At 28.7% G+C, this 41665-nt stretch carries 25 protein-coding genes and 1 pseudogene; 24 read left to right on the top strand and 2 right to left on the bottom strand.

The genetic code is table 11. The features are described from left to right. The 9 genes from HGPB_RS07015 to HGPB_RS06990 all read left to right on the top strand — a co-directional run. On the top strand, positions 1 to 498 hold a 498-nt coding region (locus HGPB_RS07015; RefSeq protein WP_019132979.1), incomplete at its 5' end, for a stalk domain-containing protein. Positions 499 to 513: 15 nt separating this feature from the next. Then, positions 514 to 1392, top strand: coding sequence for a CD1107 family mobile element protein (locus HGPB_RS07010; protein WP_019132978.1), 879 nt, complete (start codon positions 514 to 516; stop codon positions 1390 to 1392). 222 nt (positions 1393 to 1614) lie between these two features. Beyond that, positions 1615 to 1749: a hypothetical protein gene (locus HGPB_RS09055; RefSeq protein ID WP_262361912.1), complete on the top strand. Its 135-nt coding sequence runs from the start codon at positions 1615 to 1617 to the stop codon at positions 1747 to 1749. A gap of 69 nt (positions 1750 to 1818) precedes the next feature. Continuing rightward, positions 1819 to 3525: a DNA topoisomerase 3 gene (locus HGPB_RS07005; protein WP_019117159.1), complete on the top strand. Its 1707-nt coding sequence runs from the start codon at positions 1819 to 1821 to the stop codon at positions 3523 to 3525. Positions 3526 to 3803: 278 nt separating this feature from the next. Beyond that, positions 3804 to 4136: a type III toxin-antitoxin system ToxN/AbiQ family toxin gene (locus tag HGPB_RS09145; RefSeq protein ID WP_008901382.1), complete on the top strand. Its 333-nt coding sequence runs from the start codon at positions 3804 to 3806 to the stop codon at positions 4134 to 4136. Then, positions 4133 to 4354: a type III toxin-antitoxin system ToxN/AbiQ family toxin gene (locus HGPB_RS09140; RefSeq protein WP_081578485.1), complete on the top strand. Its 222-nt coding sequence runs from the start codon at positions 4133 to 4135 to the stop codon at positions 4352 to 4354. The genes HGPB_RS09145 and HGPB_RS09140 overlap by 4 nt, the downstream gene beginning before the upstream one ends. 1038 nt (positions 4355 to 5392) lie before the next feature. Then, entirely contained in the window at positions 5393 to 5851 is a 459-nt protein-coding gene (locus tag HGPB_RS09135) for a TnpV protein (protein ID WP_079392108.1), read from the top strand. Then, positions 5737 to 15480 (top strand): helicase-related protein, encoded by a 9744-nt coding sequence (locus tag HGPB_RS06995; RefSeq protein WP_392392333.1) that lies wholly within the window; start codon positions 5737 to 5739, stop codon positions 15478 to 15480. The genes HGPB_RS09135 and HGPB_RS06995 overlap by 115 nt, the downstream gene beginning before the upstream one ends. 33 nt (positions 15481 to 15513) lie before the next feature. Next, positions 15514 to 16656 carry a transposase gene (locus tag HGPB_RS06990; RefSeq protein WP_019132976.1) on the top strand — a complete coding sequence of 381 codons (1143 nt, stop codon included), beginning with the start codon at positions 15514 to 15516 and terminating at the stop codon, positions 16654 to 16656. Between the two features lie 130 nt (positions 16657 to 16786). On the opposite strand, the gene HGPB_RS06985 is transcribed toward HGPB_RS06990, so the two are convergent. Together HGPB_RS06985 and mobC are read right to left on the bottom strand one after the other, a co-directional pair. Beyond that, positions 16787 to 18157 (bottom strand): relaxase/mobilization nuclease domain-containing protein, encoded by a 1371-nt coding sequence (locus HGPB_RS06985; RefSeq protein WP_019132975.1) that lies wholly within the window; start codon positions 18155 to 18157, stop codon positions 16787 to 16789. Beyond that, positions 18157 to 18525: a plasmid mobilization relaxosome protein MobC gene (mobC, locus tag HGPB_RS06980; RefSeq protein ID WP_019132974.1), complete on the bottom strand. Its 369-nt coding sequence runs from the start codon at positions 18523 to 18525 to the stop codon at positions 18157 to 18159. The genes HGPB_RS06985 and mobC overlap by 1 nt, the downstream gene beginning before the upstream one ends. A 647-nt stretch (positions 18526 to 19172) precedes the next feature. On the opposite strand from mobC, the gene HGPB_RS06975 reads away from it, so the two are divergent. The 15 genes and pseudogenes from HGPB_RS06975 to HGPB_RS06900 form a co-directional block, all read left to right on the top strand. Continuing rightward, positions 19173 to 19544 carry a metal-dependent transcriptional regulator gene (locus tag HGPB_RS06975; protein ID WP_081578479.1) on the top strand — a complete coding sequence of 124 codons (372 nt, stop codon included), beginning with the start codon at positions 19173 to 19175 and terminating at the stop codon, positions 19542 to 19544. A 161-nt stretch (positions 19545 to 19705) separates the two neighbouring features. After that, complete coding sequence (locus HGPB_RS06970) at positions 19706 to 20458, top strand: thioesterase II family protein (RefSeq protein ID WP_036738600.1); 753 nt, start codon at positions 19706 to 19708, stop codon at positions 20456 to 20458. Next, positions 20448 to 21140: a 4'-phosphopantetheinyl transferase family protein gene (locus tag HGPB_RS06965; RefSeq protein ID WP_019132971.1), complete on the top strand. Its 693-nt coding sequence runs from the start codon at positions 20448 to 20450 to the stop codon at positions 21138 to 21140. Before HGPB_RS06970 ends, HGPB_RS06965 begins: the two co-directional genes overlap by 11 nt. After that, on the top strand, positions 21140 to 22732 hold the full coding sequence (locus HGPB_RS06960) for an AMP-binding protein (protein ID WP_019132970.1): 1593 nt from the start codon (positions 21140 to 21142) through the stop codon (positions 22730 to 22732). Before HGPB_RS06965 ends, HGPB_RS06960 begins: the two co-directional genes overlap by 1 nt. 23 nt (positions 22733 to 22755) lie before the next feature. Beyond that, positions 22756 to 26203, top strand: a pseudogene (locus HGPB_RS09130) (amino acid adenylation domain-containing protein). Positions 26204 to 26222: 19 nt separating this feature from the next. Then, entirely contained in the window at positions 26223 to 31733 is a 5511-nt protein-coding gene (locus HGPB_RS06945; protein ID WP_019132969.1) for a non-ribosomal peptide synthetase, read from the top strand. A 48-nt stretch (positions 31734 to 31781) separates the two neighbouring features. Continuing rightward, on the top strand, positions 31782 to 32861 hold the full coding sequence (locus HGPB_RS06940; RefSeq protein WP_019132968.1) for an NAD-dependent epimerase/dehydratase family protein: 1080 nt from the start codon (positions 31782 to 31784) through the stop codon (positions 32859 to 32861). Beyond that, complete coding sequence (locus HGPB_RS06935; protein ID WP_019117148.1) at positions 32845 to 33606, top strand: alpha/beta fold hydrolase; 762 nt, start codon at positions 32845 to 32847, stop codon at positions 33604 to 33606. Before HGPB_RS06940 ends, HGPB_RS06935 begins: the two co-directional genes overlap by 17 nt. A 29-nt stretch (positions 33607 to 33635) precedes the next feature. Further along, entirely contained in the window at positions 33636 to 34607 is a 972-nt protein-coding gene (locus HGPB_RS06930) for a helix-turn-helix domain-containing protein (protein WP_036738595.1), read from the top strand. A 141-nt stretch (positions 34608 to 34748) separates the two neighbouring features. Next, entirely contained in the window at positions 34749 to 35351 is a 603-nt protein-coding gene (locus HGPB_RS06925; RefSeq protein WP_019132966.1) for an MptD family putative ECF transporter S component, read from the top strand. A 17-nt stretch (positions 35352 to 35368) separates the two neighbouring features. After that, positions 35369 to 36043: an energy-coupling factor transporter transmembrane component T family protein gene (locus HGPB_RS06920; RefSeq protein ID WP_000687642.1), complete on the top strand. Its 675-nt coding sequence runs from the start codon at positions 35369 to 35371 to the stop codon at positions 36041 to 36043. Continuing rightward, positions 36031 to 37539, top strand: a complete 1509-nt coding sequence (locus HGPB_RS06915) for an ABC transporter ATP-binding protein (protein ID WP_034546260.1) — start codon at positions 36031 to 36033, stop codon at positions 37537 to 37539. Before HGPB_RS06920 ends, HGPB_RS06915 begins: the two co-directional genes overlap by 13 nt. 15 nt (positions 37540 to 37554) lie before the next feature. After that, a complete protein-coding gene (locus HGPB_RS06910) occupies positions 37555 to 39267 on the top strand; it encodes an ABC transporter ATP-binding protein (protein WP_007891092.1) in 1713 nt (570 codons plus the stop codon). Then, entirely contained in the window at positions 39268 to 41013 is a 1746-nt protein-coding gene (locus tag HGPB_RS06905; RefSeq protein ID WP_019132964.1) for an ABC transporter ATP-binding protein, read from the top strand. Positions 41014 to 41034: 21 nt separating this feature from the next. Next, positions 41035 to 41665, top strand: a 631-nt coding sequence (locus HGPB_RS06900) for an MATE family efflux transporter (protein ID WP_036738535.1), incomplete at its 3' end; no start/stop codon positions are given.

Below are 41665 nucleotides of genomic sequence, written 5' to 3'. Positions count from 1 at the left end.
AAAATGAAAGAGCAAGAAAACCAACAAGGCAAAAAACAAGTTAAAGATGAAAAAGAATTTGCAGTTTTCCAAGTAGACAAAAACTTTTATAACATTATAAAAGATGGAAAGAAAACTACTGTGTATATGGATGTAAAAGCATATATTAAGGATAATCGCATTATGCTACCTGTTAGATATGCAGCTTATACTCTTGGGTTTAATGTAGAATATGATGATAGTAAGAGAGAGGCTATCTTTTCAAATAAAGAAAATACAGCCTTACCTAAAAAAACTCTAAGATTAAATATAGATACTGGTGTTATGAAAGATAGTCAAGGAAACATTTATCATTCTGACACTAAACCTGTAATTATAAATGGAAGAATTCACGCATCTATTTCCAATATAGCTAAAGCTTTTAATGCAAGCTGTGGGGATATAAGAGATGAAAAAGATCAAAGTATAGAATGGGATAATAGCAGAAAGGCAGTTTATGTCTTCAAGAATATAAAGTAAGAAAAGGAGAGAATTATGAAGAAAAAAAGATTAGGGGTAGCCTTAGTGCTACTCCTTTTACTATTCAGTATGCCAAGCATATCCATAGCTAAGAGCAATGAAAATGAAATAAAAAATCAGTCAAATGATATTTATTTGCCAGAAAAAAGTAAAGAATTAGAAAGCTTATTTGATGAAGATGTATATGAACCATCTAATGAGAGTCAAAAAATTCCTTATCAGGAAGTGCCGAAAATACAAGAAAATAACATAAAAAATGAGCAAGTAGATAAAAAAGAAAAGCCATCTAAACTTGTTAAAGGTGGCAATACTAAAGCAATTAATCCATTAGCTACAAAAGAAAATAAGGCAAGAGGAACAGTTATAGAAAATGTAGATAAAAATGGACAGGATATTACACCGAAAGTAGAAGATCAAACATCAAGAGATGAAAAAAAGGAAAATCCAATAGATGTTAGACAATTTTTAACCTTTCAAACAAAGAGTGGAAAAACTATGCACCTCATTGTAGATCATTCGGAAAATCAAGAAAATGTACAATTACTAACAGAAGTTGGAGAACAAGATCTACTAAATATGATTGAAGGAGAAAGTGAAGTAAAGCCAAAAGAAGAAGTAGTGAAAAAAGAAGAACCGGTGGAGGAAAAACCGAAGAAAGAGGAGAAAGAAGAAAAGAAATCAGGGATAGGACTTTATTTATTTATGGGTTTAATTATTGTTGGTGTAATGGGTGCAGGATATTACTTCAAAATCTATAAAAAAAATGAAGAAGCAAGTTTTGAAGATGAGCAAGATTATAATGAATTAGAAGATGATTATGAATCTGAAGGGGAGGATTATGATCTTGAAGATAAGGAAGATACAGAAATTATTCCAGATGAAGATGAATTTTAATCTTCTCAATGATTTAAGCAGTAGATTAAGGACAACAATAAAATTAATTATCGTGTAAATTTATAAACATACGATAGAAAAGTACAATTAGAATTCTGGAACTTTAATAAAAAACGATGAACAAAACGACAGCACAAACTTAATATATAAGTAAAGCTAAGTTGAAATGATTGATTGTATTATTAAGAATTTGATATAGATAAAATCATAAGTTTAATGAGAATGCTAAAAACGGATCAAGCTTTTTTATACGGATGGAATTCTTATTCGAAGAAAAATCTTTATGCTAGAGACATAAAGTTTGAAGATGTAATAGATAATGGAATAAATATTATAGAAAAAATAAAAAATCGGTAGAGCTATAAAAAGATGAGGGATTGAAAATTTAATCTCTCATTTTTTTATTAAAAAATTAAAGGAGGAAAAATGAAATTAGTAATCGCAGAAAAACCAAGTGTTGCAGCATCAATAGCAAAAGTTATAGGAGCAAAAAATAGAAATAATGGATATTATGAGGGGAATGGATACATTGTTTCATGGTGTGTTGGGCATTTAGTACAAATGGCAAATCCTGATGTGTATGATGAAAGATATAAGAAGTGGAGAATTGAAGATTTACCTATTATCCCAAAAGAATACAAGTATGAGGTAACGAAGACAACTAAAAAACAGTTTAATATTCTTAAAAGACTAATGAATAGTAATGAAGTTGACACCATTATTAATGCTTGTGATGCTGGTAGAGAAGGAGAAGCTATCTTTAGACTTGTATATATGATGGCAAATTGTAAGAAGAAAATGAAACGTCTTTGGATTTCCTCAATGGAAGACTCTTCCATAAAAGAAGGATTTAGCAACTTAAAAGATGGAAGTAATTATGATAATCTTTTTGATTCAGCTAAGGCTCGTGCCATAGCTGATTGGCTTGTTGGAATGAACATAAGTAGACTTTACTCCTGTCTATATAATGAAAATTATAGTGTAGGCAGAGTACAAACACCAACTTTATCAATGATTGTGAATAGAGATGATGAGATAAATAGTTTTAAAAAAGAAAAATATTATACAGTGGAGATTTCCATGAATGGATTTACACTTTCGACAGATAGAATTGATGACAAGATAGTGGCAGAGCAGCTTAAAAATTTAATCGGAGAAAAAATTGAAATAACCGATGTAATTAAAAAAGAAAAGATTACAAAGCCTAATCTGCCCTTTGACCTAACAACACTTCAAAGAGAATGTAATAAGTATTTTGGATACAGTGCAAAACAAACCCTAGATTATGCCCAAAGCCTGTATGAAAAGAAGTATATTACCTATCCACGAACAGATTCAAGATATTTGACAGTAGACATGATAGAAAGCACTGTAAATAATATTATAGGAAAAAATGATTTTGACACAGAAAGAATTAAGGTAGTTTTTAATTCTGAAAAAGTTACAGATCATCATGCAATAATTCCAACGATAAGTTCATTAAATAAGGATATTTCAAATCTCCCGGAAAGCGAAGCCAAAGTATATAGACTTATAACAAATAAACTCTATGCAAGTTTTGGATATCCACTTGTAGAAAATACAACAAAGATAGTGGCTGAATTTGACGGGTTTGAATTTATAAACACTTATAAAATAATTGCAGAAGAAGGGTTTACAAAATATTTAGAAGAATATACATCAAAGAAGAAAGAAGATATACAACTTCCTGATGTAAAAATAGGAGATTTTTTATATATTGAAAATAAAGATATAAAAGAGAAGTATACAAATCCACCTAAACACTTCACTGAAGACACACTCTTAAAAGCAATGGAAATAGCTGGAAATGATGAATTAGTTAAGGATGTTGAAATTGAAAGAAAAGGACTTGGTACTCCTGCTACAAGAGCGGGAATAATAGAAAATTTGATATACAAAGGTTATATAAAAAGAGAAAAGAAAAACCTAATATCAACTAGGAAGGGATTAAACCTAGTTACTATAGTTATAGATGAGTTTAAATCTCCAAAGACAACAGCAAAATGGGAAATGAGATTAAGTGATATAGCAAAGGGTAAGGAAAATAAAGAGAATTTTTTAAAAGAAATTGAAGAAGAAATAAAAAATACTATAGGTAAATATTATAAGTAAATTGATTATAAAAAATTGAATACGGTTATAGGAATGAAGAAAGGAGTGATTTATGAAAGAAATAGGGTATAATATAAGTGATAAAAGAGTAGGCATTAGGAAATTTACTTATTTGATATTACTATGAATATATGTTATACTCTTATCAGATAAAGATGGTGTCCCACTACCGTTAAAGGTGGAGCATTAAAGAAGGTGTCTCACTACCTATATCCCAAAGGTGAAGCATTAAAGCAAGCAGAGAGGATTAAACCTCTCTGTTTTTTTAGGAGAAAATAATGGTAGAAGTTATAAAATATGGATTTTATACTGTAAACTCTGATTACCTTGAATATCTAAATAAAGTAGATTCAGAAGTTTATTACAACCCATCGTATAGAAACAGTATAAAACCATTTGTTGGAATTATTGTTGGTATAGAAAATTATAATTATTTTATTCCAATTTCTTCTGCAAAGGAAAAACATAAAAAATGGAAGAATGTTTCTGATGAGCATTTTTTGATTTATGAAGTGATCGATAATAGTATTACTATAGATGGAGATATCTACAAATATTATTCTGATAGAAAAAAATGCACATATTATCTATATTGGATATTAAGAAAATGATTCCTGTACCGACTGATTGTTATGAAAGAATTGATTTTAACGAACTTGAGGATATTAGATATAAAGACTTATTTCAAAAAGAATACGCTTTTTGTTTAAAAATAAAAACAAAGGTCTTGATAAAGGTAGAAAAAATATACAAAAATCAAAAGAAAACAGGAATTATAAGAAGAGCAAATTGCAATTTTTCAAAGTTAGAAAAAGCAATGTTGGATTGAAAGCAATAGAATAAAGGCAGTTAAAGCGATTAGAAAAGTAAAAAATTCCAATCGTTTTTTTATTGCAATAAAAAGATAGCGTAAATGACATTTTAAAGTTATCTTTTGCTTACAGAAATTTAAAAAATAGAAAGAAATAAAGTTTAATAAATAAATATATAAAAATTTAGTTCATTTTTATCACTATAATGAGGAGGGATAAAATGCCAAGATATGATATAGTAGATTTAAGTAGAACAATCTATCTTGCAAAAGAAGAATTTAAGAAAGATATAAAAAAATATGAGGAATATTTAAAGGTATCAGGCAATAACTATAAATATCCATATATACATCAAATATCTATATACAATATGGATCCAAAAGCAACAGCCTGTGCAGAATTTGATTATTGGAAAAGTATAGGTAGAAGCGTTAAAAGAGGCGAAAAAGGAATACCACTTTTAGATATAGATAGTGGAAGGATAAAATATATATTCGACATAAGGCAAACAGTAAGTATTAATCATAATATTTCTGAGGTAAAGCTATGGAAATATGATAGCAAAAAGCATTTAAACTTACTAGATGAACTGATAGATAAGTTTAAAGAAAAAGATAGTAAGCTTCTATTAAGCCAAGAAGATAAAATTGATGCCTTAGTAGAAAGTAATGTTAGAGGAAAATTCAATAAAATTTTAGAAAGTCTATCTGATGAAAGTTTAAAAAGCATTCAAAAGGTAGACCTTTTTAATTTGTTAAAAGAATCCGTAAAAATTTCCATAAGCGAGAGAATGGAGGTCTCATATCAGCTAAAAGAAGAAAACTTATCTTTACTGTCTAAAATATCAAGTTCGGACATAGACAAAGTATTAAGTATAAGTGCTAATATAAGTAAAAATATCTTACTTGATTTGGGAAGTGAAATAAAAAGATTAGAAATTTTAGAGAAAATTCAAGAAAGAAAAGATTTGGAGCAGACAAAAGAGCTTAAGGAGCGTTATAATAAATTAAGTTCTGATATAAACGGTGAAATAAATTTTAAAGGAGGCTTGGAAGATGAAAGAGAAATTAACATTGGCAGGCAAGGAATACCTCATGGAGGAGGGGATTTACACACCAATCGTCAAGGAGAATTCCTTCGAGAGACAGGGAGGGACATACAAGATGGAAGAATTGGAGGAAGGCATGGAAGTCCTAATACCCAATATGGCAATTCCCAAGGAAATAGATTTAAAGAAACTCAACAGATGGGGAAGGATGAGATTGAACTTTCTCAAGGAGAACAAAGAAGAGGATTATCAGATAATGTATTTGCAAGGGACATTGATGGATCATCTTCTATCAAAGGAAAAAGAGATAGAGGACTTTATCACGAGGGAAGAAGTCAAAATGATGGAAACTTGGGGTCTGACAGAAGAACTGAAAGAAGAGGACTATCTGAAATATCTGAGATTGAAGAAGAACATGGATATGACCCTACAAGAAATAGGGGAAAGGGAGATAATCCTAATCTAAAAAATGAGGAAGTAGAGTCTACTTCCTTTTTTTCTGCTAAAAATCATGGAGAGCAAATATCCTTCTCAAATCCAATAAGTCAAAGAGAAATAGATACATTTTTAATACATGGAGGAAATCATGAAGATGGAAGATTAGCAGTAATAGCAGAATTTTCTAAGGGTAAATCTTTAGAAGAACAGGCAAACTTTTTGAAAGAAATATATAGGGGAGCCAATGGTCTTGAAATTGAAGGAAGAAAGATATCTGCATGGTTTGGAAAGGAAGGAGCAATTTTTAAAGATGGAGATGAGGCAAGATATAGAGAAGGGCAAATAGTTTCTTGGAAAGATTTAGCTAATAATATTAATAATTTATTAGATAGAGGAGAATTTGCTAGCAATGTTGAGATTGTAGAAAGTGCGACATATGAAAGAGAAAAAATAGCAGAAAAATTATTGTATTTAAAGAGAGATCTTACTGATGAAACTAAGGATAGATATTTAGCGATTCTTAATGATATAAAAGGAAGAGGCTTCCCAGATGAAAAAGAAAATCTCGGGAAAAAACTTGAAGATAAAAATTTTATAAATAAACTCAGAAAAGAATACGAGGTATTTTTAGAAGAATATAAGATTAATCCTGATATTTTAAGATTTCATCATTATAAATTATCTAAAATCTATAATGATATCAATGATTTAGAAATAGAAAGAAAATTATATAGGTCAAATTTAAAGGATATTGCACCTATTCAGAGTTTTATAACACAAGATGAAATAGATGAAAGCCTAAAAAGAGGAAGCGGGTTTTCTGATGGAAAGAAAAGAATATATGAATTTTTTACTGAAAAGCATGATTTAAAAGAACAAGCAGATTTCTTGAAAAATGAATATGGCGTAGGTGGAAGTTCTCATGCACTATCTGCTGCAAGAGAAAGTGGTGAGTGGCACGATGCGAAGGGAATAAAATATAATAAAGGTAATGCAAAAGAAATACTACTATCTTGGTCTAATGTTGCAAGAAGAATTAATGACCTTATTAAAAAGAATAGATATATAGATGAAGAAAGTTTTGAAGAAAATAGGAAGAAAAAAACAGATCAGGAAATAAATAAAACAGAAAAAGAAAGCCAGGAGTATATAAATTATCAAGATGATTTGCCTCCAACTGATAATGATGTATATATAGAAAGAACAAATAATAGTTCTATATATTATTATCAAGGACAGTCTGTAGCAAGTATAGGTGATGATGGAAAACTTATCATTTATGATGAATTTATACCAAACTTTTTAAAAGAAGATATATATTCCATAGCCTTTGAAAAACAATTAGATATACCATTAGACCAGTTAGACGATGGAATTATTCTTGAGGGAATACATGACACTTTTTATATTAAAGAAAAGGAAGAAATAGAAGGAAGAGAATATTACCTTTTAGAAAGTCAAAGTCGATATGATGATATTCCAAATATTGTAGTTAATTCTAACAAAGAAGTTATAGATGATGATATAGTAAATGGTTTTGAAGAATTTAAGGAATTTTATACTAATAAAAATAAAGAGAATATAGGTTTTGATTTAGATAGCCATAGAAAAGATGATTATTGGATAATTGAGTTTAATGAGGGTTCAAGTCTAATAGAAAAAGATTATACAGGACAAAGGCTGACTAAAGAACTATTAGATGAAATAAGGGAAATAGATGAAAAGATAAGACTTCATAATAAGACCTTAGGAGAAGATGAATATGGGCAGATGACTGATAAGTGGGAGGGGTATTCCAAATTCTATTTTAACCATATAGTAGATGGGAAAATAGTTGATCACCATAAGATAGACATAGGTGATGGAAACGAGATCAACCAAAGAGACTTTGAATTTCTTTATGAACAAATAGGAAAAAGTCAGATAGAACTTAATCAAACTATAGAAGAAAATAAGATAGATGAAAAAATAATTTCCATAGACCAAATTGAAGATATACTTTTCGATGTATTAGTTAAGGATAAAGTTTTAGAAAATGAAATTATAAAGGCAAGAGAAAACTTAGGAAATAATACCTTAGCAAGTTTTAACTCTGTATTCCAAAGAGAATATGCAAAAATCATGAGAGAAGTTGCCGATAAGCAGGGAAATCTTCCAGATGATATGAAGTCAATAGATAAGGTTAAAGAATTAGGCATTAGAATAGAAAATAGATATAGAGAATATTTAAATAATTCACTTGAAAACAATATAGAAGATGATAAGGAGATACTCTCTATAAAAGTGGGAGATATAGTTAAAACAGAGGATAATAAATATTTAAAAATAAAAAATATTTCCAGTGGATATGATAATAACCATAATCAAATAACATATTATTCATATGATGCCTATTTTGATAAGGACTTAAAACTATTCTCACATTCCTTTAAAGGAAGCAATTTAAAAGCTTTAGAAGTATTAAGAAATGAAGTAGAAGAAAAATTAACAAAAGAGATTGTAGAAGATAAAATAGCGGTAAAAGTAGGATATTATTATGCCTTAGTAGATAAAGAGAAAATAAAGGATATAGAACTAGAAGAGACAGGAATTAGAGTTTATCCAAGAAAGGAAAACTCACAAGGAAAGATCTATACTTTATATAAAGGGAAATCTTTTGAAGATAGCAAAAAAATAGACAGTTTGTTTGATGAAATTACTGCCAAAATGAAAGAAGCAAACCTTACAAATTTAAATGATGTATTAGAATTGGAAAGGGAAGGTTTATTTGAAATTACTGATGATAAAGTTACAAAATTTGAGGAAGGCTATGATATAGATGTTCAAAGCTTTAATCAGCAATTTCCAGATTATTATAATGATATATATGTTTTTAATAAAAATCTTGAAATCAATGGAGCATATCAAAATTTAGCACATATAAATGAAGAAAATAAAATTACTTTTAATATAAATTTATCGCAAGAAGAAAAATCCAAAATTGAAGAAATAAGAGATAAGAAACAAGTTCTTTCCATGTTAATAGATAAGGATATCAAAGAAAAAAGAGAATACTATTTTGATCCTCAAAATGAAGAATACTTACTACTGTCAAAGAAAATAGAAGATGGATTATTAAAAAAACCAGAAAATATTATAGATGGAAAAGAAGGGTATAAGGTAGAGCTAATCTTAGATGTTAAGGGGAAATCTCTTAAACAAAATTTACGATACAATGGGTATATTTTAAATTCTAATCAAGCTATAAAATATAAAAGTTATAAGGACATATTAAGTAACTTACCTTATTTACTTGATGACAAACATAGAGAAGTGCTTTTAAATGGATATTTAAATCAGCAAATAGAAAATGATAGAACAAGGCAAGAAGAAAATCCATTTAAAGAAGGTATGAGTGTTAGATACAAAGGAAAAGAATACACTATAACTGCTATTAACGATACTACAAGTCCTAAAACTATAGAACTAGAAGATAGCACAGGACTAATGAATGGTTTTATTACCGGAAGCGAAACAATTATTTTTAATAACTACAAAGATCTTGATTTAGAAGTTATAAAAAAAGAGGAATTAATTCCGTTAGAAATAGAAGATTATAGTCTTTTAGGATTACCAGTTCAATTTAGAAATAAGGAATATTTAATTAAAGAAAATGAATTTAATGAAGCTGGAATGGGTAGATTAGCTTTAAGTACAATAGATAAGAGTGGTATTACTGAAGTAATATATAGTGGAGAAAGACCTGTTTCTAATATTTTTGCAAGAAAGGAAGATTTAGAAGAATATAAATCTAGTGAAAAAGATAAATTAAGTAAAAAACAATCTATCGATAAAGAGGAATTAGTAGAACAAATTAGCTTTGAATATATTGACAATAATAACGAAGAAAAAGTTAAAAAAGACAATTCAGGGCTTTTACATAAAAGCCTTGATGTAATAAATAATAAATCTTCTCTTGTTGCTGATCAGTTTATAGTAAGAGTAGATAATGAAAAGGAAGAATTTTTAGTATATAGTTCGTCTAATCCAAAAAATTATAGGGAATTTACTCTACCTTTTTCTTACCTCAAAGGAATTGACAAAATTGACGGAGATGGTAATTCATTAAAATTAACCACTCATAGAAAAGAAACTATTGATAAGAAGTTAGAAGAATATAAGGAATGGAAAGAAAATAATAATTTAATAAGGACTGATAGAGAAAATATAGAAGGGGTTTCTGAAGTTTCTTTAGAAAACTATAAAATTATTAATGAAGAAGAAAACCTACCACCTTCACAGAGATTAAAAAACAACATTGAAGCTATAAATGTCTTAAAGGCTTTAGAAAAAGAAAATAGAAGTGCAAGAAAAGATGAACAGGAAATTTTGGCAAAATATATTGGCTGGGGAGGACTTTCCGATGTATTTGATGAAGAAAAGGAAGGTCAATGGCTTGATGCAAGAAATTTTTTAAAAGAAAATCTAACTGGGGAAGAATATAATAGGGCAAGAGGATCAACCCTAACAGCTTTTTATACGCCGAAAGTAGTTATAGACGCTATCTATGAAAGTCTTTCTAATCTTGGCTTTGAAAAAGGAAATATATTAGAACCAAGTGCTGGGACAGGGAGATTTATAGGAAATCTACCTGAAGAAATGAAAGAGTCAAACTTTTATGGAGTTGAATTAGATAGGATTAGTGGACAAATTGCCAAAGAACTTTACCCTAATGCCAATATACAAATAAAAGGATTTGAAGAAACCAATTTTTCTAATAACCTATTTGATGTGGCCATAGGAAATATTCCTTTTGGAGAATTTAAAGTAGCAGATCGTGAGTATGAAAGAAATAACTTTCTAATTCACGATTATTTTTTTGCTAAAACTTTAGATAAGGTTAGAGATGGCGGCATCATTGCATTTATAACATCTTCAGGAACAATGGATAAAAAAAGTGAAGATGTTAGAAGATATATATCAGAAAGGGCGGAGTTCTTAGGAGCAATACGACTACCTAATAGAACATTTAAAGGAGTAGCAGGTACAGAAGTAACTTCAGATATAATCTTTTTAAAAAAGAGAGATAGGCTATTAAAGATAGATGAAGACTGGATAAAGCTAGACAAAGATGCAAAAGGACTAATATATAATAAATACTTTGTAGATAATCCTCAGATGGTAATAGGGACTATGGAAGAAATACCGTCAAGATTTGGGACAAGCCTTGCATGTATTGAAAATAAAGATATTTCTTTAGAAGAAGGACTAAAAAAAGCCATTAAAAATATTCAAGGTAGGTATGAAGAAGCTCAAATAAATGATGATTTAGGAGAAGAAACAATACCGGCTGATGATAGTGTTAAAAACTATTCTTTTGCTTTAGTTGATGATGAAATATATTTTAGAGAAAATTCAATTATGCAAAAAATATCCGTAAATGAAAAGGATAAAGATAAGGTAAAAGAATATTTAAGATTAAATGAAAGTCTAAGGAAAGTTATAACCTATCAAAAAGAAGACTATTCAGATGAAGAGATAAAAAAAGAACAAGAAAATCTAAATAAATTCTACGATGATTTCAATAGCAAACATGGAAGACTAAATTCAAAAACCAATAAAAAGTTATTTAGAGAAGATGCCAATTTTTCTTTAATTTCAACTTTGGAGAAATTAGATAAAGAAGGCAACTTTATAGGAAAATCTGATATCTTTAACAAGAGAACTATAAAAAAAGCTGTAATAATAGATCATACAGATAGGGCAATAGATGCTCTGGTACTCTCTATTAGTCAAAAAGGTAAAATAAATTTTGATTATATGGAAGAATTGACAGGAAAAACAAGAGATAAATTAATAGAAGAATTAAAGGGAGAAATATTTTTAAATTTAGATTCCTTTGAACCTAATGATAGGAATCCATTTAAGTCTGCTAAGGATCTAGGAGATTTTTCAAGACCTTACGTAAGTGCTGATGAATACTTGTCAGGAAATATAAGAGATAAAATTGAAGTTGTAGACTCTTATATTAAAAACATCGAAAAAGAGTTAGGAAAGGAAGTAAATCTAGAGGATAGTAAACTCTTAAAAAAAGAATTAGAAGAGTTACATTTTCAAAAAGCAAAGCTAGTGGAAGTTATGCCTAAAGCACTAGATGCAAGTGAGATTACAGTTAGAATGGGTGCAACATGGATACCGGAACAAGATTACAAAAAATTTATGTTTGATTTGTTGAAAACACCAGTTTCATCAAGGTGGAATATAGATATTAAGTATTCTGACTTTACAGGAGAATATAGAGTTGAAGGAAAAAGCTCTGATAGGGACAATGACCTTGCTTCTTTTACCTATGGTACAAATAGGGTAAATGCCTACAAATTGATAGAAGATACTTTAAATTTAAGAGATACTAAGGTATTTGACCAAGTAGAAGACAGTGATGGAAAGAAAAAATCTGTGCTTAATCAAAAAGAAACAATGCTTGCAAGAAGTAAGCAAGAGATGATAAAAGAAGAATTTAAAAGCTGGATATTTGATGATGTGGAAAGAAGAAATAGATTAGTAGAAGATTATAACGAAAGATTTAATTCCATAAGACAAAGGGAATATGATGGATCTAATCTTACTTTTGAAGGAATGAATCCTGAAATAGAATTAAGAGCACATCAAAAAGATGCCATAGCAAGAGGTTTGTTTGGTGGAAATACTTTACTTGCCCATGAAGTAGGAGCAGGAAAAACCTTTGAAATGATAGGTATAGCCATGGAGTCAAAAAGACTTGGAATGAGTAATAAGTCAATGTTTGTTGTTCCTAACCACATTGTAGAGCAATTTGGAAGAGAATTTAATGAACTTTATCCAGGAGCTAATGTATTATGTGCTACAGAAAAAGACTTCACACCAGATAGACGAAAAAGATTTTGTAGTCGTATTGCTACAGGAAGTTTTGATGCTGTTATTATAGGGCACAGTCAATTTGAAAAAATTCCTATATCAAAAGAAAGACAAGAATATGAATTGCAAGGTCAAATTGATGAAATAATTGACTATATAGATGAATATAAAAGAGAAAGGGATCAAAGATTTACTGTAAAGCAATTAGAAAAAACAAAGAAAAAATTAGAGACAAAGTTAGAAAAACTAAATGCTGATTATAAGAAAGATGACGTTGTAACCTTTGAGGAACTGGGAGTAGATAAGTTATTTGTAGATGAAGCCCATGCCTACAAAAACCTCTATCTATTTTCTAAAATGAGGAATGTAGCAGGAATTACTTCTACAGATTCACAAAAATCATCAGATATGCTTATGAAATGCCGCTATATGGATGAAATAACTAATAATAAAGGATTAGTATTTGCCACAGGTACACCAGTAAGCAACAGTATGGCTGAACTTTATACCATGCAGAGATATTTACAGTATGATGAATTAAAAAAGATGAAATTGCAACATTTCGATTCTTGGGCGTCTACTTTTGGAGAAACAATAACGGCAATAGAATTAAATCCTGAGGGTAATGGTTATAGGAGCAAAACCAGATTTGCAAAATTTTATAATCTTCCTGAACTTATGAATACTGTAAAAGGATTTATGGATATTAAAACAGTTGATGTTTTAAATCTTCCTACACCAATTGCCCATTATGAAACTATAAAAACAAAGCCTACCGAAGAACAAAAAGAAATTCTTGAAACTTTTTCCGAGAGAGCAGATAAGGTTCGTGATAAGCAGGTAGATGCAAGTGTTGATAATATGCTTTTGATTACAAATGACGGAAAGAAAATGGCACTTGACCAAAGGTTAATCAATCCTTTACTTTCTGATGATCCTAATAGTAAGGTGAATACCTGTATAAAAAATGTATTTAGCATTTGGGATAAATATAAAGATAAAAAATCTGCTCAATTAATATTTTGTGATATGTCTACACCAAGTAATGATTTTAATATCTATGATGATATTAAAACAAAACTTATAGATATGGGAGTACCTGAAAATGAAATAGAATTTATTCATAAGGCAAAAAACAATATGGAAAAAGACGCTATCTTTGATAAGGTAAGAAAGGGAGAAATAAGAGTCTTACTTGGTTCAACACAGAAAATGGGAGCAGGTACTAATGCTCAAGACAAGCTAATTGCAATCCACGATCTTGATATACCATGGAGACCGGCTGATCTTTCTCAAAGGGCAGGAAGGATTGTGAGGCAGGGAAATGAGAATAAGGAAGTCCATATATTTAGATATGTAACAGAAAATACTTTTGATGCCTATCTTTTCCAAACCTTAGAGAATAAACAAAAATATATTTCTCAAATTATGACTTCAAAGACACCTGTAAGAGTTGCAGAAGATGTAGACGAAGCCACATTAAACTATGCCGAAATCAAAGCTCTTGCAACAGGAAATCCATTAATAAAGGAGAAGATGGACCTTGATGTTGAAGTTTCTAAACTTAAAATGCTAGAGTCCAATTTTAAATCAAATCTTTACAAGCTGGAAGATAAAGTAGTTAAATTTTATCCAAAGGAAATAGAAAGATTAAAAGAAAGGATAGAGAACTTAAAGGAAGATATTAAAAATGTTGAGCCTTATAGAGATGTAGATAAAAATTTAAAAGAAGATAATAAATTTACCTCTCTAATTATTGACGGAAAGAAGTATATAGATAAGAAAATAGCTGGAGAGTTTTTGTTGAACAAAATTAAGGGAGTTAAAATATATAGGGAAATGGATAAAGATGGAGAAAAAATAGGTGAATATAGAAATTTTGATTTATCCATAAAATATGATTCTTTTTTCAATAAATATAACTTTATATTAAAAGGTAAGGGAGAATATAGAGGAGAGTTTGGAACAGATGAAATAGGTAATATAACAAGAATGGATAATGTATTGGATAAATTACCAGAAAGATTAGAAAATACAATTTCAAAACTAAAAGATATAGAAGAGCAATTTCAAACAGCTAAAATTGAAATACAAAAGACATTTCCACAAGCTGAACTTTTAAAGGATAAGACACTAAGACTTGCAGAAGTAAATAATTTACTAGATATGGGAAAAAGTGAAGATATAAGCCAAGATAATCCATTACTAGAAGAAGTAAAGGAAGAATTGATAGACTTCCTTAACAGAGAATATGATGAAGAAAACAGGTTAGAGGACTTTGATACTATATTTCCTGACTTAACAGATATAGGAATAGCTTATACAACTACACCAGATGAAAAGCATGAAATACAAGTAAGTTTAGATTTAATAAATTACAAGATGAACACCTATGTAGATAAGAACCTAATTGACAGCTTTCAATACACCTATGATCCCTTAGATGCAAGTGATTTAAAAGAGCTAGTACAGATAAAGACATCTATTGGCTTTTGGAATTTTAGTGAGCTTGTATCAGTAAATGAAGAAAAGCTGAGAGAAGTAATGGGACTTGAAATAGATGATGATGGCAACTTCTATGATCCATTATCTAAAGATATGGATTTAGATGGAATAATAGATAGAAATGATGCTGATTTTAGAGATAGTAAAGTGCAGGAAATAGGAGATTTTGAAAGGAAAGAAAAAAAATCTATTATGGATAAATTAAAGGAATATAAGGGAAATTTAGCAGTAAATAATAATATAAAAGAAATAAATAATAGTGAACCATGTGGCAGATAAAGCTTTAAATGAGATTATTAGAGGAAAAAGAATATGGAATTTGATAGATATAGCTTTAATGAATTTATTCGAGAAAATTTTTCTTTTGATGGTGCTACTCAGAGAATAATTAACAATATAGTTGAATATGGAATTAAAAATTTTGCCACTTCAGAAGATAAATTAGTTGAATTTATTCAGACTACAATCGATGATCCAACAGTTGAAGAAATAAAACAATTTATTATTAGTGACGGAAAGGAAGAAGAAATAAAAGATTTAACAGATAAGAAAGATAAAAATAGAAATGGAGGAATAAAAATGGATATAAAAAAGGGAAATGTAATTGAAACTGAATTTGGAGATACTATGGTATTGGATGTGAAAGATAATCAAGCTACCTTATTTGACGGGAAGCAATTTATTTTAGCCACAGGAGTAGAGTTTAACAAAGAAAGTGGAAAGTATGAATGGGATTCTGTTAGATACGCAAGTGATATAAAAACAATAGCAAATATGGAAAATACAAATTTTGAAAGCATGAAAAATACAATAGATTTTTTAGCAGAATATAATCATAAAGAATTTGTAAAAGGTATTATATCTCTTGAAACAGGAGTAGAAAATGAAAATGTTCTTAATAATGCCTATGATAATTATATGAACGATTCAGTTATGGGTCTTATTGATGAAAAGTTTATTGAATATATAGACGAAGAAGAGTTAAAAGAAAATTTAGAAGCTAATCAAGAACAAGGAGATAAAGAGATGAAAGATATAGATAATAAAGAAAAGGATACATTAAATATAGATGGAAATATAGCAACTGATATAGAAATTAAAGATTTAAAATCAAAAGATGGGAGGGACTTTAAAGTAGCCTCCTTTTCTATTGCTGAAAATGACAAGAAAGGAAATGCAAAATTCATCAGCTGCTACGCCTATAATGACAAAATCAATCAAGTAAAAAATTTGAAAAAAGGAGATTTTGTACACCTATTTGGCAAAGAAAAGAAAAGTATGGGAAAGGATAATAAGGAATACACAAGTCTAAAAGTATACTCTGCAAAGTTATTAAAAGCTAAAGAGCATACTAAAGCAAAAGAATCAACAATAGGGAAATTAAAGGAATTTAAGACTAAAGGGGATATGAAAGTGGATGAAAAGAAGAAAAAGGATAATAGCATAGAAAGGTAAAAGATTATAGGGGGCAGGTTTTAGTCTGCCTCCTATATTTTTTTATTGGTTGTCTTTAAGGGAAAATGATGGGTTATATTGAAAGAATATCAGCTCAAAATCTATCCGAAGAAGCTGATACACCAGATCCTTACTTATACAATTCATTATAAATATACTTATCAGTATTCTTTCTTAATTGAGTCAATTCATTTATCAATATATTCTCGTTGGCGTAGTCATCCATAAGAATATCTTTTTTATTTTTGTATTCATCATATAATTTTGACAACTCTTTTATACTTGGATTTTTATATTTACACTTTTCTAAAGTACTTATTGCTTTTTCATATGCGATAATTTGAGGCTTATATTCACTATAAAAATCTTTATCATTTGGATTTTCTTTATAGGTTTTATAGATAACCTTATTTATTTTTATAGTGTTAATGTCTTCAATAGCTGCGTAAATTTCGCTCATAACTTTTTCAACATCTTTAATCTTATTTAGGATTTCTTGCCTATTAACAGCCTCTTCTTGGAGTTTAGTTTCCAAATCCATACTAGATGATAGACCGTATTTTCTAAGCTGATTTAAGGTATTCGCCATAGTATTCATATTATGTTTTCTTGCCCATATTTCATAACCTTTAGAAGATTTAACCTTTTCATTACTTTCTATGTCTATTATATTATCAAATTTCTTATAAGATTTTTTATCATAACAAATTTTGTTATTTTTGTAATTTTCATTTACCTTATTTTCAATTCTCTCTTTTATTCTCTCTTTTGTATAATCTTTTCCAAGAGTAGTTTCCCTCGCACGAATGAATCGCCCTTTTTCTCCTTGTTTTTTATGTCTGAAAGAAAGATATTTTCCAAGTTTAATTTCATAGCCATATTCTTCCATAAGCTTTAAGAAATTCTCATAGCTATTTGCTTTATTAATAGTATGATCAATAGCGATTTGAAGTTTATGTTTCCAAGATTTTCCTTTCTTAAATTCAATATATTCTTTGTAGGATTTACCATTGGTTTTATACTTTTCTTTAAATTTTACATAATCTTCATCTATAACTGATAGCTGATACTTTCTACATAAATCATCACTATGATTTCTAATTTGGTGGTAAGTTTTTTTGTTACTTTGATATGCTTTACCAGTTTCAAAAGAAACATTATTAAATAGTATATGGTTGTGAATATGCCCCTTATCTATATGGGTAGTAAGAACATATTCATACTTTCCTTTTAAGATTTTATCGCATAGTTCTATGCCTATTTGATGAGCCTCTTCAGCAGTAGTTTCTCCAGGAAAAAAAGATTGAATTAAATGTCGTGCCAAAACTTTTGCTTTAGAATTACATTCTATTTTTGTTTGTTCAAATTCTAAATGAGCAGTTATAGGGTTACAGTTTAGGGAGGAAATTAGAATTTTTTCATCTGTTTTATCACTATTCATAATATAATCAAGTGCTGCTTTTAAGGTGGATTTTATAGGATGAATTTTAGTAATTGCCATTATTCTTTCTCAGTATTTATGCTATTAGAATTAGTAAGAGAGTATATTTTTTTACGCATAGAGAAAATATCTTTCGCTTGATTTTCTAATAAGCTTTTTAAATCTTCTACATCATCTTTATATATAATTGATGTAGTATTTATCCTTTTAGCAATTTGATTTATATTATTTGAAGTACGACTTATATTTGTTGACATTTCACGAAAGACATCCATATCTAGTACATAAATATCTTTTTCTAAAATACATTTCATAATAAATTGTCTAAGAGTTTTACACTTAGATGCTTTATATTTTTCATTTAGCAATTCTAACTCATCATCAGATAACATTAAATAGATTCCGTTATTTCTAAATCTACTTGTCATAATTTAACCTCCTCGTATATTGTAGTTGTAATAATAAATACTACATTTTGTTCTCAATCCCTCTTTATTATGTGATAATAATTATATAGATAGAGCTCGTAGTAAACTTCCTTGAAGTTCCTCTTCCTAATAAATTTATTAATCGAAATAAAAAAGAAAAACCTGTAAATTCAAGTAGGATAACTTGACTTACAGGTATAATTTATTCTATATATTTCGTCTGGAAATCTCCTGATTTAAATTTTTATTATTCATATTTTATCACTTTTTGAGATAATATTCAAGTTTACGTTGGGGCTATTATAAGCGTTTGTTGCTGAATTTAATTATTATAAATTTAGGGGTTTGGGGATATTCTCCAACAAGTAAAATGGGAAAAATAAGCGATATAATCGTAGTATTCTTATTCCATTTTTAGTAAGTGCATATGCACTTACTGTGCTTGCTCATATACTAATAGTATAAGTGAAGTTAATGAATAATATATGACAAATCTAGAGGAATATTGCAAAATTTACTTTTAAATAGGGATTTTTATCAGTATAATGAGATAGTATAAAGATTGAGGAAGTTATTATTTAAGTTCTTTAATTTCGTATTTACTAAATTTGCTTGTAATTATTTTTACTTTGAGGGAGGTGTAATCCATTCTACATAGAGAATTTGCAGAGGAAAATTATTTAGAAGCTATATATATTTTATCTTTGGAAAAAGATGAAGTAAGAAACATGGATCTTGCTAACTATCTAGAGTATAAAAGACCTACTGTTACAAGAATGCTAAAAAAACTTGAAAATAAAAGGTTGATTATTTATGGCGAAGATAAAATAATTCGTTTAACAGAGGAGTCAAAAAAATTTTGCAAAAAAATGTATACAAGGCATAAATATTTGACGGATGTATTTATAAGACTTGGAATAGATGCAGAAAAAGCTGAAAATGAAGCTTGTCTTATAGAGCATGTTATTTCTGATGAAACTTTTGAAAGATTAAAAAAACATTTCGATTACAATTTGTAATAAATAGCATAGATAACTCGTATAATGAGACGTCTATGCTATTTTTATCTTTAAAAATTTTTTTAAAAAACATCTCAAAGCTATTGATAAAAGTTATCAAATGGTATATAATAACTTTGAGTTAGCTAATGCTAACAGCAAATAAATTAAAAGGTGAATTTATGTCAAAAAACTTTGAAATAATAAATAAAGAAATTAATGAAAATAATATAATAGCAAATCTTTTTATATTTCCATTTGCAGGTGGTGGAGTGTCTGCCTTTAGAAAATGGAAAGATGAGTTTGAAGATATAAAATTATTTGTTGCCCAGTATCCAGGAAGAGAAAACAGGTTTTCTGAAAAGGCTATAAGTGACATTAACATCTTAGTGGATAGTTTATTTGAAGACATGAAAGAAAATTTTGATTTTAGAAAACCTTATCATTTATTTGGACACAGTATGGGAACAAAAATAGTCTATGAATTAGCATTAAGAATTAAAAATTCGGATTACATAAATCCAAGAGGAATAATTATATCAGGAGGGCGTGCTCCATTATATAAAGAACCTCATCCAATTTATCATCTTGACGATGACGGATTTATAGAAGGCTTGAGAAGATATGAAGGAACACCAAAAGAAATTCTAGCTAATAAGGATTTAATTTCCATTTTCTTACCAACGCTTAGGGCAGATTTTGTAATAGATGAAGACTATCAAGACACAAAGTTTGAGAAATTAGAATCACCTATACTAGGTTTTATGGGAGATAAAGATCAAGAAATGACCTTAGATGAACTTATAAAATGGAAAGATTATACCACAAAGGAATTTACTTATAAATATATAGATGGCAAGCATATGTTTGTAAACACATCTCCTGAAAGTGTCATTAAAGAGATAAAAGAGTTTATAAAAGTAAATGAAAATTGAAGAATATGAGATAAGAAATACTAAAGATTTTCTTACTTTAGAAAATTTAAAAGCTAAATTATCTAATAATGATTTAATACTAATTAAGGCTTATACAGATAAATTATTAGAAGAAAAATTACTTCCTTACTTAACTAAAGAGGAGATAATAAAATCAAAGGATTATAAATCAGAAATAGCAAAAATTAATTATCTAGTATCAAGGGCAATACTTAATTTATCCCTAAAAGGTTTACTAGAAAAAGGAATTAATGATTTAATAGTCAAACGAGATAAAAACAATAAGCCTTACCTAGAAAACACTATAGGATTAAAGTTTAACATCTCACACACTGAAGGATTAGTCTTGTTAGCTTTTTCTAAAAGAGAAGTAGGAATAGATGTTGAAAAAATAAATTTTAAATTTGAGTTTAAAGATATATTAGAAAACTGTTTTACTAGAGATGAAATTATAAATATAGATAACAATATAATAAGTTTCTATAGATATTGGACTGCAAAAGAAGCCTATCTTAAATGTGATGGTATTGGTCTTATAAGAAATTTAAAAGAGATTGAAATAATTTCTTTTGAAAATGAATTTATAAAAATTAATGATAGTAAAAGGAATACAATAAGCAGATTAAAGTCATTGAACCATGACGACAAATATGTCGGGGCAATATGCTTGGAGGAGAATTAATGAACATTGAATTAAAAGAAAAATTGGAAAAATTTTATGATGAACAAGTATGGCCGCATATGACTTTAGGAGAATTTATTGAAGATTGTGCTAAAAAATATAGGGATAAGATTGCCTTAGTAGATGGAGTCGTTGAACTTTCATATCAAGAATTAAATAGAAAATCTTGTAAATATGCCAATGGTTTATTGAAAGCTGGATTTAAAAAGGGAGATAGAATCGTTCTTCAACTTCCTAATTGTCACGAATTTGTTATTATCCTTTTTGCCATGTTTAAGATTGGTGTGATTCCAGTATTATCACTTCCAGCTCATAGGAAAAATGAAATAAAGGGAATATTAGAAAAATCAGGGACAAAAGCATATATAGCTAAGGATAAATATCTTGGCTTTTCATATGTTGATATGATAAGAGAAGTAAGAGAAGAATTAAATATAGATTTTGAAGTTTATATTCTTGGAGATAATCAAGGATATAAAAATTTTTACAAACTCAATGATAAAGATTATCCATCTCAGTATATAGATATTGATTATAAAGAGATGGCTCTACTCATGCTATCGAGTGGAACAACGGGAAGTCCTAAAATGATACCAATGAAACATTGCGAATTAATTTGTTCGGCTATAGCAATAGGAAGTGCCCTAAATTATTCAGATGCTACAATATACTTGATGGCATTATCTCTATCTCATAAATTTGTTTTATCTTATCCAGGGATAATAGGAGTATTTTATCATGGAGCTAAGTGTGTAATATCTATGACACCAAGTCCTGACGAAATAATTTACAATATAGAAGAGCATAATATTAGTACAATGGCTTTAGTTCCAGCTTTAGCAAGTTTATGTATGGATTTTTTAGAGTTCGAAAAAATTAATATTTCATCTTTAAAAATTATACAAGTAGGTGGATCAGTTTTAGAATATAACAAAGCATTTGAAATCGAAAAGAGTTTTGGGTGTATTATTTCACAATTATATGGAATGACTGAAGGACTAGTTATGTGTACTAGATTTGATGATAACATGGACACCAGGCTTAATACTCAAGGCAAACCTGTATCTATTGGAGATAGTGTAAAAATAGTAGATGAGTTTGGAGAAGAAGTAAATACTGGTGATTATGGTGAATTATTAATAAGGGGGCCGTATACAATGTATGAGTATTACGGTGGAATGAATGATGTTAATAACTCTATATTAGACAAAGAATTATACTTTAGAACTGGAGATAGAGCTAGAAAGTTATCAAACGAAAACTATCAAATAGCTGGTAGGGTTAAAGAAATGATAATTAAAGGCGGAGAAAAAATTATTCCTTCTGAATTAGAAAACCTATTGCTAAAGAATAAAAAGATATCAGAAGTTCAAGTAGTCGGAGTTCCTGATGAAATATTAGGAGAAAAAATTTGCGTATGTATACTAGAAAAAGACAAAAATTTGATGTTTTCTGAAATCATTCAAACACTTAAAGAAACTGGTATAGCAGAATTTAAGATTCCAGATTGTATGAAGATAATTGATAATTGGCCACTAACTGCTACGGGAAAAATAGATAGAAAAAGGCTAATAGAGAATTATGGAAATTAGAATATTTGAGAGGAGAAGAAAGAATGCCTGATTTATACGATTTATTAAATGAAATTAAAATTCAAGTTAAAAGTTATATAAATAAAGATGATATAAAAAATCATGATAATTTAATAGAGTTGGGAATAACTTCAGTAAATGTTATGGGAATAATAAGTAAATTAAGAAGGCACAATATTAATGTATCGTTTTCTAAATTAATGGAAAAGCCATGTTTTGCTGAATGGGAAGTTGCAATAAAAAATGCTCGTAAATTAAATAATCCAAATAATTCTAATAAAAAAGTCATAGGAAACAAACTGTTTGAATTAACTGATATTCAGTATGCTTATCTTGTAGGTGGTCATGATAATCAAATACAAGGAGGAGTAGGTTGCCACGCCTATATTGAAATAGATGGAAAAGAAATAGATTGTAAAAGATTGAATGATGCATGGAATAAACTTCAATATAGACATCCAATGCTTAGAGCAAGGTTCACAGAGGATGGAAAACAAGAAATATTAGATAAACCTTTTGGCGAAGAAATTGAAGTTTTTGATTTATCTAATTTAGATGAAGAAGATACCAAAATTAGACTAGATGAAATACGAGAAAATTTATCTCATAGAAAACTCAGAGTAAAAATGGGAGAAGTCGCAGGATTAAAACTTGCAAATCTGTCACAGAATAGAAATAAAATTTTCTTTGATTTAGATTTACTTGTTGCCGATGTCATGAGTATGAGTATTCTTTTGAAAGAATTAGGAGAATCGTATTTAGGAAAAGAATTAGACAATCTAAACAATTATACCTTTAAAGACTATATAAACAATCTTGAAGTAGACTCTGAAATTTATAAAAAAGACCAACAGTTTTGGAAAGAAAAAATAGACTCATTTGAATTTGAGATAGAAAGACCTAATTTACCATTAAAGAAAGCTCCTGAACAAATTAAAGAAACGAGATTTACTAGAAGGAAACGAGTTATTGAAAAAGATAAATGGAGCAAAATAAAAGAGGTTGCAGCAAGCTATAAATCTACACCATCAATGGTTTTATTAACTGCGTATGCTTTAATTCTAGAAAGATGGACTAACCAAGATAAGTTTTTTATAAACTTACCATTATTTAATAGAGATCTTTCAAATGAAAACTTAAAAGCTATGGTAGCAGACTTTACAAATATCTTATTAGTAGAGCATGAAAGAAAAAATGATACCACTTTCATAGAAACTTTGAATAGAATAAGCAAAACCTTTATAGAAAATGCCAGCCATTCATATTATAGTGGAGTTCAAGTTCAGAGAGATATATCAAAATCACAGGGTACAAGCCTTAATGTAGCACCTGTAGTTTTTGCGTGCAACATAGACTATCCAATAGAAACTGAAATTTCAAGGAAAGCTTTGGGCAAAATTACATATATGGTATCACAAACTCCAGGAGTATGGTTAGATTTCCAATCATATATAAAAGATGGAGATTTAGTATTATGCTGGGACAGTGTAGATGAACTTTTCCCTGAAAATATGTTAGATGACATGTTAAATTCTTTAGAAGAACAACTTTTAAGACTAACAGAAAAGGAAAATTGGGAAAGCAAATTTGATGTACTATCAGAAAATCAAAAACCAGCAAGAGAAAAAGAGTTTAAATCAATTCTTCCATTAAACTTTCCTGATGAGAGATTATATGATGGATTTATAAAAAATGTAAAAGAAAATCCAAACAAAATTGCAATTATAGATTCAGAATCTAAAGAAGAAATATCTTATATAGACTTATATGAAAAATCCTTAAATGTAGCAGGATATTTAAAGGAAAATGGAATAAAAAAGGGAGACTATGTAGGCATTACTCTCCCAAGATCAAGCAAGCAAATTTACGCTATATTTGGAATACTTTTTTTCTGGAGCGGCATATGTTGCTGTTGGAATAAATCAGCCTAGCGAAAGACGAACTAAAATATACGAACAAATTGGTATAAAGTTTGTCATCAGTGAAAATAAAACAATAGAAAATTGCAAACTAGATACGGGAGAAGTTTCTTTAATTGACTTAGACAAAGCTATAGACAAATCCTTAGGTCTTGATAAGCCTATAGAAGTAAGTCCTTTTGACTCAGCCTATATAATAATGACATCAGGTACTACAGGAGTGCCAAAGGGTGTTGAGATTATGCATACAAGTGCCATTAATACTATTAATGATTTAAATGAAAAATATTCTATTAATTCAAATGATACGTTACTTATGGTATCAGCAATAGACTTTGACTTATCAGTATATGATATTTTTGGAATACTTGGTGTAGGTGGAACTCTAATAACAACTAATGAAGATAATTATCGTAATCCTGATGAGTGGATTAGAATTATTGAAAAATATAAGGTAAGTGTGTGGGACTCTGTACCTATACTTTTTGACATGCTCGTAACTATGGCAGAGAGTGAAAAGAAAAACTTACCACTTAGAATTGTTATGTTATCGGGAGATTGGATAGCAAAAGACTTACCAGGAAGATTTTATAAGATAAGCGAAAAAGAAAATTCTATAGTTGTTGCTATGGGTGGTGCAACGGAAGCTTCAATCTGGTCAAATTATTTAAATGTGCCGAGACAAATACCTAAAGATTGGATTTCCATTCCTTATGGAAGACCACTTAAAAACCAAGTCTATAGAGTAGTAGATGAATTAGGTAGAATATGCCCTAATTATGTTAAGGGAGAACTTCTAATTGGTGGAGTTGGTGTTGCTAAATGCTACCATGGAGATGAAGAACTAACTAATAGAAAGTATTTTGAAGAAGATGGACTTAGATGGTATAGAACTGGAGATAATGGAAGATTTTGGAATGATGGTACTATTGAATTTCTTGGAAGGAAAGATACTCAAGTAAAAATTAAAGGACATAGAATTGAACTTGGTGAGGTTGAGTCTGTACTTAAAGGATTTCCTGATATCATTGATTGCTGTGCGAGCGTTATAAATTGTCATAATTCAATGAAAATTGGATTATATATTGTATGTAATAGCAATAATTCCAATATAAATAATTTAAAAGAAAGATTAGATAGAATTCTTCCAAGGTTTATGATTCCAGAGGAATATTATATTTGTAATAGCAGAAAAATTACAAAAAATGGCAAACTTGATCGAGAAGAGATTAAAAAAATAATAGTAAACGAATCGTTAAAAGTTGAAAAAGTTGTCCAAAACAACTTAAACCCCAAATTAACCGATACAGAAGTTTACTTAATAAATTTATTTAAAAATAAATTAAGTATAACAGATATAAGGGTAGAGGACAATTTTTTTAAATTGGGAGGGGATAGTTTAGCAGCAATATCTATTATTAGTGAAATAAATTCGGATTTTATGTTGAAGGAAAAGATTTCTATAAATAAGATTTTTAAATTTCCAACTATTAAACAATTATCAAAGGAAATTGACACCTTGATTCAAGATGTAGAAATCTACGAAATTTAATTATATATTGGAGGATAACATGAATATTGAAGAAAAACTGAAAAATTTAAAAATAAAAGGGATAACTGTGTGGAAAGATGGTGAGAAACTTAAGTTTAGTGCTCCTAAAGATAGTATGAATAACAAAATTTTATCTTGGCTTAAAAATAATAAGAAAGAAATTTTGGACTATTTAGACAATAAGGAAGTTTTATATTATGAAGATACAAAAAATAGATACGAAAGATTTGCATTGACAAATATACAATCATCTTATGTAATGGGTAGAAATGAGTACTTTGAGTTGGGTGGAATTGGTTGCCACGCATATATAGAAATAGAATATGATAGCATCTTAGATGTTGATAAAATAAACAAAGCATGGAATTTGGTAATAAAAAAACATGATATGCTTAGGGCTGTAGTTTTTGAAGATGGAACTCAAATTGTTCAGGAACATGTGCCAAATATTTTAGTTGAAAGTATAAAAATTGGTGATGGAGAGGTTAGTAAGTTTAGAAAAGACTTAGAATTTAAACAATATAAACTGGGGCAATGGCCGATGTGTGAAATTGCTATTACTCTAAAACCTAATGTATCAGTTATACATTTTTCATTGGATATGTTAATAGCAGATTATAATAGCATAAATATTATATTAAGTGATTTAGAATATTTTTATAAAAATCCTAACAGCTATGTCAATTTTCTAAGCAAGTATAGAGATGTATTTAAGTATCAAGAAAAAGCAATAACTAGTTCTAAAAATAAAAATCAAGATGAAGAATACTGGTCTAAAAAATTAGATGTTATTTATGAAGCTCCTAATTTACCCATACTTTCACAGAATAATGGTGTAAAAACTTTTAGCCAAAAATCAATACAACTAAATAATTTTGAATGGGATAAAATATGTGCAATTTCTAAGATAAATAATATTACCCCATCAGTTTTAATAATGTCAGTGCTAACTGAAACGATAGCATATTGGTCGACAAATAAAAAATTTAGTATAAATACTACTTTCTTTAACAGACCCCAAATAGTAGATGATATTGATTCTGTAGTAGGCGATTTTACGGATGTTAATATAACTTCTATAAATATGGATTATAGTAAGACATTTTTAGAAAGAACAAAGATTTTACAAGATAATTTATGGACTGATTTAGAACACAAAGAAGTTTCAGGTGTTGAAGTTTTGAGAAAATTGAGTAAAAAAAGAAAACAAAACATTATTATACCAGTAGTTTTTACTAGCACAATAGGGTTATCAAATAGCAACACAATACTTTCGAATAGAAAGATTATTTACAGAATAAGTCAAACTCCACAGGTATATTTAGATTGTCAAATTATGGAAGAAAATAATGGAGTTAAAATTAATTGGGATATTAGGGATGGTGTATTTAAAAAGAAAATTATTGATGATATGTTTGAATGCTTTACTAACATAATTGAAAATTTTAAATCAGATAAAAATATTTTAGATAACAAGATTGTTACTAAATTAAGTAAAAGCAGTTTAGATACAAGAAAAACAGTAAATGATACATTTGAAAGCTTTAATATAAAAAGATTAGAAGATTGTTATTTTGACTCATTGAAAGAGCATAAAAATAAAACGGCATTGATTTGCGACAACAAAGAATACACATACGAAGAGTTTAATAAATATGTATACTCAATTTTTAAAAATTTAGAAAAAAATGGAATAACTAAGGGAGATAGAGTCATTATTGATATCCCTAAAAGCGTTTGGCAAGTTGCATCTGTAATAGCAACTTTGGCTATTGGCGCTGTGTATATTCCTATTAACACTTCGCAACCAATAAAAAGAAAAGAAAGAATAATTGAAAATTCTGATGCTAAAATAATTTTATCGTTTAATAGCACAAATTTAAATGAATTTAATACAAAGATTATAGATTTGAGAGAATGCATAATTTATCAAAACGTAGAATATGAATATTGGAAAAACAAGAGAAAATCATATGATGATGAAGCTTATATAATTTTTACATCAGGGACAACTGGAGACCCAAAAGGAGTTGTGATTACACATAGAGCGGCTATTAACACTATAATTGATGTTAATAAAAAATATAAAATTAACGAAAATGATGTATTTTTAGGTCTAGCAAATCTTTCTTTTGATCTATCAGTATATGATATTTTTGGTTCATTTCTTGCGGGTGGGACTTTAGTATTACCAGACTCAAAAACATTAAAAGATCCAAATATTATATACAATCAAATGTTGTTATATAGAGTTAGCGTTTGGAATTCAGTACCAGCTCAAATGCAACTTATAACTAACTTCTTAGCTATGTGTAAGAATTTAAGGAGAAGTGAGTTTTTAAGAACTATAATACTATCAGGTGATTGGATTCCGATCGATCTTCCTGAAAAAATATATAGTGAGTTTCCTAATGCACAAGTAATAAGTATGGGAGGTGCTACTGAAGCTTCGATATGGTCTATCTATCATGTGGTTAGCAAACAAGAAACATTCCTAAATAGTGTTCCATATGGCACACCTTTAGCTAATCAAAAGTTTTATATATTAAACGAAGCAATGGAAGATTGTCCAGATTATGTTGTAGGAAGTTTGTATATATCAGGAACAGGGCTTTCTGTAGGTTACTTAAATGATGAGAAACTTAATGCTGAAAAATTCAAGACTTTAGGCAATGATGGAGAGCGAATTTATAGAACAGGAGACATTGGTTATTATTTGCCTAATGGTGACATTATTTTTTGTGGTAGAGAGGATGGAGATTCACAAATAAAAATACATGGTCATAGAATTGAGTTATCCGAAATTAAATCTGCTTTATTGGAAAACAAAGATATTGATTCAGCTGAAGTGTTTACAATTGATGTAGATAGTTTAGAAAAGAAAATTTGCGCAGCCATTTTACCAAAAAAGATAATAATCAATGATGATTTATTGGATAGAAATGAAGAGGTAAATAAATTAAAAGAGTTAGAAAATAGTATAAATGAAAATATTAAAGATGAACTTATTGAAAAATGGATTAAAGCATCTGAAAAAGTAGTTATAAGTGATATTTTGAATACATTTCAAAAATGTGGTTTCTTTATTAATAATGCAGAAAAGTACACTTTTGAAGAAATTATATATGGGATGGAAATACCTGAAAAACTACAAAAATTAACAAAAAGATGGCTTCAAGTATTAGAAAATGAAAAAATTATTAATAGAGAAAATGAACTTTATTATTTAGTAGGAGAAGTTAATTGTCTAAATTCAGACAAACAATGGGAAGAGTTCTATAAAATTGAAGAAGAATTTAATTATGGTAAAGATTTTGTTGACTATTTAAAGAAATCTAGCCAAAATTTGGTAGCGCTTATAAAAGGGGATGAAGATCCATTAAATTTATTATTTCCAAAAGGTGATATAAAGCCTGCACTAGCCTCATATAATACAAATAAAATAAATAAAATATGTAATTATTTTATAGCTAAAGAAATAGAATTTATTGTAAAAAGAAATAAAGATAAAAAAATCAAGATACTTGAAATCGGTGCGGGAGTTGGAGGGACAAGCTTAGAAGTAATACCTATACTAGATGGAGAACAAGTTGAATATTATTTTACAGACATATCTACGTTCTTTTTAAATAAAGCTAAAAGTAATTTTAAAGAATATAATTGGGTTAATTATGGTATTTTTGATATAAATCAAGTTTTTTACGAACAAAATTATGACATATCTTCATTTGACATAATATTGTGCGCTAATGTATTGCATAACTCAAAAAATATAGACTTTGTTATGAATAATATTAAAAATTTGTTAGCACCAAACGGTTCATTAATCATATTAGATGAAACTAGAATGAGTTATATGTTACTAACATCTATGGAATTTAAAGATGGATTGACAGGATTTTCGGATATTAGAAGTTTAAATGAACAAACTTTTTTTAATAGAAATCAATGGAAGGATAATTTTGAAAACCATAATGGTCAAATAATATATGAATTTCCTAAAGAAGATAGTCCACTAGATGATTTTGGACAAACTATATATGTAGTAAGATTTAAAGATTCATATAAACCAATAACAGAGAATGCAGTTATCAATGAACTTAAAAATAAATTGGTTTCTTATATGATACCTAATGATGTTAAAATAATATCTAAAATTCCTACAACAATTAATGGAAAAATTGATATTAAATCATTAAAAAAATTATTCGAAAATACCGTGAAAAATGAAAAACATGTTATAGAGGAGACAAAAACTGCAATTGAAGAAAAAATAGAAAAAATTTGGACAAGAGAACTTGGAATAACAAACTTAAGGCTAGATGATAACTTTTATTCTGTTGGTGGAGATTCTTTACTGATTGCACAAATAGTCACAAAGATATTAGAGGAAGTTCCAGAGGCTAAGGATTGGGAATGGAGTGCCTTGTTATCTGAAATGATGCAATTTCAAACGGTTAGAGAAATATCTAAAAGGATACAAGACAAGTTTGAAAAAGGGGAGGAATATCATGATTCATCACTGCTAACTATCAAGAAATCCACTATAGATAATAATAAATCGGTAGCTAAAGTTATTTTTCATGCTGGAACAGGAACTCTTTCTGCGTATACTGAAATAATTAATTATATAAAGGAAGATAGTAAAGCAAATGAAGCTGTGTTAGGATTTACTTTCGGTGATGAAGCCGAATATATTTCTATGAAAACAGAAGATACTTTTAAGTTATTAGGATTAAAATACGGTAAAATCTTAAGAGATTTGAATTACTCAAAATATATATTAATAGGACATTGTGTTGGAGGGTTAATTGCATTAGAAACTGCTGAATTTTTAAATGCTAATAATAAAAAGGTTATTGATGTTACTTTGATAAGTACGACTATACCTAAAGCTCAGGAAAGAACACTATTTAGAGATATTTCACCAACAAAATATAAAAAAGCTTTGCACTCTAATTTAAAAAATGAAATTCTGTTAGAACGAACTTTTGCAAGACTAATAAATGCAGATATTTCTAACGCTGGGCATGAGATAAAGGATCATGAATTAAATGATTGCATTTATGATATGGTAATTAATGGTGATGGAGATTTGAATGTTAACTCCTTTATTCAATTGTCAAATGAATATAAATATATTGGACAACAGTTTAAAAAGTTAAAAGACACACCTTTATCTGAAAGGCTTAATAATTTATATTCAACAATAAAAAGGGAGTCTTTGAATCTTCAAGATTCAGAAATACGTATGCTTAATACGCTTTTTAACATATTCTCCCAAAATTTCGGTTGTATATCAACATATATACCTAAACAGTATTATGGAAATGTCAGAGTTTTTTATTGTAAGGAACAGGAAAAGAGTTTTTATGGAGAATTCTTTGCTGAGGATAGAGAAACTTGGGAAGAATATTTGAATGGGGAAATATTTTACGACGAAATAGTAGGGCAACATTTTGATTGCTTGAATGGAGAAAACTTAAAGAAAAACTTAAGCAGAATATTAGACTTTAATGCATATAAATAGTCTATTTAAATAATAATATAAAAATAAGCTTTAAGTTAGGAGGTTAAATTGGAAAAAATTATAGGTATTTTGGGTGGAAGTGGACAAATTGGTAAAAGATGCATTGATATATTGAAGCAAAAAAATTATTCAATTCTTGCCACCTATAATCAAAATTACGTCCCAGATGATAAAAATTGTATATATATGAAATTAGAAGTTAGTGATATAGATGCTTTAAGGGAATTCATAAAAAAATGCGATATTATTTTAAATTGTGCGGGAGCTTCATTTATTAATGGAGAAAATATAGCAAGAATTGCTAGTGATTTTGGCGTTCCTTATATAGATCCATCAGGAGAATCTTTTTTAGAAGATAGACTGGAAGATATTAAAAATAAAAATCTATTTATTTTGTCTGCTGGGTATTTTCCTGGCTTAACGGGATTAATGTTAAAATATGTTGCAGAGCATTTCGAAGTTCCCTTAATGATTGAGGGATTTAATATAAGCAATGAAGTACCGAGTTATTCAGCGATTGAGGATTTCATATTAACTAATTTATCTGGTTTCGGAAAATCTTTAAGTAGTTATATTGATGGGGAAGTAATTAATAATAATTGTTATAAGACAGAAGAATATAAAAACAAAAAATATAAAATGTATAACTATTTAACCAATGAGATATTAAGAGTAGCTAAAAAATATAATTTAAAACAAGCTAATTGGTACAATTGTTCATTTTCAAGTGAAATTTTAAGTAAAATGCAAATGATTGTACAAAAAATGCAACAAAATATGTATATTGATAACAAGAAAGACATAGATGAAATTTTAAATTACTTTAAGAAAGAGGTCGGAATAGGTAAAACATACAGCTATTTAAATATTTGTGGAAGGGGGAGAATAAATGGGAGAACTTCATCAGTTGAAATAAGTATTGATAGCTCATCAAGTAGTGAAATGAGTGCTATTGTGTTGGGTTATACAGCAATGTCAATTTTAGAGAATACATTTAAAAACGGTATATATTATGCTATGGATATCATAAAAATTGATAGAATTATACAAGACATTGACAGTTTAAATATCAATTACAGTATAAATGAAAAATTTGAAGGGGAAAATTATTATGAAAGTGAATTATAATTTAAATATTGTTGGAGACAAAACAAACAAAAAGATTTTGCTTATTCATGGTGTGGGATTTAGTTATGCAAATTGTTTTAAGAGTATTATTGCTAAACTCAGTAAAACATATTGTATTATATCCCCAGAATTACCTGGACATGGAAACAATACACTTGGAAGGTTAAGTTCAGTAGAGGATGTTGCTGAAGATTTAGAAAAATCATTGATGCTTGAAGATATAGTAAATATAGAATGTGCATATGGGATTTCATTAGGAGCAAGTATTGCATTACAAATTTCTTTGAATAAGAAAATAAATGTTAATAACTTAATTATCGATGGTGGTCAGTATGAGAGCATGGGAGAAATGATTGAACCATTTTCAAAAGTTATGGCAGAACAATTTGATAATTTAAAAAACGGAATTCATTTAATAGAAGATGTGAGAAAAGGAATGGGTTATGGAGACAATGATGTTATAACTTTGAAACATATGATGTATCCTTTTATTACAAGAGATACATTATACCAAGCTTTTAAGATGGCATATAAATATGATATTAAAAATAAAGTTGAAAAGCTTACAATGCCTGTTTGTATAATGTTTGGCAAAAAAGAAACTTATGCAAGCAAATATGTCGATTTAATCAGGAGTAAATCCATAAGTGATGTAAGAGTTGTTAGTTTTGATAATGTAGGACATGCTGAAGTATTAGGATTAAATCCAGAGCTAATTATAAATGAAATTGAAAAAGTCTTATAGGATACATTAATATATTGGAGGGGATAATTCTGAGATTAAATAAAATTGATATAATAGAAAATGTCCTTGAAGGATATATGTTTTCTGAAAAAAAGGTTACTGATGAATGTAAAATTTATACAATTGAAAATTCTACTGGCTGTGGCGAAATGCGCTGCTACAATTTATTTGAAGGTATTCAATTATCTTATAATATCCTAAATATGGAGACAGCATATCAAAAAATAAATCCTAAAAGCGGGGTTTTAGAAATAGATCATTGTTTAGAGGGATGTTATGAGTTTAAACTTGAAAATAATGAACGCGCTCTGATAGGTAAAGGCGATCTAAGTGTAATCGAAATAGGTAAAGTTCCTTTTGAAGATTCATGCATACCAACAAAAAAATATGTGGGACTTTCAATATTTATTGATATTGAAAAGGCACAAAAATCTATTGATAAATACTTTCCGTACGCAAAAATTGATTTGTTAGAAATAAAAGACCGTTTATGTAAAAATGGTGCAGCTTTAATTATTCATTCACGTCATGAGATAGACCATGTTATTAGTGAACTTTATAGAGTAGATTCTAGAATAAGACTTTCTTATTCAATTATAAAAACAATAGAGTTGTTATTATTTTTAAATTTAGTTGAAAGTTCAGATACATTTAAGTTAACGTCTTTTTCAGAACCAGTATATAAAGCAACTGTAGAATCATATAAGACGATTTTAAATAATCCTTTTGAAAGATATTCTATTTCTGATTTATCAAAAAAATATGCTATTTCAGAATCCAGTTTGAAGAGATGTTTTATATACATAACTGGAAGCTCAATAGGTAATTTTATTAGGGAAAATTGTTTAGAAGCCGCTGCTAAATTATTAATTCATAAACCCTTAATGTCGATAGGAGAGATTTCTGATTTGTCAGGATATTTGAATCCTAGTAAATTTTCTGAGTCATTCAAAAAACATTTTGGGCAAACTCCTCAAGAATATAGAAAAAAATCCATCTGACCTTTTTAGAGCAAATAAAGAGCTGTCAGGTTATAAAGAAAATATCCATCTTACTTTATAATAAAGTTGAGATGGATATTTTTTTGTAAATATTCTCTATACACATTCTATGTACATTTTATTAATTAACGGAGGTGTTTTATGAACAATAAAAAAATGACTACAAAAGATGTAGTAACAGTAGCTATTATGATTGCTTTATTTTATGCAATTTCTATTGTTGTTGGAATGAGTATGGTTGCTGTTCCAGTTGTATATATTTATGGTACTGCTGGAATTGAAATGTTTATAGGAGCTATTTTCTACTTAGTAGCAGCTAACAGACTTAATAAACACGGGCTATTATTTATATGGATATTAATTTATGGTCTTATCACAGCAGCTATGGGTTATGTGTTTATGCTTCCATATTTTATTGGACTTGCTATTTTGTGTGAAATAGTAATGATAGGCAAAGATACTTATATAAATCCAATAAGAAATATGATTGGCTGGAGTGTTTATGGTGCTGGTATGTTCATGGGAATAGGAGTTCCATGTTGGATAGCTTGGGAATCTTATCAAAAGCAAGCTTTAGAGAGTGGGTTTGCAGATAAGACATTAACATTGCAATATAATTTGGTATCTTCACCAAAACTACTATTATTAGGTGTAACAATAACCGTTATATTATCTGCTTTAGGTGTTTTGTTTGCACAAAAAATTCTTAAAAAGCACTTTAAAAAGGCGGGTATTTTAGAGTAAATGGAGATATATGGGAAATGAAAATAGAAAAAATAAGTGGAATAACTTGTCTTTTTTTAACTATTATTTCCTGTATGGTGTCAATATTTACAAAAAGTTACTATATGCATGCTCTGTTTGTAGGATGGCTTTGTATGCTTTTAGCATATTTTGGTTTTATCAAACAGAGCATAATTTATTTTATGATATATAGTTTTACTACATTTTGGTTATTAAAAATGATACCTAGTGGTGTAGTTATAATTTCACCAATGCTTTTGGGAATGTTGTATAAATTCATAGTTCCAATCATGGCAGGATTTTTAACTTTTAAGATACCATCAGGAAAATTAATTTCAATATTTCACAAATTAATGTTGCCACGAAATTTTGTACTTATATTAACGGTAATTATTCGATTTGTACCAACAATTGCTGGGGAATTTAGAACAATAAAAGAAGCTATGAAAGTAAGGGGATTTACAGGTAACTTTTTTCATATTTTATCAAATCCTTTGAGGACTCTTGAATATGCTATAGTTCCTTTAATTTTTCGTTCTATAAAAGTAGGAGATGAATTATCAGCAGCAGCGATTGTTAGAGGAATTGAAAACCCAATAAAAAGGGATTCATATTATAGTAACAAGTTGTGTAAATTAGACATAATTATAATAACTGCAAGCTTTGTTTTATTTATATTATGTCTTATATGAGAGGTGCATCATTGAATAATAAACTGGAAATTAGGAAATTATCTTTTTCATATAATAGCAATAAAGATGAACAGTTGAAAGATATAAATTTAGACATTAAAGATGGTGAATGTTGTGTAATTATAGGGGAGTCGGGATGTGGCAAGTCTACTTTGACAAGAGCTATAAATGGATTAATTCCAAATTTTTACGAAGGAAATTTAGATGGAGAGGTATTTATTGATGGCAAATCTATCAGAAATTTAAAATCCTGGGAAATAGCAAAGTTAGTCGGTAATGTATTTCAAGATCCTAGAAGCCAATTTTTTGCCAATGAAGTTAATGGAGAAATTGCATTTGGACCGGAAAATTTGGGATATAAGCGTGATGAAATAATAAGAAGAGTAAATGAATCAACTGAGAAAATGAATATTGATAAATTGCTAAATAATAGGATATACAATTTATCCTATGGAATTAGGCAAAAAGTAGCAATTTGTTCAGCAAGAGCCATTGAACCATCTATTTATGTATTTGATGAACCATCTGCAAATCTTGATTTACAATCAATATATAAATTTTCAAAACTTGTAATGGACTTAAAAAAAGAAGGAAAAACTATAGTAATTGTTGAGCATAGGTTATTTTATTTAAAAGGAATAGCTGATAGGTATTTATTGATACAAAATGGATCTTTAATAAATAGTTATAAAGCAGAAGAATTTGAAAAAATCAGTTCAAAAGACTTAAATGCATTGGGCTTACGCTCAATAAATCTTAATGATATTGTTGTAGATGACCACAAAGTTAAAGAAAAAGAAATTAGTAGTGACAATTCTTTTGATTTTGAGGTGAAAAATATTAGTAAAAAATATAAAAATAATTTCGTACTAAAAGATGTGTCACTTAAATTTGATAGCAATGAGACTATTGCTTTAGTAGGAATAAATGGAACAGGTAAAAGTACACTCGGTAAAATTTATTCTGGGATTCAAAATCAGACTGATGGAGAAATAAAGATAAATGGACTCAAAGCTAATAAAAAGATGAGGTTAAGCAAAGTGTGGTATATTCCTCAAGATTTAGACTCTCAATTATTTGGGGAAGATTTGATGGATGAATTATTAACTGGGTTAAAAAATAGAGAAGATTATATCACGAAAGCAGAGGAACTTTTAAAAAAAGTTGGATTATTTGATATAAGAGATAAGCATCCAGCAACTTTATCAGGTGGTCAAAAACAGAGATTGGTTCTATGCGTAGCTATGTTGAGAGAAACACCTTTTATTATATTGGATGAGCCGACATCAGGGCTTGATTTCAGGAGTATGGATAAGGTGGGGAGATTAATCAAAGAGGAACAAAAAAAAGGAACAAAATTTTTGATAATTTCTCATGATATTGAATTTATAGCAAAGACGTGTGATAGACTTGTAAAACTAGAGAATGGGATAATAACAGAAGATTTTTATATTGATAATATAGGACAGCTGTTAAGAGCTATGGAGGCTAAATAATTTAGGAGGTGCGTAATGGAAGTTTTAAAAAAGCATATAGGACAAATTTTATCATCAGTTATTATTGCAGTAATTGGTGTTTTTTGTAGTGTTGTACCATATTTTGCTTTAGCTAAGATTACTCAAAATATAGCAATTAGTAATACAGATTTAGAATTCTATATAAGACCAATTTTGCTTATTTTAGGTGGGTTAATAGGAAGTGTTATTTTTCATGAGATTTCAACTTTAATTTCTCACAATTTAGCATTTCGCATAATAGAGGATGAGAGGAAGAAACTTGTAAGAAAAATTAATAGATTATCAATGGGAGAGATTGAAAAACGATCTAGTGGAGAATGGACTCAGTTTATGGTAGAAACTTTGAATAAAATTGAGCAACCGATAGCTCATGTTATTCCTGAAGTAATAGCTAATCTTATCATTCCAATCGCTTTAGTAGTTATTATTTTTATAATGGATTGGAGGATTGGAATTGCAAATCTTATTACATTACCACTAGGGGTGTTATTTTCAATTCTAATGATGGGTGGATATGAAGAAAAATCACGAAATTATCAAGAAGCCGCAAAAAACATGAATACAACAGCTGTTGAATATATTAGAGGTATTCAAGTTATAAAGGCATTCAATAAATCTGCATCATCATATGGAAAATTTGTAGATGCTGTAAATAGTAATAGAGACAGTATGCTAAATTGGTATTTAAGTGTTTGTTTCTATATGACAGCAGCAATGGAAGTTTTACCATCAACTTTATTATTTGTTTTACCAACTTCTTTATACTTGTATATGAATGGAAGTATTGAAGTAGGCAATCTAATAATGTGTGTTTTATTATCTTATGCCTGCTACAAACCTTTGATTAAAGCTATGAGTCATATGGATACTATGGCGAATGTAAGAGTTGTAATAGATGAAATAAAAAATGTTATGGAGTTACCAGAGTTAGAACGAGGTAATGGAGAGGAAAAAATAAGATCATACGATATTAATTTTGAAAATGTATGTTTTGCCTATAATGATAAGAAAAAAGTTTTTGATAACTTATCCTTTAGTGCAAAAGAAAATAAACTTACAGCTATTGTTGGTTATTCTGGCGGTGGAAAATCCACTATTGCTAAGCTAATTGCGGGATATTGGAATATTAATAAAGGAAAAATATCCGTAGGAAATGTAAATCTTAAAGATGTTTCTCTTGAAAAGAACATGGAACTTGTAACCTATGTATCACAAGAAAATTATCTATTTAGAAAAAGTATTATAGATAATATGAGAATGGCAAATCAAAATGCTAGTATTGAAGAGATAAAAGACGCTTGTAAAAAAGCTTCTTGTCATGACTTTATTATGAGTCTTCCTAATGGATATGAAACCATAATTGGAGAATCTGGGAGCAACTTGTCTGGAGGAGAGAGACAAAGACTTACAATAGCAAGAGCTTTGCTTAAAGATAGCCCAATAGTTTTATTAGACGAAGCTACAGCATATTCTGATCCAGATAATGAAGCTGAAATTCAAAAATCTATAGATGCATTAGTTGAAAATAAAACGGTTATTATGATTGCTCATAGGCTTTCTACAATAATAGGAGCCGATAAGATCATAGTATTAAACAATGGGGAAATTGAAGCAGAAGGAACTCACAAAGAACTTCTTGGAAAAAGTGAAACATATGCAAAAATGTGGAAATCACACATAAGTTTATCAAACGATAGGGGTGAGTAAATGAAAGAATTAATTCACAAGTTATATTGGGTCGCTGGAAAAGAATCTTCCAAAATTAGCAAGATGTTTTTCTTTGAAGTATTAAAAAGTATATTTGAAGGAATATCCCTTGGAGCTACAATGTTGCTTTTACTTAAAATATTTCAAAATATATTTGAAGGAAGAAATATTACACAAGAAGACATCTATGTCGTATTTGCAATAGCTCTACTAAGTGTAGTAGGGAAAATATTATCTAGTTATATGGCTGATAGAAATAAATACATCGCAACTTACAATATGGGAGCAGAAAATAGGCTATATATAGGTGATCAGCTAAAAAAAGTGAATATGGGATATTTTAGCAGTAATCGCCTTGGAAACATTTCAGGCGGATTAACCACAGTTATAGGTGAACTTGAAACCGTAGGAGTTAATATAATAGAAACTTTATTTGTGGGAGTAATTCAAACTATAATAATGGCGATATTTATGATTCCGTTTGATATAGTTACAGGTTCTATAATTTTAGGAACTTTATTCTTAGGAATGTTATGCAATGTTATCTTTCAAAAGAAATCAGACGAGTTGACTAAAAAATTACAAGATTTAAAAATAAATCTAAATGCATCTACTTTAGAGTATGTTAAAGGTATTAGTGTTATTAAATCATTTGGGAAAAGTGGTGAAATGACTAAAGAATTGGACAGAGAGATTTATAAAAATAGAAGAGGTTTTATAAATGTTGAAAAAACTGTAGCACCTGCCGCTTTGATATTTCTAATTATATTTAAATTGGGGATTTGTCTTATTATATTTTCAGCTATTTATAGATTTTGTATAGGAGAAATTGATCACTATAAAGCTGTAATGCTTGTAGTATCTAGTTTTATTGTTTTTTCTGGTTTTGAAATGGCTGGAAGTATGCAAAACGTTAGGGGAATAGCTATACAAAACTTGGATTCAATTGCTAAACTTAGAAATTTACCAACAATTTCAGAAGGCACAAGAACAAGCTTTGAAAGAGGAGATATAAATCTAAAGGACGTTGACTTCTCATATGACAAACAGAAGTTATTTAGTCGTTTAAATTTAGATATTCCAAAAGGTAAGACTACAGCAATAGTAGGTGGTTCTGGAAGTGGAAAAACAACACTTTGTAATTTGATAGCTAGATTTTGGGATGTAGATTCTGGAGAAATATTGATTGATGATAATAACATAAAAGATTTTAGGTATGACAATCTGTTATCTAATTTCACTTTTGTTTTTCAAGACGTCTATTTATTTGATGACACTATAAAAAACAACATTAAGTTCGGAAATCCAGAAGCTAGTGATGAGGAAGTTATTAATGTTGCTAAGCAAGCACAGTGTCATGAATTTATTATGAAGTTGTCAGATGGTTATGACACAGTTTTACAAGAGGGTGGTTCAAATTTATCTGGAGGAGAGCGTCAGAGAATATCTATAGCAAGAGCTATGCTAAAACCAAGCAGAATTGTTATTCTTGACGAAGCTACTTCAAGTGTAGATCCAGAAAATGAACAACAACTTATAACTGCTTTAAACAATTTGTTAAAAGATAAAACTGTAATTGTGATTGCACATAAACTTGAAACTATTAAAAATGCTGATCAAATTGTTGTTATGGATAAAGGAAATATTGAAAGTATTGGTAAACATAAAGAGCTTATGGAAAAATCACACATATACAAGAGTTTTATTGAGAAAAGAGAAAAAGCTACTGGTTGGAAAATTGAATAAAATTTAATAGAGGATGATTTTATGAAACAAGATATGAAAGAACAATTATTAACAAAAAGACCTATAGATTTACTTTTTCAATTATCTGTCCCTGCTGTAATAGGAATGATAGTAATAGGTCTTTATCCACTAATGGATGGAATTTTTGCAGGAAATATTATAGGACAAACTGCAATGACAGCTTGTGGTGTAGCTATGCCACTTACCTTTTTTAATAGTGGAGTATCTACACTCATAGGTGTAGGTTCAGCATCAGTTTTATCAAGAGCTATAGGAAAGGGTGACCAAAAAACAGTTGATAAAATTATGGGGAATTTAATCTTTTGGGTTATTCTATTCTCATCAATTATTACAATAGGCGGAATTTTACTTGCACCACATTTTTTAGATATGGTTGGAGCAAGTGGAGAAATTAAAGAATATGGTATCAGATATTTACGAGTAATTTTCATTGGTTCTTTATTTGTAAACTTTACTCAATCAGCAAACATGGTTATGCGTGGAGAAGGATTAATGAAAAAAGCAATGCTCATTATGGGGCTAGGGGCTTTTTTAAACATAATTCTTGATCCAATTCTAATGAAATTAATGGGAAAATACGCAATAGAAGGGGCTGCACTTGCAACTATTACAGCACAATTTGTTCAAGCGA

The sequence above is a fragment of the Peptoniphilus obesi ph1 genome, from assembly GCF_000311865.1.
Lineage (GTDB): Bacteria > Bacillota > Clostridia > Tissierellales > Peptoniphilaceae > Peptoniphilus_E > Peptoniphilus_E obesi.
The sequence above is the reverse complement of the archived record's forward strand: the minus strand, read 5'-3'. Positions and strand labels throughout refer to the sequence as shown.

What these genes read in the sequence shown, in the direction of transcription:
- HGPB_RS06935 (WP_019117148.1), top strand. Translation starts at nt 32,845, where the DNA reads ATGAAAGTGAATTATAATTTAAATATTGTTGGAGACAAAACAAACAAA.
- HGPB_RS06925 (WP_019132966.1), top strand. Translation starts at nt 34,749, where the DNA reads ATGAACAATAAAAAAATGACTACAAAAGATGTAGTAACAGTAGCTATT.
- HGPB_RS06920 (WP_000687642.1), top strand. Translation starts at nt 35,369, where the DNA reads ATGAAAATAGAAAAAATAAGTGGAATAACTTGTCTTTTTTTAACTATT.
- HGPB_RS06960 (WP_019132970.1), top strand. Translation starts at nt 21,140, where the DNA reads ATGAACATTGAATTAAAAGAAAAATTGGAAAAATTTTATGATGAACAA.
- HGPB_RS06990 (WP_019132976.1), top strand. Translation starts at nt 15,514, where the DNA reads ATGGAATTTGATAGATATAGCTTTAATGAATTTATTCGAGAAAATTTT.
- HGPB_RS06915 (WP_034546260.1), top strand. Translation starts at nt 36,031, where the DNA reads ATGTCTTATATGAGAGGTGCATCATTGAATAATAAACTGGAAATTAGG.
- HGPB_RS09140 (WP_081578485.1), top strand. Translation starts at nt 4,133, where the DNA reads ATGATTCCTGTACCGACTGATTGTTATGAAAGAATTGATTTTAACGAA.
- HGPB_RS06965 (WP_019132971.1), top strand. Translation starts at nt 20,448, where the DNA reads ATGAAAATTGAAGAATATGAGATAAGAAATACTAAAGATTTTCTTACT.
- HGPB_RS09055 (WP_262361912.1), top strand. Translation starts at nt 1,615, where the DNA reads ATGCTAAAAACGGATCAAGCTTTTTTATACGGATGGAATTCTTATTCG.
- mobC (WP_019132974.1), bottom strand. Translation starts at nt 18,525, where the DNA reads ATGACAAGTAGATTTAGAAATAACGGAATCTATTTAATGTTATCTGAT.
- HGPB_RS06985 (WP_019132975.1), bottom strand. Translation starts at nt 18,157, where the DNA reads ATGGCAATTACTAAAATTCATCCTATAAAATCCACCTTAAAAGCAGCA.
- HGPB_RS06910 (WP_007891092.1), top strand. Translation starts at nt 37,555, where the DNA reads ATGGAAGTTTTAAAAAAGCATATAGGACAAATTTTATCATCAGTTATT.
- HGPB_RS07005 (WP_019117159.1), top strand. Translation starts at nt 1,819, where the DNA reads ATGAAATTAGTAATCGCAGAAAAACCAAGTGTTGCAGCATCAATAGCA.
- HGPB_RS07010 (WP_019132978.1), top strand. Translation starts at nt 514, where the DNA reads ATGAAGAAAAAAAGATTAGGGGTAGCCTTAGTGCTACTCCTTTTACTA.
- HGPB_RS06970 (WP_036738600.1), top strand. Translation starts at nt 19,706, where the DNA reads ATGTCAAAAAACTTTGAAATAATAAATAAAGAAATTAATGAAAATAAT.
- HGPB_RS06945 (WP_019132969.1), top strand. Translation starts at nt 26,223, where the DNA reads ATGAATATTGAAGAAAAACTGAAAAATTTAAAAATAAAAGGGATAACT.
- HGPB_RS09135 (WP_079392108.1), top strand. Translation starts at nt 5,393, where the DNA reads ATGAAAGAGAAATTAACATTGGCAGGCAAGGAATACCTCATGGAGGAG.
- HGPB_RS06905 (WP_019132964.1), top strand. Translation starts at nt 39,268, where the DNA reads ATGAAAGAATTAATTCACAAGTTATATTGGGTCGCTGGAAAAGAATCT.
- HGPB_RS09145 (WP_008901382.1), top strand. Translation starts at nt 3,804, where the DNA reads ATGGTAGAAGTTATAAAATATGGATTTTATACTGTAAACTCTGATTAC.